The organism is Granulicella sp. WH15, assembly GCF_009914315.1.
Taxonomy (GTDB): domain Bacteria; phylum Acidobacteriota; class Terriglobia; order Terriglobales; family Acidobacteriaceae; genus Edaphobacter.
In genome coordinates this window covers 3,563,414-3,621,084 of record NZ_CP042596.1, presented here as the reverse complement: position 1 = coordinate 3,621,084, position 57,671 = coordinate 3,563,414, and the positions used below count along the sequence as shown (strand labels likewise).

The following is a 57,671-nucleotide window of genomic DNA, read 5'->3' as shown; positions in this document are numbered from 1 at the left end:
CTGCTCTTCCAGCACGCGCCGGAGTTCCGCGTGGTCGATCTGCTATGGCCCATCCACTCGCCGTTGCAGCCCAAGCTCAACCTGGCGGGAGCGGCGGCGCTCTATCTTCTGGTGGTTATCCTGGGGTCGTCGCTGCTGCGGCATCGTATCGGCCGTCCCCTCTGGCGGCGGCTGCACTATCTCGCTTTTCCCGCGGTTGCGCTGATCTTTCTGCACAGCATCCTCACGGACCCGCTTCTGAAGGATGGCAAGCCGGATCTGCTGGATGGGGGGAAGGTCTTCGTGGAGGCGGCGTTTCTACTGAGCCTGGCTGCGATGGGGTGGCGTCTGCGGCTGCGGGGAACAGGCTTCCGGGCAGTGCGAGTAACGGCTTAGCCGCGTCTTTTGGCGTTGCGGCAACGTCTTTGCAGGGACCACTACAAATCCGTAGAGCACGGGCGGGTTCTGTAATAGCCTTGGCCTGTCGGCCCGTAGCTGCCGCGATCCCCTTGTTTTAGGAGCCGATGTGACGATGCGTGTCCGTACTTTATCGTGTGCTGTATTGCTGGGGCTGAGTACAGCAGGCGCGTGTATGGCCCAAGCCGGAGGCGTTCCACCGCAACTCTTCTCCGACATGCGTTGGCGCGAGATCGGGCCGATGCGGGCCGGGCGTACGCGTGCGCTGGCGGGAGTGCCCAGCCAGCCTGCGACGTTCTACCTGGGCGCTGTGAACGGCGGTGTCTGGAAGACGACCGACGCCGGGGAGACCTGGCAGAGCCTTTGGGACGCGCAACCCAGCGGCTCCATCGGAACGATTGCGGTTTCTCTCTCCGATCCGAACGTGGTGTACGTCGGCAGCGGCGAGGGGCTTGAGCGACCGGATCTTTCGACCGGCGACGGCGTCTACAAGTCCACCGATGCGGGCAAGACGTGGCAGCACCTGGGCCTGCGCGACGGACAGCAGATCGGGCAGATCGCAATCGACCCGAAGGACCCGAACCGTGTCTTCGTCGCGGTGACGGGGCACCCCTACGGGCCTAACACGGAGCGCGGTTTGTACCGGACGCTCGACGGTGGCAAAACTTTCCAGCGAGTCCTTTATGTCGACGACAAGACCGGCGCGTCCGAGGTCCAGATCGACCCGCAGCACCCCAACATCGTCTTCGCGGCGACGTGGCAGCGGCAGCAGGGGCCGTGGGAGAACGGTGCGTTCTCCGGGCCGGGCGGCCTGTACCGCTCCACCGACGGCGGCGACACGTGGAAGAAGCTCTCGGGCAACGGCTTGCCGGACGACATCTTGCAGGTGCAGATGACGATCTCGCCCAGCGACTCGCGGCGGATGTACGCGGAAGTGGGTAACCTGCGCGGCGGAGTGCAGTTACTGCGCTCGGACGACGAGGGCGTCACCTGGGTGCATGCGCCGGACAACGACACGCGGCCCGAGGCCCGTATCGGCGGCGGCGACGTGCCGGTGCCCGTCGTGGACCCCAAGGACCCAAATACGGTCTACGTGGCCAGCGTGGTCACGTGGAAGTCGACCGACGCGGGTAAGAGCTGGTACGGGCTGCGCGGCGCGCCGGGCGGCGACGACTATCAGAATGTCTTCATCAACCCGAACAACACCGATATCATCGCGCTCGCCAGCGACCAGGGCGTCATCATCTCGCAGAACGCGGGCAAGACGTGGAGCCAGTGGTTCAACCAGGCCACCGCGCAGGTGTACCACGTCACCACGGACAACGCCTTCCCCTACCGTGTCTGCGGCGGCCAGCAAGATAGCGGCAGCGCCTGCGTGCCCAGCCGCAGCGACGACGGCCGCATCACCTTCCACGACTGGCACCCGGTGGGCATCGAGGAGTACGGCTACGCCGCGCCCGATCCGCTGGACCCGGACATCGTCTACGGTGGCAAGGTGACGCGCTACGACCGGCGCACTGGGCAGATTCAGGACGTGGAGCCGAAGCCTCTGCGCAGCTACCGCGTGCTCCGAACACAGCCCCTGCAGTTCTCGCCGGTTGACCCGCACAGCCTATACTTCGCCGCCAACACCCTCTGGCTGACGAAGAACGGCGGCCACGACTGGAAGGAGATCAGCCCCGACCTGAGCCGCGAGAGCTATGAGCTGCCTGCCACGCTGGACGCCTACAAGGACTCGCCCGCAGCCAAGCCGGTGCGACGCGGGGTCATCTACTCGCTGGGGCTCTCGCCGGTCGATATCAACCGCCTCTGGGCGGGCACCGACGACGGCCTCATCTGGACCACGGCCGACGGCGGCGGCCACTGGCAGAACGTGACTCCTCCGGCGCTGAAGCCCTTCTGGAAGGTCTTCAACATGGACGCCGGACACTTCGACGCCCTGACCGACTACGCGGCAGTCAACACCATGCGGCTGGACGATATGCGTCCGCACCTCTTCCGCACGCACGACGGCGGCAGGACGTGGAAGGAGATCGTCAACGGCATCCCCGACGGGGCCGCGACGAGCGCGATTCGAGAAGACCCCAAGCGCAAAGGGCTGCTCTACGCGGGCACGGAGACGCAGGTGTACGTCTCGTTCGACGACGGCGACCACTGGCAGTCGCTACGACTAAACATGCCAGCCAGCTCGGTACGCGACCTCAGCGTCAAGGGCGACGACCTGATCGCAGGGACGCACGGCCGGGGCTTCCTGATCCTCGACAACGTGACCCCGCTGCGGCAGATCGCGGAGAAGGTCGCGGCTGCGAACGCCTATCTGTACGCTCCGCAGACTGCCATCCGCATCCGCAACAACATGAACCCGCCGACGCCCTGGGTTCCGGAGATGGCGACGGGCGAGAATCCTCCCGCCGGAGCGATGATCGACTATGTGCTGGGGCCACAGTTCTCGGGCGAGGTGATGCTGGAGATCCTCGACGCATCCGGCAAGCCGATCACCCGTATCCGCAGCACCGACCCGGTGCCGCCGCTCGACCCGCGCTACCCGGACCCGGTGCTGTGGGCTCGTCCGCCGCGCGTGCTCTCGGCTGCTCCGGGGCATCACCGCTTCCTGTGGGATATGCGCTATCCCGAGGTGCCGGGCATGTCCACCGGCCCGGATGCCGACGAGGCGGTGCCGCACAACACGCCCTCGGTGGCCACCTCGCCGTGGGTGCTGCCGGGCAGCTACACGGTGCGCCTGACGGCTGGCGGCAAGGTGTTGACCGAGCCACTTCAGGTGGTGCTCGACCCGCGCGTGAAGACCTCCACGGCTGATCTCGAGGCGCAGTTCACGGCCTCCCGTGCGATCTACGACGACATGCTGCGGGCCACGGTGGCGATCCACGAGATCACTGTGCTGCGGGACCAGCTCCACTCCGGCGGCTCCCACGTTTCCGAGGCCAATGTGGCTTCTCTGGAAGCCAAGCTGAACCTGATCGCCGGAGCAGCGTCGGGCGGTGGCGGACGCCGCGGCGTGGCCGGCCCGCCCACCCTGGGCTCGGTGCGCACAACTCTGGCGCGGCTGGAGCACTCGATCCAGAACGCTGACGCCGCTCCCACTACGGCTCAGCTTGAGGCCTGCCAGATCGCGGCTCAACCCCTGGCCGGGCTGCTGGAGCAGTGGCAGACGCTGAAGCAGACGGACCTCAAGGTGTTGAACCAGACCCTGCTCAAGCGGCATCTTCCGCTGCTCTCGCTGAACACCGGCGTCATCGACCACGATGTCGAGGACCAGATCGAGCTGGGAGATGAGCCGTAAGGCGGTAGCGTTGGACTGCTATAACGGGCATTAACCAAGGTAGAAACGGCAGGGCCGACAAGGGCGTTTCCCGGTCGGCCCTGTTGCTTTGGGGCCGCGGACAACGGAGGCAGCCGCCTGGGGTGTTGCATATTTAGCCAATAGAGTCACCTCGTCAAGTACTACCCATTGAAGCCGATATGCATCTTATTCCAAGGAGTTCATCCCCTTTTGGTGGAGGCAGGTATCCCCTGAAATCAGGATTACTCCAGTAACCTGCTTCATGCCGATTGGATAAAAATACCATTCTTCGATCCGCAACAATTGGAAAGGAGATTGGTTAGAACAAGTGGAGTGTAAGGATAAACATGGTTGAACAAGATGGTATTTGGGTCACGCTACTCTGGGTTGCAATAGCATTTTCGGGGCTGTGTGTATTTCTGTTCTGGGCAAAGATCTCAGCCTTTCTCAGTGAGAGAAAAGAGATGAAGAAGGCACGACACTGGGCATCCCAGTCCAAGGCTTGAGCTGCTGCATACTCCTCCCCCTCGGTCCATACCCCACGGGTAACCGACCTTCCCTGACGAACACCTAAGATGGCTCCAGAAGCAACGGCAAAGATGCCGTTGCTTCTGAGACAGGTCCAGGCCTTCTTGGGCTAACGCCTCAAGCTCCCACAACTCGCAACACAAACCCCGCCATTCCGGCTCCGACAAAGGGGCCAACGATAGGCACCCATGCGTACGCCCAATCCGACCCGCCCTTGCCCGCGATCGGCAGTAGCGAATGTGCCAGGCGCGGGCCAAAGTCGCGTGCGGGGTTGATCGCGTAGCCGGTCGTCGCCCCCAGCGAAAGCCCGATCGACCAAACCAGGCAGCCCACCAGAAACGGCCCGAACCCCGCCGCCGACCCTGTCGAGAGCACCAGCTTTGAGCCCGTCGCCCCGACCACCAGCACCAGGACAAACGTAGCCACGATCTCGCTGAACAGGTTGGCCGCGTAGGAGCGGATGGCGGGGCCAGTGCAGAAGACGCCCAGTTTGAGCGCCGGGTCCTCGGTCACGCTCCAATGCGGCAGGTAGAAGAGCCAGGCCACGGTGGCCCCGAGGAACGCCCCACAGACCTGCGCGACGAGGAAGGGAAGCAGCCGCGAGAAGTCACCGCTTTTGACCGCCAACGCCAGCGTAATGGCGGGGTTCAGGTGAGCGTCCGCGCTGCCGAAGAGGTTGGCGGTGAAGATGCCGCAGAGCACGGCGAAGGCCCAGCCCGTAGTGATTGCGAGCCAGCCCGCTCCCTCGGCCTTGGTACGCTTCAGCAGGCATCCGGCGACGACCCCGGTGCCGAGCAGCATCATCACAAAGGTACCCACGAACTCTCCGAGAAAGGGGCTTCTCATGCTTCCCGCACCTTGGCCGGAGACGCGCCGGGGGAGAGGATGTACTGTTGTGCCAGCTCCGTAAAGCTCCGAACCTGCTCCTCGGCCCAGCCCGCATCGCGCCCCAGTTCTGCGGCCAGCAGCTCCGCGACCTTCGGGGCGGCCTCGACTGTAGCCCGTGCGTTCAGCAGCAGTGCGCGGGTGCGCCGCGCCAGCGCGTCATCGAGCGTGCGCGACATCTCGTGCTGCGCCGCCCAGACAATCTCCGCGCCGATATACGGCAGCTCGGGATGCAGCTTCTCGGCCAGCTCGGGCCGCTCGTTCGCCAGTGCCTGAACGGCTGCGGCGTCCGTTCCATAGACCGCGAGCGCGCCCAGCTCCTGTGCGTTCTGGAGGTACCCGTGGACGTGCAGGTCGGCGGTGACACAGGGCGTGTCCTTCAGGCTGCCGAGTGTAATCGCGTGGTCCACGCAGTCCTCGGCCATGTGCCGGTACGTGGTCCACTTGCCGCCCACGATGGTCAGCAGCCCCGCGCCGTCGATCTGAATGGTATGGTCCCGCGAGAGCGCTGACGTCTTGCTACCCTCGGCTCCGGCAGCTTTCACAAGCGGTCGAATCCCCACATAGATGCTGAGCACGTCCTTGCGTGCAGGCGGGCGGCTCAGGTATTGGCCCGCCGTCTCCAGGACAAACTCGATCTCCTCCTCGAGCGGCAGCGGCTCGTACGAAGGCTGCTCGATGGGCGTGTCGGTCGTGCCGACCAGCGTGCGGTCGTGCCAGGGGATCGCGAAGAGCACGCGGCCATCGCTGGTGTGCGGCACCATGATGGCGGTGTCGCCGCTCAGGAACGAGCGGTCGAAGACCAGGTGGATGCCCTGGCTCGGGCTGACCATCGCCGGAGCGCCGGGTTCGGAGAGCCGCCGCGTCTCATCGGTAAAGATGCCGGTCGCGTTCACGACGACTTTGGCCTGCGCGGTAAGCCGCTCGCCGGACTCGCGATCCTCCACCACGACTGCGTTGAGGAACCCATCTGCATCCTTCTGTAGCTCTACCGCCGCGACGTAGTTCACCACGGTGGCTCCGTGGTCCACCGCGGTGGCCAGCAGGTGGATCAGCAGGCGCGTGTCATCGAACTGGCCGTCGTGGTACAGCACGCCGCCGCGCAGTCCCTCATGCTGGATCGTCGGCAGCCGCTCCAGTGTCTCTTCAAAGGAGAGGATGCGCGAGCGGCCGAAGTTGTACTTGCCTGCCAGCAGGTCGTACACCTTCATGCCGATGCCGTAGAACGGCGCCTCCCACCACGAGTAGTTGGGCACCACGAAGGGCAGGTCATGAACAAGATGCGGTGCGTTGCGCAGCAGCAGACCGCGCTCTTTCAGAGCCTCCATCACCAGTGAGACGTTGCCCTGCTCGAGATAGCGGACGCCGCCGTGGACCAGCTTAGTGGCGCGGCTCGACGTACCCTTGCCGAAGTCTTCGCGCTCGACCAGCAGCACGTCCAGCCCGCGCGAGGCGGCGTCGACGGCCACGCCCGCGCCCACCGCTCCGCCGCCGATGACGACTATATCCCAGGGCTCGGTACGTTCTTTGATCCGAGCGATCATCTCACTGCGCTTCATGCGGTCTCCCTATTCCAGCCTTTAGCCCTGCCCACCGCGTCCTGCCATCGGGCGTACTTTTTCTTTGCTGTCTCCGGTTCCATCTGCGGAGTAAACACCTGCCCGGCGGGTCGAGTCTTTGCGATCTCGTCCACGCTGCTCCAGAAGCCGGTGGCAAGTCCGGCCAGATAGGCCGCTCCCTGCGCTGTGGTCTCGAGGATCGCAGGCCGCTCCACCGGGATGCCCAGCAGGTCGGCCTGAAACTGCATCAGGATATCGCTGGCCGCCGCGCCGCCATCGGCCCGCAGCATCTTCGAGACGGTGCCGGTATCGTGCTGCATCGCCAGCAGCACGTCGGTCACCTGGAAGGCGATGCTCTCGAGCGCCGCCCGCGCGATGTGCCCGATCTCCGTGCTGCGCTGCAGGCCGATCATCATGCCGCTGGCGTACGGGTCCCAGTGCGGCGCGCCCAGACCGGTGAACGCGGGCACGAGCATCACGTTGTTCGAGCTTTCCACGCTGGCTGCGATCGCCTCAATGTCGGGAGCCTTCTCGAAGAACTGCATCTTGTCGCGCAGCCACTGCACCACCGCGCCGCCGACGAAGATGCTGCCTTCGAGTGCGTACTGCAGCTTGTGCTCCGCGCTGCATGCGATGGTGGTAATCAGCCGCTCCTTCGAGAGTGTGAAGTTGTCGCCGATATTTTGTAGCAGAAAGCAGCCTGTGCCGTAGGTGTTCTTGGCGTCGCCCGGCCGCACGCAGAGCTGACCGAAGAGCGCCGCCTGCTGGTCTCCGGCGATGCCCGCGATCTCCACTTCGCCGAGGCCGAGCGAGGTCGTCACCCGGCCCACCGGCTCGCTCGACCAGACCACCTCCGGCATCATGCTGGCGGGGATGCGGAGCAACTCGAGCAGGTCGCTGTCCCAGCGGTCCTCGACGATGTTGTACAGCAGTGTGCGCGAGGCGTTGGTGCGGTCGGTGATGTGCCGCTTGCCGCTGGTCAGGTTCCAGATCAGCCAGCTATCGACGGTGCCGAAGGCGAGCTTACCCGCTTCGGCGCGAGCGCGGGCTCCGTCTACGTGGTCCAGAATCCACGTTACCTTGGTGCCGGAGAAGTACGGGTCGATCAGCAGGCCGGTCTTGCTGCGGATCGCGTCTTCGTGGCCATCGTGAAGGAGCTGCTCGCAGAATGCGGCGGTCCGGCGGTCCTGCCAGACGATGGCGTTGTAGACCGGCTTGCCCGTCTCGCGGTCCCAGACGATGGTGGTCTCGCGCTGGTTGGCGATGCCGAGCGCAACCACGTCGCGTGGGCGGACGTGCGCGTGCGCCAGCACCTCGACGGCGGCGTTGATCTGCGTGGTCAGGATGTCGATGGGGTCGTGCTCGACCTGGCCGGTAGCGGGGAAGTGCTGGGCGAACTCGTGCTGGGCCATGCCTGCGATGCGGCCGTCGTGGCTGAAGAGGACGGCGCGTGAGCTGGTGGTTCCTTGGTCGAGTGCGAGTACGTACTGTGCCATAGAAGCTCTTTCTGGAATTGAGATGCCCATTTCCGACCAGCGGGAGGACCCTAGCAGCCTATATTACCCAGACAAGGTATACATATCCCCAGACAAGGTATACACGTCACGAAGTGACTGCTCCGCGCGTAGTGGGTCCGTCCGGCAGGACAAGCCTCTGCTTGAAGCAAAAAAACCGACTCTCGCCGGGCTGTGATTTCAACCATAAGATGAAATTTCTTTCATCAACGCGCGATTCACACTTCAATGAGCGCGTTGGCTTGTCGGCAACAGTTGAGATTCTCTATATTCGCATCGACTGACATTCGTCCACCGTGTGTTAACGCCCGGTCAACTGCTGCTGTCAGGTGACCACGATAGATCTCTCTGCTTCCTCTGGCGCTGAGATGTATCGTCACGATATCTACAGTCAAGTTTTATTTTGAAGTATCGTGGACAAGAACTGCATTCCGTCCATTTTTTTTGACCTGATAAAGGGCATTGTCAGCCTGTGCAAGAAGATCAGCGGGTTTTCTTGCACTTTCGACGCTGGCGACGACGCCACCACAACTAACTGTCAGATGACCAACTTCCGACGCCTCGTGGACGATCCCCAGCAGAGCGACTTCGGCCCGTATCTTTTCCAGCATCCCGATGAAATTATCGCCGCTCGATAAGAGCAGGACGAATTCCTCTCCTCCGTAGCGTGCGACCAGGTCATAGGGTCTTCGAGCAGCAGCAGCAAGCACATGTGCCACTTTCCGGAGTGCCTCATCACCTGCGCCGTGGCCATATCGGTCGTTGTAGTACTTGAAATGATCGACGTCGATCATAGCCAGGCCGAAGGGGACTCCGCTTCGTTCGATATGGCGGCAAGCTTGCTCGAATGCGTGGTCAAAACTGCGACGGTTGGATATCCCGGTCAATGCATCCTGTAGTGAGAGACGCTCTAACTCCTCACGCTGATGCACCAACTTAAGATGATTACGCACTCGCGCCCGGACCAGTAAAGGACGAATGGGCTTAGTAATGTAATCCACCGCGCCCAGCAGAAGACCACGTTCTTCATCTTCGTCTTCGATCTGTCCCGTTACAAAAATTACCCCAATGTTTCTTGTGCGCTCATCCGCCGTCAGCCTGCGGAGCACCTCATACCCGTCCATTTCCGGCATCGACGCATCAAGCAGAATCAAGCTAATTTTTTCGTCAACAGCACGGCGTAGTGCTGTCGGTCCATCCTTGGCAAGCAGGACACGATATTCATTCTGAAAAAGGTCTGCCAAGACACATCGATTGATGCGTTCATCATCGACGACAAGAATTGTCGGACGGTCGGCAGCAGTCATAGCACTGTTTCTCCGTCGGAGAACAATCGGTTTCTTAGGAGCGAGATGAGCGTACTTGCCTGATCGAGTTCTAAATTTTCGAAATGGCTCCTAATATTTTCGAGGAGTGTGGACTCCTGGCCTCCCGTGATGAGACGGCCCAACTTATCCAGCATTGCCTCGGCTGCGTAGTCACCTTGCAGCAATAAGGGGTCAATCTCAGCCAGCAATGCCCTAATTATCTGCTTATCTCCTGCTTCAGATGGAAAAGAATGTTTAAGAAGTGGCATCGGTTGCGCCGCGAGTTCGACCTCGAGGAAGAGAAGAACTTCTTTCATTTGTTCGACCAACGATTGTGCATGTATTGCCATATCCGTGTAATCTTTTCGCCGGTCTGCGATTTCACAAGCCTCGGCACTTTTGATCAGCGATTGCGCTCCGAGGTAACCCGCCGTACCTTTCACAAGGTGGGCCAGTTCGTGAAGCGTCGTCCACTCGCCACGAGAAAGAGCCGCTTCTAGTCGATCAGGCATATTGGAAAAATCTCGCAGAAAACCCCGCAGCAAACGATGAAGCCGCTCCTGACTACCGCCAACGCGCTTAAGCGCTTCAGCAGAATCGAATGGCGCAACCGGCATCTCCTTTTCGGAGTTGGATTCTGTAGATCGTGTGTCAGTTGCACCTCCATTCAATAGTTCCATCAAAGTTGAGTAGAGCAATGTCTCGTCGATCGGCTTGGGGAGATAGGCGGTCATGCCCGCCTGCAGAATCGCTGCACGATCTTCAGAGAGCGTTTGGGCTGTTAGTGCGATCACCGGAAGCGAAGCCCATTCAGGATTGCGGCGGATTTCGCGCGTAGCCTGTAAGCCATCCATCTCCGGCATATGCACGTCCATCAGCACTGCATCATAATGCTGTTGCGTTAGTCGCTCCAGCGCCTTAATTCCGCTATTGGCGGTATCTACTTCCGCGCCAGCTAGCGTCAGAAAGTCAGTCGCCACCTCTTGGTTAAGCGCATTGTCATCGACGACCAATATGCGTTTGCCCATAAGTATTCGCGGAGTTGTTCCTCGATGTTTAACCTCCTGCATATCGGCCTTGTGGTCACTCCCGAAGATATGCTGAAGGGCGTTGAACATCATGGATTCGGTGATCGGCTTGATGAGGAGTCCCTGAAGTCCAAGCATCTCAACCTGACGCTCAACCTCTTCCCGCGCATAGGCGGTTACCATCAGTACTGCAGGCACATGGCTCAGTGTTTTATCTTCTCGAATCCGTCGCGCTGCCTCAATTCCATCCATCTCCGGCATCCGCCAGTCCATCAGGACAAGATCATAGGGGTGGTTTGAAGCCGAGGCTTCGTGTAAAGCCTCGAGCGCCTCTACACCGGAAGAGGCACTAACTGCCGTCATATCAAACATCTCCACCATTCTGGACAGGCTTTCGCGAGCGGTGGTATTGTCATCGACAACCAGAACCACACGGTTCCTTAGGGCAGGGGCAGCGACATCGCGGGATATTGCCTTACGTCCGTGGCGCAACTCAATGCTGAAATAGAAGGTGCTTCCTTTTCCAAGTTCGCTTTCTACACCGATCGTCCCCCCCATCTTTTCGACGAGTTGTTTGCAGATGGAAAGACCAAGGCCAGTCCCGCCATAGTGTCGGGAAGTTCCGGCATCAGCCTGCGTGAAGGGGTGGAAAAGAGGAGATATCTGATCGACCGACAGCCCAATGCCGGTATCACGAACGCGGAAGCGAAGCATCGGTTCGTTAGGCATCAGGTCCACAGAGATAACGACCTCGCCCTCCGATGTGAACTTCACAGCATTTCCAACAAGATTGATCAGAATCTGAGACAACCGCAAAGGATCACCGCGCAAGTTGCGTGGCACATCCGGGGCAATCAGATAAACCGTCTCCAGCCCCTTTTCATCTGCGCGAAAGGTGGTTGCCGTAGACACGGCTTCCAATACGGATTCGAGAGTGAAATCGGTGTCCTCCAATTGCAGACTACCCGCCTCGATCTTGGAGAAGTCCAGAATGTCATTGATGATGCCCAGCAAGCTCCTGGCGGAGGCATCTATCTTCTCGAGGTAATTTCGCTGCCTGCTGGAAAGGTCCGTCTGCAACGCCAAGCGCGTCATCCCGATGACGGTATTCATCGGGGTACGAATTTCATGACTCATCGCGGCAAGAAATTCGCTCTTCGCTCGTTCTGCTGCTTCGGCTTCGCTTTTCGCGCGTGAGAGCAATTCGGCTGCTTCGCGTTCATGCGTGATGTCCCGGATAATTCCATCCCACACTGTGCGACCATCGGATTGGACGCGGGGTGCGGAACGGCAATGGACCCAGAGGATATGTCCATCTTGTTTCCGGACACGGAAGGCATGGTCAAAGACCTCGGACCGCATAATCGCATGGTTCGCCTTGGCCCAATATTCGCATAGATCGTCTTCGTGGATCGCCTCCAAAAACTTATGCGGGTCCGCGACAATTTCCTCTGCGGGAATACCTATCAAAGATTCGATACCGGCACTCAAATAGCTAAAGATGATACTGTCCGTCGCCGCTGCCTCAAGACGATAAATAGCGCTTAGCGGTACATTATCTGCCAAAGCTGTAAGTTGCGCGCGGGCTTCCTCACGCTCGCTGATATCCAGCACGGTTCCCGATAGCTTGACGACCTTGCCATTCTCTTCCTGAATGACTTGTCCCTTGATATGCGCGGCGAAGGATGTACCGTCCGGTCGAAGATGCTCGACGTCAAGTGCGTAGGGCTGCCCCGTCTCGAGGCAGTTTTGTATCGCTTCGTTCAACTTGCCCAGGCTCTTGGGGGCCACAAGCCGCTGGAGATCCGCCACCGTCAGTGGAGGCCCATTTGGATCGGCCCCGTTTAGCTCATAAAGCATCTCCGACGTAGTAAACTGGCCGGTCCGCAAGTCCAGCTCCCATGAACCTACCCGAGCCAGCCTTTCAGCCTTGCGCAAGGCGTCATAACTTTGTTGTAGCCTCTCCTCGGCTAAATGACTTTCTGTAATGTCGGCAACTACGCCGATGGCGCGATTAGGCAGCCCGGTGTTTCCCTCAACCAGGCACGCGGCAGAGCGAAGCCAACGGATCTCCCCATTTGGTCGCACGATCCGAAAAATAATACTGTATTGCTCGTGATGTGCCAGGAGTTCAGCCAATGTTGTCAGATTGACCGCTGTCGCATAATCCGCATCATCGGGATGAATCCATTCCTTGAACTCCTCGATCGACTTAGCCGGCTGGGAGGGATCACGTCCCAGAATTTCGTACCAGCGTTCGTCGCAGTACAACGTATTCGCCTCGATATCGTAGTCCCAGACGCCTAACCCACTGACCTGGGTGGCTAATGCGAGGCGTTCCCGTTGCGTGCGTAATTCACGCTCAACCAGCTTGCGATCGGTAATATCCCGGGATATTCCGACAAGCCCGATGATTCTGCCGTCCGCATCCCGACGTGGGCTCCGGTTGGCAAGGAACACCTTGTCCGTTCCTCTCATGTTCAGCGTTTCTTCTACTGTCCTGGCTTCACCGCTTTCCATCACCGCGGCTTCTTGCTTCAAAATCTTACCGCCCGCCACCTCTCCAAACAGATCAACCGGGGTCTTGCCCAGCACATCGTCGGAACTCAATCCGGTAAAGCGCTGTGCGGCCAGGTTGAACAAGAGGAAACGTCCCTCTCGATCTTTCAGAAAAATAGCATCGGTCGCGCTGTCCATCACGGCCTGCAGCCTGTCGGTGATTTCGCGTAGCTGGGTTGTACGCTCGGCGATACGCCGTTCCAACTCGGCATGAAGCTGACGGACCTCCTCTTCGGCCTTGACCCGGGCGGAGATATCCCGTGCCAGTCCCATAAATATCTTGCGTCCGTCCAATGCAAGACAGGAGATACGCACTTCCACCGGGAAACTAGAGCCATCTTTCCGACGATGGTGGGTTGTGACCGTGATGGCTTCGCCCGGCTGTGTGCGTCGCCAGATATCTTCTTTTTCCTGGAGAGTCAGGTCCGTAGACACATCGATTGCCGACATGCCTAGTAATTCGTCACGGGAATATCCCAGGTTTCGGCAGGCTCGTTCGTTTACATCGAGAAAGTTCCCATGCTCATCGTGAAGGAAAAAATCGTCAACCGCATTCTCCACCAACAAGCGGAAACGCTCCTGACTTTCATGCAGGGCATAATCATCTCGGAGCTGCTTAGGTGTGTCATTGGGCACATCTCTGTTTTGTCCCATCCGCTGCCTCTCTCGGATTTATCTGAGGATGAAGATATTAGTTTCCTGTGACAGACCTGTGATTCCAGATGAAGGACGTCGACTCAAACCGACACGGTGTTCGCCGTCCAAATTGCTTCTGATTGTATCTGATAGGGTGTTTGCCTTCGTCATCCGGATAGCCTGCGTCGTAGATGGCCTGGGGTAAGGCGTACCGAAGCACCTTACATGACAAAAAGTACGCTTGCACTCTGGATAATCTGCCATCCGAAACTTGGTCTTTCTATTTAGCTTCCGCCGCCGGGTCTAAGCCCTCCGTCTTTCAGACGACAGCTAGTCGATTTACGTTAAGGCCTGTTATCGACAACTGGGGGGCCGACTCACGAGCTTGTCGTCAGAAAGGTCATTCTTCCGATCAATCAAGCTCTTCGTTGCAAACTTTTGGCCTGTGTCTGCGGTCGCTGGGACTCTTGGTTCCATCTCGAGCTCCAATTGGAGGTTGCCACATGGACACGGTGGTTCAGGTCGACGGCGATATCAGTTCTACTGATCGCGGCTCGGGCATCGCATGGCGGCTCTACTAACGATGAAGCCAGTACCTCGGGGGCTCTCGTCGAATCTGATCAAGTCTGCCCTGCTGAAGAGAAGCACAGGAGAGGGGACAATGGCGGCCGCCATCGTTTGTGTAACCTTACCTCTGTTGCTGTTCCGTCACCGAAAGCCGCGGGCACTCCTGTCATCGCCGGTCACAGATTCCGGTCATCTCTACTCGAAATCCTTAGCCGTTGGTGTCGTCTATCGGTTTTCTTTGATCGGAGAAGACGCTAGTCTGCCGCAATATCTCAGCCCAGGAAGAGACGAGCACTTACCCGATCAGCATCCAGGCCACGGCATTGGACACAGGCCTGGCCAGGTAAATCGCTTTGATCGTCAAAACAAGACAGCTAATCACATTCCGCCAGAGCGCGGGCGTCAGGCGGTCGACTAAAATGTCTATCAATGACGATTCGCAAACGTATAGAGAGTCTGGTCGCATGGATGCGCGGCGATTACTCCGGGGCGAACTTGCCGCGCCGAATGTTCTGGATCGCATTTGCTGTCCGCGTTCTGTTTATGACAGTTGCGCGGAAGTATCAGATGCGGGCGCATCTCGACCATTTCGAGTTTGGTTGGGAGATGGGCCGTGTTGCAAGGGCCCTGGCAACCGGGTATGGATACGCTGACCCCTTCAATGGCCACAGTGGGCCCACGGCGTGGGTTCCCCCTCTCTACCCACTCTTATTGGGAGGCGTATTTAAACTATTTGGAATCTATTCCTTGAAGTCCGGCTGGGTGATTCTGGCCATCAACAGCCTTCTATCGGCTGCTATTGCACCCGCTGTTTACGAAATTGGGTGGCGATGCTTCGGCCGCAACGAACGGGGAATGAAGATCGCTCTATGGTCGGGATGGCTTTGGGCGCTCTATCCTGCAGCAATCCAGTATGCGATCCATTGGGTGTGGGAGATGTCGCTCAGTACGGCTCTCTTCTCGTGGATTTTTGTCATCGCGCTACGAGTCCGTGGAATAGGCTCACCGAGTAACGACAACGCCAGCGGCCAGACGTCCAGAAACTGGGGCTTGTTTGGAGTGTTGTGGGGACTTCTTGCTCTCTCGAATAGTTCGTTGCTGACATTCCTGCCATTTTGCGGGCTATGGATGATCTGGCCGGAGATAAAACTTCATGCCGGCAGGTCCCTTAGAAATGCTGTTCTGGCGGGTGCGTGTTGCGGAATCATTGTGACTCCCTGGATCGTGCGGAACTGGTTTGCGTTCCACGCCTTTGTTCCGATGAGAGCTAACTTTGGCGCGGAGCTTTTTGAATCCGTACAGCTTTCCAATCGAGGTTTTCCATGGATGGCCACGCTTTCAATGGCTGAAAAAGATCCGGACTTTCAGCGTTATGAACGATTGGGCGAAGTCGCATACAGCAAGGAGCAGGGCGAGAGGGCGAACGTCATCATTCGCGAACATCCTGAAATATTTTGGGCTCATGCTCTCCAGCGGGTCTACTTCTTCTGGGCCAGCGTTCCACATCCCATTGAAAATAAGTTGCTTGTCGAAGTCATTCGAGAGGCCAATTTCAGTTTCATCAGCCTGGGAGGCCTGCTGGGACTGGCACTTGCATTGCGGCGACGCATCCCAGGGGCTTGGCTGTTTTTCTGGGCCTTTCTCACGGTGCCGTTCGTCTACTACTTCGTCACGGTGCAGGCGCGGTTTCGACATCCCCTTGAACCGATGATAACGGTTCTGACCGTATACCTTTTTCAATCCGCCGAGTTGCCCTGGGCACCGAAGCAGGGAGTAGTTCAGGTGCATTCATAAATGAATTTCCTTATAACCGGAGGTTCTGGTTTTTTCGGCGGGGTATTAAAACGAAGACTACTGGCGGAAGGCCATGCGGTCACGAATATCGATCTCGTACCGGATGCAGATACGCATGAAAATCTGACCAGTTTTGTGGCTGATATTCGTAATAGGCGCGATCTCGACAGGATATGCGAGAAGAAGGATTTTGCAGCCGTATTTCACTGTGCGGCTATGTTGGCGCACGACAAGATCTCGAAACAGGACCTCTGGAGCTCCAACGTGGATGGAACGCGAGAGGTCGCGGAAGCCTGCCAAAGATGGAACATTGAACGCCTGGTATTTATCTCCTCGAACTGTCTCTGGGCAAGCAATCTAGGACATGAGGTGGCAGAGGACGAGGAGCCGAATCCTGTTGAGTTATACGGACGCTCAAAGCTGGCGGCGGAACAGCTCCTCATAGGCTTCCCCAACCTGAAGATCGTGGTCATTCGATGCCCGACGATTATCGACAGCGGACGACTGGGTCTGCTGGCGATTTTGTTCGAATTTATCGACGACGGCAAGAAGGTGTGGGTGGTTGGAGATGGCTCGAATCGCTATCAGTTCATCTATGCGCAGGATTTGGCGACGGCCTGCATTCAGACGCTGGACTACCATGGGTCGGATCTGTTTCATATCGGCTCTGACGACGTAACTTCTTTACGCCAGGTGTATGAAGCGGTGATCGACGCTTCGGGAACAAAGTCCAGAGTGGCGGCCTTGCCCAGGAGCCCTGTCATCGCTGCGATGAAGCTGGCTCATAAGCTGAAGCTTTCCCCTCTGGGGCCGTATCACTATCGCATGATCGCCGAAGATTTCATCTTTGATACTCGACATATTAAGGAGCGCCTGAACTGGCGTCCGACCTTAACAAATGAGCAAATGATGATTGAAGCTTATCGATATTACTCGACAGGCAGACAAGAGATAAGCGCCAGAAAGAACGTCTCTGCGCATTCAAAGCCCGCAGATATGGGGATCATTCGTTTGCTGAAGTGGTTCTCGTGACCCAACATAGGCCATGTTGAACGGCCTTCAGACAACTGGCCTTATTCCAGTCCTTCTGTAAGAAGCTCAGGCTGTCTGCTTGTTATCTGTTGTCTCTATCGAGTGATTCTGCCTTTCGTTGACGCGCTGTCCTACTCGCTCTCCCTTGAGATATGGCAACATCATCGATAGAGCAAGCAACGGCCCGCTCGAATCTCGAGCGGGCCGTTGCTTATAACCTGATAGCCCTATCAGTCTAGTTTTGCCTCATATGGGTACAACTTTCGCCATATGTGTAACCTCACACATGTGCCGGGGGTTAGGAGCAGCCGCTGGTGCTGCCGCAGCTCATGCAGCGGTAGCAGGAACCGCTGCGGGTCATGATGGCTCCGCAGGTGGCGCAGCTCGGCGAGTCGCCCATGTCGTAGAGGTCCTTCATGGCGTCGGCGGCGTGGTAGATGCCGCGATCCTCGAAGGACATGCCCTGGGTGTTCTCATCCAGCCCGGCGTTGGCCGCGAGGTCCGGCGCGATGCCCTGCTGAGGAGCGGTGCGGTCGGAGTACTCCGGTTCGCCGTAGACAGGGGCGACCGGGCTGCGCAGGACGGTGTTAGCCGGGGCGTTGACGCTGCCTTCGACCGGCACGCTGATCTGCTGCGCGGTCAGGCCGGCGAAGAGGTCGAGCTGCTGCCCCGAGAGGAAGCGGAGCTGCATCCAGCGGAAGAGGTAGTCCATCACCGACTTGGCGTAGCCGATCTGCTCGTTGCCCGTCCAGCCCGAGGGCTCGAAGCGGGTGTGGGCGAACTTCTCGCAGAGCACCTTGAGCGGCACGCCGTGCTGGAGCGAGAGCGAGATGGCCGTCGCGAATGAGTCCATCAGGCCCGAGACCGTGGAGCCTTCCTTAGCCATGCGGATGAAGATCTCACCCGGCGAGCCGTTGGGGTAGAGGCCGACGGTGATGTAGCCCTCGTGCCCGGCGATGGAGAACTTGTGCGTCACTGAGGCCCGCTCGGCGGGCAGGCGGTGGCGTACGGCACGTGGCGGTTGCTTGGAGTCATGCGAGTCCGAGTTCTGAAGGCTCTCGGCGGTGAACGCCGCAAGCTGCGCCTCAAGCGCGGCCACGCGCTGTTGGGCGGAGGCTGCGGTCTGCTCCAGCGTCTCGAGAGCCGCACTGCTGATGGCAGCCTCGTTAGCCACGGCCGCATCCTTATCCTTCTTCTTGTCGGCGTCGGTGGAGACGTTGAGCGGCTGCGCGCCCTTGGACCCGTCGCGGTAGATGGCCACGGCCTTGATGCCCTGACGCCACGACTCCATGTAGGCCTCGGCGATGTCCTCGACCGTGCAGTCGTTGGGCAGGTTGACCGTCTTCGAGATCGCGCCCGAGAGGAACGGCTGCGCCGCCGCCATCATCTTGATGTGGCCCATGTAGTGGATGCTGCGGGTGCCCTTGGCGGGCTTGAAGGAGCAGTCGAAGACGGCCAGGTGCTCGGGCTTGATGGCGGGCGCGCCCTCGATGGTGCCGGTCGCGTCGATGTAGCTGACGATGGCGTTGACCTGGTCGTCCGTGTAGCCGAGCTTGATGAGCGCCGAGGGCACGGTGTTATTGACGATCTTAATCATGCCGCCGCCGACCAGCTTCTTGTACTTGACCAGGGCGAGGTCGGGTTCGACGCCGGTGGTATCGCAGTCCATCATGAAGCCGATGGTGCCGGTGGGCGCGAGCACGGTGACCTGCGAGTTGCGGAAGCCGTACTGCTCACCGGCGGCGAGCGCGCCGTCCCAGGCGTCGGTGCTGGCGGCGATGAGGCCGTCGAGGTTCGGCACCGAGAACGGCTCAGCCGAGGTGCGCGACTTGCCGATCTTGTTGACCTCGGCGCGGTGCATCCGGATGACGTCGAGGAAGGGCTCACGGTTGACGTAGAAGCCGGGGCAGGCGCCGCCGGTGGCCTCGGCCTGCTGGCACAGCGGAGTGGCCGCAGCGAGCGGCGGGCAGGTGGCCGCGATCTGCGCGGACTGGTGGTACGCGTCGCCGCAGAGGATGGCGGTGAGGGCACCGGCGAAGTCGCGTCCGGCGTCCGAGTCGTAGGGCAGGCCGAAGGCCATCAGCAGCGCGCCCAGGTTGGCGTAGCCCAGGCCCAGCGGACGGTAGTCATGCGAGTTCTTCGCGATCATCTCGGTCGGGTAGCCTGCCGAGTCCACGATGATCTCCATCGCGGTAGTCACGATGCCGATGGCGTGGCGGTACGAGGCGATATCGAACTGGCCGCCGGGCGTCACGAACTTGAGCAGGTTGAACGAGGCCAGGTTGCAGGCCGAATCGTCCAGGAACATATACTCCGAGCAGGGGTTCGAGGCGTTGATGCGGGCCGTGTTCTTGCTGGTGTGCCAGCGGTTGATGGTGGTGTCGTACTGCATTCCGGGGTCGCCGCAGGCCCAGGTGTTCTCGGCGATCTTGTACATCAGATCGCGGGCGGGCATGGTGGCCACGGGCTTCTTATCCTTCACGGTGCGGGTCGAGAACTCGGCGTCGCGCTCCACGGCCGACATGAACTCATCGGTCACGCGAACCGAGTTATTGGCGTTCTGGAAGAAGATGCTGGAGTAGGCTTCGCTGTCCGGGCCGCTGCCGTCATAACCGGCGGCGATGAGGGTGTAGGCCTTGGCCTCCTCCTTGCCCTTGCACTCGATGAAGTCGACGATATCCGGGTGGTCGATGTTGAGCACAACCATCTTGGCTGCGCGGCGGGTCTTGCCGCCGCTCTTGATGACGCCCGCGAAGGCGTCGAAGCCGCGCATGAAGCTGAGCGGGCCGGAGGCGGTGCCGCCGCCCGAGAGCGTCTCCATGGAGCCACGGATGGAGCTGAGGTTCGACCCGGCTCCCGAGCCCCACTTGAAGAGCATTCCCTCGGTCTTGGCCAGCGTCAGAATGCTGTCCAGCGAGTCCTGCACCGAGTTGATGAAGCAGGCCGAGCACTGCGGCTTGGAGTAGCCGGTGGTCGAGAAGATCACCTGGCGCTTTTCGGCGTCCCAGTGCCAGTTCTGCGCGTCGGAGTTCGGCTCCAGCCGGTCGCAGCCCACGTTGAACCACACCGGCGAGTTGAAGGCGACCTTCTGGTTCAGCAGCAGGTGGACCAGCTCGGCATAGAAGGTCTCGGCATCATCGGCGGAGGCGAAGTAGCCGCCCGCGATGCCCCAGTCACGAACGCTCTCGGCGACGCGGGTGATGAGGGCGCGCACGCCGGTCTCGCGCTCGGGCGTGCCGATCAGGCCGTGCAGGTACTTGGAGGCGACGATGTTGGTCGCGGTCATCGACCAGTCGGCGGGCGACTCGACGTTCTTCTGCTCGAAGATGAGCTTGCCCTTCCAGTCCTGGATGACGGCGTCGCGCAGCTCCCAGGTCACCTGGTCGTAGGGGCTGACGCCGGGCGTGGTGAAGTGGCGCTCGAAGCGCAGACCGGGCGTGGCGGCAGTGCTGGAAGAACCGGCTGGGGAGGTCGGTATGGTGGTGGTGCGGGTCGTAGCGGCTTTCATCGGGCGTGCTCCTTGATAGTGCTCAGTCGTTCGAGTGGTTCGTGTGCGTCGATAGTTTTTCGAAGGTCGAAAATGACGCATAAGTCGGTTGGCGGAGGCTGGATGGTGCTACAGCGGCCGCGAAAATATGGCTGCAAAGAGCGTTGGTCACAGCAAAGCAAAGACAGGGTCCGAAGGTCGTGGCAAAGAGCGAGCGGGCAGGCAAAGAGCGGTGCAATGGGGAGAATAGTGCAATGGCTCTTAGCTGCGGAGCCTGATTCGGAGTGTTGCTGCTGGATGAATTTTGAGCGCTGCGTTTTGATTACAAACGCAAAGTTAGTGCTCTCTGTGGGGTATGTCAAGAAGAAAACACCCACATATTGTGTTGTTCTAGTATATACCGTACCGGGGAGGAAGATGCGTTCCTGGACTGGCACTGCACCGGTTCTGGTGCAGGTCTACACGGGGCTTCCTTCGGCCTGCGCAGACCTGCATGTTGAAGGTTAGGCAGGATGCGACGGGACCGCAAGGGAGGAATTACCGTCCGGAAGTGGAAAAGGGGTGCAAGTGGGAGCAGGTGTCCGTTTACGGGAAACGCCCAACGCCCCAGGCAGTTCCTCGTGCTATCTGTCTGCCGGATTGGGACGATCTATGCGACGCTAAGAGAGGAGTAATTCATGGGATCGAAGTCCGGCTCGAAGCTGCAGGAAGAGATCAAGCAGAGTATTCCGTTCCAGTCGCCGAAGCATGAGCTGTGGCTCAACATGGCGCGGACGACCGCTGTGGTGCAGCACCGGCTGGAGCAGATGCTGCGTCCTTATGGACTTTCGACGACGCAGTACAACGTGCTGCGCATCCTGCGGGGGGCCGAGCGTGGACGACCGGGCGAAGGGCTGGGGCAGAGCGAGATCCGCGACCGGCTGGTGGCTCCGGTGCCGGACGTGCCTCGGATTCTGGAGCGGATGGAGCGCGCCGGATGGATCGCGCGATGTCGTGGCGAGGCGGATCGCAGGACGGCGATTGCGTGGATCTCAAAGTGCGGGCTGGAGCTGCTAGCGCGGATCGACTGCGAGATGGAAAAGCAGGTCGATGGCCTCTTCTGCCAGGTGCCGGAGGAAGAGATGGACCACTTCAACGAGCTGTTGATGCTGGCGAGACAGTAGTAAAGGAGCACGGTCCAGCGTGAGTCCGCTTTTGCCGTTGCTTGTTTCTTTGGTTGTCATTCAGGAGCGAAGCGGAGGAATCTGCTTCTGCCGTTGCTTCTGGGGTAGGTCCGGGCTTTAGCCCGGACATCAAAACTCGCCACCAATGCGGGCTTTAGCACCCGAGGGATGCTTTCTTTTCCTGGTCCAGATTGTATTGGGGTCGAGGGAGAGGGCCGAACCCTATGCCTCAGAATCGAGACATAGGGTACCCGGATTACTGCGGTTGCCGTGCGGGCGGATCGGCGGTGAGCGGCTCGGAGTCCATCCCCGTCTGAGGCTGCGTGTTCATCTTAGTGATGCGAGCGGCCAGTACGTCCAGCAAAGCCCCCTTCTGCTCCAACTGCACGCTTCCGTGTCCCTGCGACTTCGCCTGGAAGATGCTGAGCTGGGCGTCGGGGCAAAGCAGGTAATGGTGCTCGGGGTTGGAGTCGCCGGTCGTGAGCGTCAGAGGAATTGTCTGGACCGGGTCGAAGCTGAGCGAGGGGCTGGGAGAGCCGAAGTTGGCGTGGCCGACGGCGGCGGGCGGCGCGGAGCAGGAGCCGGGGGAGACCGCACCGGCGATGAAGGTCGTCTCGGGCGGCGCAAAGGGGAAGCGGCAGACCGGCGTGGCAGCGTCGGGGCTGGAGTCATCCGGCGGGTTGGTGAAGCTGCATGAGCCGTGGCCGGGGATGGGGAAGCTGGCCCGCGTCGCCTTGATGATGTAGGGGTTACCGACCTTCATGTGGTCGAGCGCGAGCGTCAGGCGCAGGTCGGCGGGGGTGTTGCGGACCTTTTCGAAGAGCGCGAACGGCATGGGCACCTGCACGTAGGTAGCCGGGGTTCCGGCGTTCATCTGCTCGCCCGAGAGCTGCCACGGCGAGGTCCAGTGCAGGCCGGGCGCATCGACGGTCAGGCTATAGCCGTTGATGCGGAAGAGCGTGTTCTCGTCGATCCCGGCGACCTGCATGGGCAGGACCAGCAGCACGTCGCCGCGGAACTGTTGCAGCGGGTCGGTGGGCGAGGGCTTGGGGCGCAGCTGGTCGGGTAGCGGCGAGAGCCGGGGTGCGACGCTGCCCGCGAGTGCCGGGTAGCTGCTGCGGATCAGCGCGCTGGCCGGGGTCAGGCAGAAGATAAGCCCCAGCAGCGCGGGTAGGGCGACGAGGGCCAGACGCGCGTGGGTGGTACGTCGAGTGGCGTACTGGAAGGTCAGGATCGCGGCCAGCAGCAGCGCGAAGAGGGCCGAGAAGACGGTGGTGACGTGCGGCGGAGCCATGTTGCCCCACGTCGTCCAGGCCACTAACCCGCCCATGATGACGAGGTAGACGATGGCGGCGATGACCGCGAGAGCCAGCCGGACGAAGCTGTCGGTGACGGCGGCCAGAGCCGCGATGGGCAGCACGAAGAACGCGGTGAGCAGCACCAGGTTATGGAGCAGCGCCGGAATCAGCAGCGTGGGGTACAGCCCGGCGTGGTGCAGCAGGTAGACCTGCACCAGCAGGAAGGGCAGGTAGATGAAGGCGGTGAGGAAGAGCGCCTTGGCCCCCAGCAGGCTGGCCCAGTGGTAGGGGCGCGAGGTCCAGAACTGGCGGTCGCCCACCAGCGGCTCGTCGTGGATGGAACGGGAGATCAACACCAGCCACGCGATGGGCAGCAGAACGTGCAGCAACGCGGCCAGCAGGGCCAGAGCACCGGCGTAGACGCTGCCGGTCCAGTGCGAGGGCGCGGCCCAGGCGAAGGCGACAAAGAGCAGGAGCGTGACGGCGATCTCGGGCAGCAGATGGCGGGCGTCTTTGCGGAAGATGTGGATGGACTGGAGCATGGATGCCTTTCGGGGGGACAGCGTGGCTTAGAGGGCGGCGGGAGCGCGTCCGCTCTTGGCCAGGGCAAGGAAGATGCCGCGCAGGCTCATCGGTTCGATCTGGAGGCTGGCCGAGCCGGGGAAGACCTCCTCGACCTGGGCCGCGACCGGTTCCGCATCGGCGTGGATATGGACGAAGCGCGCGGCGATGGAGGTCTGTTCGAGCAGCAGCCACGACTCTGGTATCCGGGATTCTGGCGGGGCGATGGACGTGGCGGCGGAGGCCGGGTTGAGGGCGACCGTCACTTCGCGGAAGCGGGCCATCAGCGAGGTCATCTCTTCGGCGAAGAGGAGCTGGCCCTGATGCAGGAAGCCGATGTGGGTCGCGAAGGACTCGACCTCAGCGAGGTCGTGCGAGGAGATGAGGATGGTCGGCTGGGCTGTGGTGGGCGCGGCTGCCAGCGAACGCGGTCGCAATGCTTCGATCAGCTCGTCACGCACCAGCGGATCGAGGCCGGAGAACGGCTCGTCGAGCAGGATGAGCGATGGGCTGAAGGCCAGGATGCTGGCCAGCGCGGCCTTCATCAACATGCCACGGGAGAGGTTCTTCAGCTTGCGGTCGAGCGGCAGGTCGAGCTGCCGGACCAGAGCCTCGTCGTCCCAGGTGGGATAGAAGGGGCGCAGGTAGCTGAGGAACTGGCCGACGGTCATCCAATCGGGCAGTTCTTGGTTCTCGCTGGCGTAGCCGATGCGCTGGAAGTCCGCGCCGGTGAGGGCGGCGGTTGGCTTGCCCAGGACGGTGGCTGAGCCGGAGGTAGGGTGCAGCATGTTCATCAGCAGCTTGATGAGCGTGGTTTTACCTGCTCCGTTGTGGCCCACCAGCGCGAAGACCGCGCCTTCGGGAACGGTAAGCGTGAGGGGGAGCAGGGCCTGCGTCTTGCCGTAGCCCTTGGCAATCTGGTTGGTCTGGATGGCGACAGTCATAGCTGTTTGGAGCCTAGCGCACTTCGTGGCGTCTTGGGGGCTGTATGGCGAAAGTAATCTTCTGAGGGAGGACCACGAGCAGCGTCGAGAACCGCACAAAGTGCCGCCCGCCCGGCGTGAGGGCGCTGTTGCCGTTGTTCCTGGGGGTAGGTCCGGGCTTTAGCCCAGCCATCAAAAACGGCCACAGGCGCGAGCTTTAGCCCCGAGGTATGCGTTCTTTTCTTGTCCTAGATCCTCAACAGCGCGGGCAATCCTGCTTATTCAGGCCACTAACGGACAGTTGTGTTTAAAGAGAACTCGCCGCAGCGATGCTGGGCCTGAGCCTGAGCCAGAGTGGGGCCAGCAGGCGTGGGACGAACTACCTGGCAACAGGTGGAGCAGATGGATTCGGGTTGCGGTCCCAACCTGGGAATGAACTCTTTAAGTGCGGGCATATTTTAAACCTCTCGTCGAACGGTATGGATCGGCCACCCAGCGACGCGTCTGTCACCTAGCAAGGCCTCATCGAACAGACGGGGGGAACAGATGGAGCAGGCCGTAGCCCACTCAACATCTCCAACCGACATCTGTGTAGTTGGATGCGCGTTTGGGGGTAGAGGGTGTTCAGGCCTGGCGGCGCAGGCGTAGGCGAAGCTGGGCGGTGGCTTCGCGATGGCAGGGAAGGCAGAGCGTGCGCAGGTTGTCGAGATCGCACTGGCCGCCGCCCTCGGCCACGGGCAGGATGTGGTCGGCGTCCCAGAGCGAGCGGCGCGAGGTGATGGACTTCATGCCGTAGAGTGAAAGGCCTGCGATGCGAGCGGCTCCTCGGGCACGCTTGAGCGCCGCGTAAATGGCGATGGTGTCGGCCTTGCAGATGGCACAGAGGCCGCGGTCGCGGGCGAAGACCTGATCGCGGAGATAGCCGGGGTCGGTGCGCAGACGCCACTGGTGGACGCAGTAGTCGGAGCAGAAGGTGCGGCGGCGCTTGGAGAGGATTTCGAGGTTGCACCAGCGGCAGAGAGGAAGGCCGTTGGGGCCGCGCTCCAGCAGGTGGGCGCGGGTGCGGCCGCCGGGGAGCGTGCGGGTGGGGTTCTGTGAGGTGAGGGCCATCGCGCTTTTCCTCTTTGAGGATAGGCTTGCGGGGCGCGATGGGGAAGTATGTGGTGGGGTTCCTCGTGAGTTGCTTGAGGCAATGAACACGCGCAGCGTCCAATACTGCACGAAGTGCCGCCCGCCCGGCGTGAGGGCGCTTTTGCTGTTAATCACCATGGGCCGCGCATTTAGCGCGGCCCATGGTGATTGTTGCCTTTACTTGCCCGATTCAGTGCTGCGCACGAAGCTGGCCACATCGTCGTGGAACTGCTTCAGCACATTCTCGTTCACGTAGACCATGTGCCCGGACTGGTAGTACTTGTAGCTGATGTTCGACTGTAGCTTCGCGGGGATCTGCAGATGGTGCATCTCGTAGATGCCCTCGAAGAACGGCGTGGCCAGGTCGAAGTAGCCGCCCGCCAGCATGACGTGCATGTTGGGATTGGTCTTCATGGTGTAGGCCAGGTCGGGCATGACGTTGGTGCCGCCCTCGCCCTGTCCGACCGGAGGACCGCCCGGAGCCTGATGGCGCAGATCCCACGAGAAGCCCGGTTCCGTATAAGCACCAGGTTTGTAGGTCATGTCGCGTCCGAACTTCAACTCCGTGCGCATGTACTGGTTGATGGCCGTGGTGTAGGCCGAGGAGATCGCGTTCGACTGCGGATCGTACTCAGCTTCCTCCGAGAGACGATCGAGGTCCGGCCCCTTGAAGCGGGTGTCAAGGCGGCCTGTCGTCATACCGTCGGAGTCCTGCAGGTTCTTGGTGAAAGCACCGCCGGTTACGCGGAGGTCGGATTTCAGCAGATAGTCCACCGGCAGGCCGGTGTAGTTGTGCAGCTTCTCCGCGACGGCCTGCTTCTGCGCGGGCGAGAGCTGCGAACCCTGCAACAGGGCTGCCTCATACTCGCCGAGCGCGAACGACTCGACCTCGCTCAGGAAGGGCTCCAGAGCCGCAGGCTGCGTGGGCAGCTTGTGGTGATAGAAGGCCGTCGCGGCGTAAGTCGGCAGAGCCAGCGCGTAGGCCTGATCGACGCCGGGGTTCCAGCGCGGCAGGTCGGGCGAGTTGTCGAAGCTGAGGATGGCCGAGAGCAGTACGATGCCGTTGAGATCGACGTTCTGCAACGCGGCGCTGAGTACAGCCGAGCGCGGCGTTCCATACGATTCGCCGAAGAGGTACTTGGGCGAGTTCCAGCGATCGTACTTGGTGAGGAAGCGGCGGATGAAGCGCTCGAAGGCGTGCGCATCCGGGTCTGTGCCCCAGAACGCCTTCTCCTTGTCCTTGCCCATGATGCGGCTGAAGCCCGTGCCCGGCGCGTCGATGAAGACGACGTCGGTTACGTCGAGCAGGCTGTACTGGTTATCGACCATGGTGTAGGGAGCGGCGGTCTTGTGCTCGGTGTCGGGTGTCACTACGCGGCGCGGGCCGAACGAGCCCATGTGCAGCCACATGGTCGCCGAGCCGGGGCCGCCGTTGTAGAAAAACATCACCGGCCGCGTGCCCGGAGCCGCATCTTTCTTGAAGTAAGCGGTATAGAAGATGCGCGCGGTGGCGGGTGCGTCCTCGGGCTTGGTGGCGTCGGGCGGGTTCGTGCCGTCGGGCAGCAGCTTGCCGTCCAGACCCAGTTGGGAGTCGTACGCGTCGGTGGACCCGACGGTGATGGTGCCCGCGATGGCCTTGTAGGCGATCTTCTCGCTGCCCACGGTGACAGTGTTCTCGGTGATGGAGTCCGCCGGTGTCGGCCCGGGGGTAGCGGCGTTGACCGGCTTGCCCTCGACCTCCACCTTCTCCGGCTTGGCATTCGGCTGCTGTGCTCCTGCTACCGGTATGCTCGCCGCCAGGACCGGCATCAGCGCCAGAGCGCCCATCATTTTAAAAGCCCGCATTCGTGAATCTCCTCTTATTCCAATCAAGTTGCAGTATAGTCGCGAATCCGTTCGCATCAACCTGTATGTTTCCCAGGAGGAAAAGCTTCTGTACGGAAGACGACATCCTTATGGGACTCCGCTGGGCACGGGAAAGATAGCAATGGGTTTTCCACGGTTGCGGGCGGAGATTTTCTGCGCAACTCTCACAAACCAACCCGTGTCTAAGCGAGGGAAGTGCTAAGGAGAACGATCTTATGAACAAACTGCTTCTCACTGCTGTCTGCGCAGCCTTTCTCACGGCCGGTTCCGTTGCGGCCGAAGCCCAGATAGCGGTCCGCATAGGGCCGCCCGCGCGTCCTGTCGAGCGGATTCCGCCGCCGCCGCGCGAGCATCGCGACTGGGCCTGGCGTGCCGGATATCACCGCTGGGATGGGCGTCGTTATGTCTGGGTGCCGGGTGCCTATCTTGCTCCGCCCCGCCCGTATGCTCACTGGATCGACGGTCACTGGGATCGTCGCGGCGGCGGCTACGTCTGGGTAGAAGGCTACTGGCGTTAGCACTTCGTGCCGTTCTCGGGGCGGTATGGGTGAGTCAGTACCTGAGGTCTGAGGTCCTCCCGTTGGTCGGAAGTAAGCATTTTTTCCGGCCAGCGGGAGGACCCTTGCCGTTGATTTGCCGGTCTCCAGCCCCGAGAACCGCACAAAGTACCCAATTGGGTGGGGACTGTGGCAGCGCCGCCACGGTATCATCTACCCATGACCCCTGAAGACCGCGCCCGCAGGATCAAAGTCCTCATCTTTGACGTAGACGGCGTCCTGACCAACGGAGACATTACCATCATTCCTCAGCCCGACGGCTCGGGCATTGAGGTGAAGAGCTTCTCTGCTCACGACGGCCTCGGCATGTCGTTCGCCCGCATCGGCGGGCTGCGCCTGGGCATCATCACCAAGCGCCAGTCGCAGGTGGTCGCCCTGCGCGCCCGCGACCTCAAGCTGGAGTTCGTCTACCAGGGCCAGGCGCATAAAGCACACGCGTTTCAAGAGATCGCGGCGAAGGCGGGCGTCACGCTCGACGAGATGGCTTACGTCGGCGACGATATCGTCGACCTGCCCTGTCTCCGCATCTGCGGACTGGCCATCGCCACGGCCAACGCGCGCTCGCAGGTCAAAGAGATTGCGCACTACGTGACGCCGCACGCCGGTGGTGCGGGCGCGGGCCGCGACGCCATCGAATTTGTTCTGGCCGCGCAGGGCTCGCTCGCACGCGTCATCGAGCAGTATCTGGACGAGTCCGACCCCACCGCGCGCGCTTCGGATATAGGCTCCGGCAATATGTAAGTACTGCATCTTTCTCTCGAGGCGGCACGGAAAAATCAACAACATGGGCCTCCCATTGGCCGGAAACAAACGATGTTCTCTGCCGACCAGCAGAAGGCCCCATGCCGGCAACTTGCCCATGCCGCCCCGAGAACGATACGAAGTACCTGTATGGTGGATGGCATAGCCGCCAACCCTTTGCTCTAAAGTAGAGGCGGCAGCCAGCACCTCGTGGAGTGGAATGGATACTCGCCTTGACCTGATGGCGGTGTTGTCGATTGTTGGGAGTGGGTGTCTCGGCCTGATTGTCGTGCGCCTCAGCAACCCCTTCCTCAAAGGACTGGGGTGGCTAGCCGCGTCTTTTGCCTGCGGCACGGTCAGCGCGGCTCTGCTGCTGTTTCATGAACGGGCCGGTCCGTTCTTCACCGTGATCGTGGCCAACGGCCTCATCCTGCTGGCCTTTGTCCTGGTTCACTCGGCCATACTGGAGCTGTACGAAAAGGGTATACGGATCTCGCGGTTCGGCCTGGTCCTGATGGGCCTCTACCTCGTCACCCACGTCTACTTTACCTATGTCCACGACAGTCACCAGATGCGGCTGGTCTTCGGCAGCATCCTGATCGCGGCTCAGGCCACCCAGAGCGGTCTATTGCTCCTGCGTCCGCAGCGCGGGATGCGTATGCCGTCGTGGTCGACGGCGTTCCTCTGCCTCAGTTTTGCCGCCTACAACCTGGTCCGATCGGTCATCGTCGCCATCCGCGGCGTGCCGCAGGATATCTTCGCGCCCAGCCTGCTGCAGTTCATCAGCATCATCGTAATGCTGGGCTCATCGCTAGGCATCGGCTTCGGTTTCTTCTGGATGACGACGGCCAAACTGCGCCACATGCTGGAGCGTCTGGCCGCGACCGACCCGCTGACGGGCGTCTTCAATCGCCGCATGTTCCGTGAGCTATGCGAGCGCGAGGTGGCGCGCAGCCTGCGCTCGGGCGAGCCGTTCTCGCTGCTGGTTGCGGACCTCGATCACTTCAAGCAGGTCAACGATCGTCACGGTCATCTGGCCGGCGACGAGGTGCTGCGCGCCATCGCCGAGTGCATCCAGTCCGAGCTGCGCTCCAGCGATATCCTCGGGCGTTGGGGGGGAGAAGAGTTTGTCGTTCTGCTCCCGACATGCACTTCGGAGACCGCCTTTGCCGTGGCCGAGCGCCTGCGCGTGCGGGTCGAGGCGCTCGATCTGCCCTCACGGGATGAGGAAGGGACGCCAATCCGGGTCACGATCCGGGTTACGATCAGCCTCGGCGTCGCCGTGTTTCGCGGCTCGGCCGACACGCTCGATGCTGTCTTTCGCCGCAGCGATATGGCGCTCTACCGCGCCAAGAGATCTGGACGAAACCGCGTCCTGATGCTGGAGTAAGTACTTTCTGCACAAGGCAAAAGGCGAACAAAGCACGAACGCGCTAGAATAGGCCATGCCTGCCGAAGCCTCTGTCGCCACGGCTGTTCCTGCCTCGCTCGCCTGGGCGCACCCGGTCGTGCAGGAGTGGTTCGTCGGCAGATTCGGCACGCCCACCGAGCCGCAGGAGGCTGGCTGGCCCGGCATCCTCGCAGGCGAATCCACGCTCATCTCCGCACCCACCGGCTCCGGTAAAACGCTCGCGGCATTTCTGGTCTGCATCGACCAACTCCTGCGCAAGGCCATCGCGGGCACGCTCGCGCCCTGCACCGAGGTGGTGTACGTCTCGCCCCTGAAGGCGCTTTCGAACGACGTGCAGAAGAACCTCGACGGTCCTCTGGCCGAGATACAGGCTCTGGCCTTCGCCCGCGGCTATCTCTCGACCGAGATTCGTACCGGCGTCCGCACCGGAGATACTCCAGCCAAGGAGCGGCTGTCGATGCTCAAGCATCCGCCGCACATCCTTGTCACTACGCCGGAATCGCTTTACATCCTGCTCACCTCGGGCAAGAGCCGTGAGCACCTTCGCCGCGTCCGTACCGTCATCGTCGACGAGATTCATGCCGTGGCCGATGACAAGCGCGGCGCGCACCTGAGCCTCTCGCTCGAACGCCTCGAAGCCCTTATCTGCGGCGAGAACCATCTCTGTCCCGGCGCGATGCTGACCGGATTCAGCACGCCGCCGCTACGCATCGGCCTCAGCGCCACGCAGAACCCCATCGAGCTGGTCGCTGCATTTCTAACCGGCAATCACGAGTCGCGCCAGCCCGCTCGCATCGTGCAGGTCGGCCAGCGACGCGTGCTCGATCTTGCCATCGAAGTCCCATCGGATGAGCTTAGCTCGGTCGCCAGCACGGCCATGTGGAACGAGGTCTGGGACAAGCTGGCGGCGCTTACCCGCGACCATCGCAGCACGCTCGTCTTCGTCAATACCCGCAAGCTCGTCGAGAAGATCTCCTTCGAACTGGCCGAGCGCATCGGCATCGAGAACGTCGGCGCGCACCACGGCTCGCTCTCGCGCATGTTGCGGCTCGACGCCGAGCAGCGCTTGAAGAGCGGCGAGATCAAGATTCTCGTTGCCACAGCGTCGCTCGAACTGGGCATCGACATCGGCTCGGTCGATCTGGTCTGCCAGATCAACACCACCCGCGCCGTGGCCGTGGCCATGCAGCGCGTAGGCCGCGCCGGGCACTGGCGCGGAGCCACGCCCAAGGGCCGCTTCTTCGCCACCACTCGGGATGACCTGATGGAGCAGGCTGCGCTCATCCGCAAGATGCGCGCGGGAGAACTGGATCTGTTACAAATTCCCGAAGCCCCCATCGACGTGCTCATGCAGCAGATCGTCGCGGCCTGCGGCGCGGAGCCGTGGCACGAGGACACGCTCTACAACGTCCTTCGCCGCGCCTACCCGTACCGCGACCTCACCCGCGAGCACTTCCACGAGCTGCTCGCCCTGCTGCACGAGGGCATCGAATCCGGCCGTGGCCGCTATGGAGCCTACCTGCTGCGCGACCAGGTCCACGGCCATCTGCACCCGCGCCGAGGAGCCCGCATGATCGCCATTGCGAACGGCGGCGCCATCCCCGACACCAATCTCTACTCCGTGATATTGCAACCGGAAGGGTTACAAATAGCCACGCTCGACGAGCACTTCGCCGTAGACTCCTCTCCCGGCGACGTTGTGCTCCTCGGCAACACCAGTTGGCGCATCCAGAAGATCGAGGCCATAGGCCGCGTGTTGGTCGAAGACGCACACGGAGCACCGCCGACCATTCCTTTCTGGGAGGGAGAGGCTCCGCAGCGCACCAGCGTTCTCTCCGACGGCGTCGGCGATCTTCGCCAGGAGATCAGCGCCCGCACCCCTAACGTCGCTCCGCAAATGATTGCCAGCCCCGAGCCTCACCCAGAGGTAGTCGAGACCATCGCGTGGCTCACCACGGAGACCGGCGTATGCCGCGCAGGTGCGTTGCAACTCATCACCTACGTGGTCAGTGGCCGCGCCGTTCTCGGCGCAGTGCCCACCAAGACGACCATCATTGCGGAGCGCTTCTTCGACGACGGCGGCGGGATGCAGCTCATCCTGCACACGCCCTTCGGCGGCCGCGTCAACAAGGCCTGGGGCCTCGCGCTGCGCAAGCGCTTCTGCCGCGGCTTCAACTTTGAGCTGCAAGCCGCCGCTACCGATAACGGCATCAACATCTCGCTCGCCGAGCAGCACTCCTTCCCGCTCTCCGATGTCTTTCGCTTCCTCACCGAACACACCGCGCAGGATCTACTCGAGCAGGCCGCCATCGCCAGCCCCATCTTCAAGAATCGCTGGCGCTGGGCCGCTGGCCGCTCCCTGCAACTGCTCCGCATGAGCAAGGGCAAGCGCATCGCGCCGCAGATCCAGCGCACCCGCTCCGACGACCTGATGGCGAATGTTTTTCCCCAGGCCGCCGCCTGCTTCGAGACCATCGTGGGCGACATCCAGATCCCGGATCACCCGCTGGTGCGCGAGGTGATGAAGGACGTTCTCTCGGAGGCGATGGACCTCGAGGGCCTCAAGGAGATTCTGCGCGGCATCGAGCAGGGAACGATCCGCTGTCTCGCGGTGGACACGCCCACGCCCAGCGTCTTCGCGCACGAGCTTATCAACGCCATGCCGTATGCCTATCTCGACGATGCTGGCCTCGAAGAGCGCCGCGCCCGCGCCACCACGCTGCGCCGTGGCCTTCCCGCATCAAGTGGCGAAGCAGAGAACCGTCTCGACCAGGCGGCCATCGACACCGTCCGTCGCCAGCTCTGGCCCGATATCCGCGACGAGCACGAACTGCACGATCTTCTGCTCACGCTCACAGCTTTTCCTCTGCACCTGCTCGACGGAGACACCAAGGAGACCCGCGACTGGCCCCAGCACTACGAGCGCCTCAGCCGCACAGGCCGCGTCCGCACGATCGGCTGCAACGGGAACCCCTGCTGGGTGGCCGCCGAGAGACTTACAAATGCCGCCGCCCTCTGGCCCGCATCATTCCCCGAAGCTCAAGATACAAATTCAGTTACAAGGGATCAGGCGGTCTTGCAATTAGTGCAAGGATGGTTACAAATATCCGGGCCAACCACGGCCAACGCACTTGCCCGCCAGGTCAACCTGCCTCCAGCGGCCATCCTCCAAGCCTTTCTCCACATGGAGATGCAGGGCCTGCTCCTGCGTGGAGTCTTCGAAAACCCGGCAACCGAAGATGCACACGAAGAAGAGTGGTGCGAGCGCCGTATCCTGCAACGCATCCACCGCCTTACCCTGGGCACACTGCGCAAACAGATCGAAGCCGTTCCTCCGGCTGTCTATATGCGCTGGCTGCTGGGCTGGCAGCATCTTGCGCCGCAGTCGCAGCTCTCCGGAGAAGAGGGCGTGCTCGCCGCAATCGAGCAGCTCGAAGGCTTCGAGGCTCCGGCGGTGGAGTGGGAGCGCACCCTGCTGCCCGCGCGTGTGGCCAACTACGATCCCCGCTGGCTGGATGCGCTCTGTCTCTCGGGAGCCATCGGCTGGGGCCGCGTCTCGCCGCATCCTGCGTGGGCCTCGGGCGATGGAGCCGCGCCGCGCCGCGTCATCCCCACCAACGCCGCGCCCATCACCTTCTACCTCCGCGAGTTCGCCGACTGGCTCCCTCACGCGCTGGCCGCACAGTCCATCGACGCGGACACGCTCACCGCCGCACTCTCGCCCGAAGCGGTCCATCTCCGCGCCCTGCTGGCCCAGCGCGGAGCCAGCTTCGCTAACGACCTGCAACGCGTCACGACGTACACGAAGCAGCAGGTCAACCACGCGCTCTGGGAGTTGGCAACCGCTGGACTCGCCTCTGCCGACGGCTTCGACCAGTTGCGCGCCATGATGGACCCGCGCCGCAAGGCCGCAGCGGCACAGGCTCCAACCTCGCTCTACAAGCGGGCCAGCGCACGCAGCACCGCAGGGCGTTGGTCGTTGCTCGTCGAAGCTCCGAACCCCGCGCCGCTCTCGAAGCCGACACCCGCAGAGCGCCAGCAGGCCGCCATAGCCGAAGCCCGGCAGACCGACCGGGCACTCGAGTCCGCGGCGCGTATGCTGCTCTGCCGCTACGGCGTTCTCTTCCGCGACCTGTTGCAACGCGAATCAAACGCCCCCAAGTGGCGCGATCTTCTGCCGTTGCTGCGTCGACTCGAAGCACGTGGCGAGATTCGTGGAGGCCGCTTTGTCACCGGCTTCTCGGGCGAGCAGTTCGCCCTGTCCGAGGCCGTGGACTCGCTTCGCGCCAGCCGCTCGCAGAGCTGCGAACACGAGGTCATCGTGGCGGGAGCCGATCCCATGAACCTAGCCGGAATCGTCATCCCCGGCGAGCGCGTGCCCTCCGTTCCGGGCCGTAGCCTGCGCTTCCGCAACGGCAGCCTCATACAGCCCGACGGCCAGCCAGCCGAACCCGTAGAAATCGGCGTAACGCCTCCGCCAACCGCCATACCAGCCCAGGCTCTAAACTTGTTCTAGCTATGCCCGAAGAGCCACAGCCCGAACCCGTCGAAGAGCTTGCGCCCGAAGACTTCTACTTCGATGGCCCGTACATGGTCTTTACTGCGGCGTACCACCTGAAGCGCGGCTTCTGCTGCAACAACGACTGCCGCCACTGTCCTTACAAGTAAGCTACTGCGCGGCTGGCTGCGCTATGGCTGTAGCTCCCGTCACCTTGAGCGCCATGCGCGGAAAGCTGAAACTGCCCCCGGCATCGTCGATCACATTCACCTGGCAGACGTAGGTTCCGGGCTTCAACTGTGTCAGCGGTACATCGAACTGGAAGGCTACCGCGCCACGGTCCGGCGTGTTGATCGCGGTCGCCGAGATTAGCGGCGTCTCATAGACCTTCACACCGCCGAGCAGGAACTCGATGCTGGTCAGCACGCGTATCCCGCCGATCTCCGGCCTGCGTCCGAGGCCTGGTGACGGTGCCTCCGGCCCAGATTTTTCATGCGCTGGATCATAGACCTCGTACAAAAAGTAGAGGTGCTGATCCTGCCGAAAAACATGGGCAATATTCGGCACAAATTCGACGCCATCGCGCACCAGCGGGTCCACGGCCTTCTTCGCGGCATTGGGCACGCGCTGGCTCGCCAGCACAATCGAGCTTAGTTTCAGCGGCGACTTGCGCAGATCGGGCACGTTCAGGTCGGTCTCGAAGCTGCCCATGTTGCCGGTCTGGTTCTCTCGCACCACGAACTTCAGGTGGTACCGCCCCGGCGCAAGCGTAAAGCCGGTCGAGTACTGGATATTCCTGCGCTGCACCTGCTGCGACGCGTCGAGCGCCAGCTTCACGGTGTCGCGGATGTTGCCCACCGCGATGCCCTGCGCGTTCTTCACCTGGCCGATCACGTCGAGCGTCGCCTTGTCCTTGTCGCCGTTCTTCAGGAACGGTATCTGCGAGCCCGGCACGATCAGGCTCACCGGCACGAAGAAGCGGTTGTCCTCCATGCGGAAGTAGAGCGCCTGCAGGTACACGGCGACGTCGGTCGCGGGTAGATCGCTGCGTAGCTGCTCGTTCAATTGCAGTTCGCGGTCCTCGGTCTTCGCGTGCTGAAAGTCCACCGGGGCGTAGTATCCGGGGCGATACTCCAACCGCGCATCGTTGCGGTTGAGCTTGATGGTGAGATGGCGAAAGCGCCCGTCGCGCGCGGGGTTCGTCGAGCGGAAGCCGAGGATGTAGTACGCCTCGGTATCGTGCTGCACCTGCTGGAACGCGGCTCCGAAGTCGTTCGAATCGAAGAATGCCTTGCCGCCCGTATCCGCGCTCAGCGTGGCCAGCGTCTCCTGCGAGTTAAAGTTGGAGTTCAACTGGTTCTGCATCGCCGCACCGCTGTAAGCCGAGGTTCCGCGCAGGCTGCCGGTGGAGGCGTTGCCCACCGGCGGCAGCGCCTCGAGACCGCGCGAGTCGACGCTGTAGATGGCAAGATTGGCCTTGGCGGCGGCGTTCGTCGCGGCACGCAGGCTGGCCTGGTTCTCGATGCCGTTGCGCGTCAGGCCGCCTGAAAAATACAACATGCTCTTGCGCTGGTCCACGCGCTCCAGCGACTTCGAGATCGTCTGGATCGCATACAACTCGCGGTCGGTGTTTAGGCTCGCGTACTCGCTGTCGTCGGCGGTGAAGGTGGAGGTGTCATCAGCCGTGCCGTCAGTGGTGCCGCTGGTATTGCCCGCTGTGAAACCCGTGCCTTCGCTGCCATCGTACTTGCCCAGTCCATGCAGCAGCAGCGACTTATCCGAGGTGAAGTCCTGATCCATCGTGAGTCCGGTCGAGAGGCTTACCAGCGCGACAAGGTCTGCCGGCTGCATCTTTTTGTTCACGTAATCCTGCGCGCTCTCGACGGCGCGGTCGATGTCCTCCGGCTGCATACTGCTCAGGTCGAAGAACATCACGATCAGCCGATGGTCGCGCAGTTGATCGGGGCTGGCCGCGAGGTTGCGGTTCAGCAGGTCGGCGATGGTGGCCTTTCCGGTGACGGTGTTCTTCTCCGCCAGCACCGCGGCCTCGTCCACATTTTGATAGTCGAAGCTGGCGATCCTCTGCGGCTTGTTGTCCTCGAAGATGGAGAAGTCGGAGGCCTTCAGATCCTTCACCACCGCGCCCGTCTTCTTATCGCGCACCACCACGTTCGTCAGCACGATATTCGAGTTCACCTTAAGCGTGAAGGTCGGAGCTGACGAGGCATCCTGTGCGGCTAATAGCGAGGGCGCGGCCAGCAGCGCGGGCGTGGCCGTCAACGCAGCCGCCAGCGCGCTGGCGATCAAGCTCCGAGTTAGACGAACCAGACGATCCTGCATCGCACTCCCATCCCTAAAAACGATACCGCCCTGTGAAGCTCAGCGAGCGCCGCGCCGCAGCCCCGGTTACCTCGCCGAAGGTCGGAGAGTTCAGCGTCGTGTTGATGCCCGTGTACTGCACGGTGTTGAAGACATTGGCCGCGGTCATGCGCATCTCGAAGCTCCGCGTACCGCCAAACGTGAGCGTCCGCGAGAGCGCCGACGAGACTGTCACCGTGCCCGGCCCTTCGATATCGCCACGCGACGCATTGCCGTAGACTCCCGCGGCGGGCGCGCTGAACGCAGCCGGATTGAACCAGCAGGAGTCGATCGACTCGAGGCACGACGGCCCCTTACGCACCAGATGTCCCGGCCCCTTCACCGGCACGTTGAAGTTCCTGTCAGGTCGTGACGAAGAGACGACACCCGAGGCCACCTCGCTCACCGTGCCCGTGTAGTTCGGCGTAAAGTAGGTGCCGCTCGCGAAGGTGTAGGTGCCACTCAGGTTGAAGCCATCGAGCGCCCTCGACCAGAAGCCGCCCTTGTTCAGCAGCGCGCGGTTTGGCCCGACGGGCAGCTCGAGCACCCAGTTGCCCGTTAGCTGGTGACGCACGACAAAGCTGCTGTTGCCCTCCTCCGCGTTCAGGTCCAGGTCGTTCTGCGCGGGCACGGCCTTGGTGCCGCCAATCGACGAGGCGTTGTCGAGCGAGTGCCGATACCAGTACGTTGCCTGAACACTGACGCCCTTCTGCTGCCGCTTGCGCAGGTTGATGAGCAGCGCGTTCATTCGAGAGAAGCCCAGCGAATCCTCATACTGGTAGGCCTGCGCATCGGGGTTATTGAGCCCCGTCGCGCTGCGGTTCGGAGCCCGCACGATATCGAGCGCTCCGCCCACCGTGCCGTTGTAGTCGATGTTCAATACAGTCTGTAGCGGCAGTGTCTTCTGCACGCCCAGGCTCCACGTCTGCAGATGCCCCAGGCGATAGTTCTTGTTCACGCTGTAGTTGTTCGTCACGGCCACGGTCGAGCAGCCGTACGGATTCGTCAGGGTCAGGTTCGCCGCCGTCGTCGGCGTCGCGCCCATGCACCCGGCTGTGCCCGAGATCGAGGGCGTCGTCACCGAGTTGGTCTGGGTCAGCGCGAAGGGCGGCTGGAACGCCAGTTGCTTGGCGAAGCTGGCGTACTGGCCCGTGTTGTAGTTCACGCCATAGCCGCCGCGCACGATGACATCCTTGGTCAGCGTTGGCAGGTACTTGCTCGGCATACGATACGCAAAGCCGAAGCGCGGCGCGTACATCGTATGGTCGGGGTTCACCAGCGAGCGGTTGAACCGGCCCTGATAGGGACCGACTTCACCCGGAGTCACCGGGGCCACCGCGCTGAAGTCCGGCGTGTGATCCAGGTTCACCAGACGGTTGTTCTTCTCGGTATAGGGTCCGAAGTACTCGTAACGCAGCCCGAAGTTCAGCGTCAGCCCGCCGCGCATGCGCCAGTCATCCTGCGCGTACCAGTCGTAGACGTTCTCGCGCAGATACGTCTTCTGCAAGCTGGCCTGGATGGCGCTCTGCTGCGGCAGTCCGATCAGAAAGTCCGCGAAGCCGGAGCCGGAGGAGGCCGTCTGCGACGTGCCCGGAGCCCCGGTCGCATAACCGGTAAAGGTCAGCGTCCCCAGCGGATTCGCGCCGCCCAGCGAGTCCGCATGCACGCGCCGTATGTCGAGGCCGAAGCGCATATTGTGTCGCTTATGGCTGTAGCTCACAAAGTCCGAGAAGCTGATCGTCTGCCCGATGGCCTCGCTGGGAGCGGCCTGGCTCAACCCGGTAAAGCCGGTAAACGAGAGGTTCGGCAGGCCGAAGAAGAACGGGTTCTGGGTGTTCTGCGTCGCCTCCAGCCCCGCGTCCAGATAGGGATTGGAGCTGCCATTGGTAAAGTAGTTGCGCCCCGAAGTGTTCGAGCGGTTCCACGTCAGCGTGGCATTGTTGGTCAGTCGCCCGTAGCCGATGGTGTAGCCCGCGGTGGTCGCGTAGCCGGTCGTCGCGGTGGTCCCGCCCAGCGGCAGAAAGATATTCCTCTGGTCGCTGGCCGAGTGCGAGTAGCTGCCGTTGAAGTTGATGTTCTGCCGCAGCGTTGCCGGTCCGCCCTGCTGCCGTCTGCCGCCGCCACGCGCGCCGAAGGCCGGGGCATTGCCCAGGTTGCGCACGAAGCGCAGCGAGGCCGCCGTGCTGTTCGAGCCCGCCGTCGTCAGCGTCTGGTAGTTGTACCCTTGCGAGCCTACGTCGGACACATTCGGGGCCGGGTAATACTTTAGCAGCGCCAGCGCGGCGGGCGAGAGGGTCGAGCAGGTCAGGTGCCCCGCCGGGCAGCCCGTCGGGCTCGTCGGAATCACGTTGCCCGCGAAGGGCAGCCCGGTCGCCGGGTCGTAGAGCGTCGAGCCCAGCGCGCTAAAGTCGCCCGAGCGCTCGGCCACGGTGGGCACCGTGCCGTTGAAGATCTGCGCGTTGATGTTCCTCGTGCCGGTTACGTTGAAGAAGATGAACTGCTTCGAGCTGGCCTTCACCAGTCCTGGAATGAACGGCGACCCCACAAAGCTCAGCCCGAACGAGTTCTGGTAGCCTGCCGGATTGGCCACCGGATCGCCCGAGATGGAGAAGGGAGCCGCGTTCAGCAGGTTGTTGCTGCCCACCCAGAAGATCGCGCCGTGCGGCTGGGATGGATTGAAGCCGCGAAACCCTCCACCGCCGCCTCCACGCCCCCCGCCGCCGCGTCCGCCACCACCGCCGCGCGAGCCGCCGCCCGATCCACCGAAACCGCCTCCGTTCATCAGAGGAGCCAGCATCCCGGCCACGGCGCTCAACTGGTCGGCGGTCTCCCCGCCCTGCTGCCGAGCCCGCTCCATCGCGTCCTGGATGCGCTGTCGCATCTCGTCCTCGTTCATGTTGGCGAGCCCGTTGGTCTGGCCCATCTGCCCGCTCACGGTCACCGAGTCGCTGCCGTCACCCGTACCCAGTCCGGCCAGCGAGGGCAGCGCCGCACCAGCCTGCCCGCCGCCCGCCGCGCTGGCATCCGCCGTGGCCGCCTCCCCCTCTGCTCCGATTCCCGTCACGTTCAGCGACTGCAATCCCCGCTCCAGCGCCGCCTGCCGATTGGCCCTGCTGGCGCTGCCGGTGAGCGCGCCGGTGGACGTGGCATCAGCCGCCTGCTCCTGCTGGGCCACGCGCGAGGCCAGTTGCATGGCAAACTCGGCGGTCTGGTCGGTCGCCTCAGCCGTCAGCCGAACCTCCTTGGTCTCCGCCGCGAAGGCCGCCAACTCCGCCCGCACGACGTACCGGCCGGTCTTTGGAATCGTCATCGCATAGCTGCCGTTTATGTCGGTCGAAGTCGTGTACTTCTTGCCGGTCAGCGTGTTGGTGGCCGTCACGGCGACGCCCGGCAGAGGCACTGTCCCGGCCCTTACCACTCCATGAATCGTGCCGCCGCCCACCGCCGGAGCGGTCGCAGCCTGAGCCACAGGAGCCGGGGCAGGGGACTGGCCCCAAGCCATACCGCCCGACAACATTATCGCGATCATCCACACCGGAGGCATCCGCACTATTTCGGCTCCCCGGGTGTCGCCGCTGGAGCATCGCCCCGTCGCCTTCGCCCAGCGCCTGGCGCCATCACCGCAAGCTGCGTCGGCACAAACACCCCGCCTTTGATCGCTCCCTGCCCCGCAACCGAATCCCCCACCTTGATGTCGGCCAGCGTGATGCTCTCGCCGCCCTGTCCACCCGCCGCCGGAGCAGAAGGAGCAGCAGGCACTGCCTCCGGCCCGCCTCCGTTCATCACCCCACGCATCCCGCGTCCTCCGCGCCGAAACGACGTATCCTCATCCACCGCGATCACCTGCGTCACGTTGTCCTGCCGCAGGATCGTTAGCTTCAGCTCGTCGATCGCCGTCACCTTGCCCGCGATGTACGTCTTGCCCATCGCCTCGCGCATCTTGCGGATCTGCTCGGCGTCCACCACCCCCACGAACAGCGCATGGACGGTCTTGTTCGGAGCGTCCAGCACCCCCATCGCCCCCGCGCCGTCGCCCACGTGCACGTCGGCGGCCTTTATCGGATCGCGCCCCTTGCGCAGCTGCGTATTCGGCGTCAACGCCACCTGGTAGGTCTCACCGGCTTCGGTCTTCAGCGTCAGGTGGTCGGGAGCCACCGCCGTCACCGTCCCGCGAACCATGCGGCCGCCACCCATAGCCGCCGCGCCGCCTCCGTCTTCTTCCTGAGCATGTCCGGGTTGCAAGGCAAGTACCAAAGACAACAGGGCAACCAAGCCCGAGCGCACGTTCATCGCAAACACCATCCAGAGCCAGCTCAAGTTACCGCAGGTCCAATTACCCAGAGAGACGTCTTCTGCGAAACGAAAGACGCACCCCCATAACTTTCACAACTCTAACTCGCCCCATGCTGCATTGCGATAAACTCCGGCCATGCATGATGTTACCCGCGCCCCGCACTCTGAAGCCCACTTTCAATCCACCGAGGCTGTGCGCGATATCGTCATCGGCCTCTCCGATGGCCTCACCGTCCCCTTTGCGCTGGCCGCCGGACTCTCCGGTGCGGTCTCGAACGCCCACCTCGTCGTCCTCGCCGGACTGGCTGAGATCGCCGCCGGTTCCATCGCGATGGGCCTCGGCGGCTACCTGGCCGCGCGCGGCGACGCCGAACACTACGCCGCCGAGCTGGTCCGCGAGCAGACCGAGGTCGTTACCCGCCCCGATGACGAGGCCGAGGAGATCTACGAGATCTTCGAGCAGTACGCGGTGTCCCGCGCCGCCGCCACGCCCGTGCTCGAGGCCCTCCAGGCCAACCCCGCCGCCTACGTCGACTTCATGATGCGCTTCGAGCTGGGCCTCGAGCGTCCTGCCGCCAACCGTGCCCACCGCTCCGCCCTCACCATCGCCATCAGCTATATCGCCGGAGGCATGGTCCCCCTGCTGCCCTACATGCTGCTCGCCGACAACGCCTCGGCCCTGCGTCTCTCGGTGGCCATCACGCTGGTCGCGCTGGCTACCTTCGGTGGCATCAAGGGCCGCCTCGTCGGCACCGGAGCCCTGCGCAGCGCAGTCCAGACTACACTCATCGGGGGAGCCGCCGCAGCCGCTGCGTACGGCCTCGCCCGCCTTCTCAACCACGCCTAAGGAGCCACACGCATGTTCATCCACATCTTCACCTTCCGCTGGAAGCCCGAGGCCACCGAAGCCCTGAAGCAGCGCGCCGCCACCGATATTCTGGCCTTCCAGGGCGTCATCCCCGGCCTGCTCGAGACCAACATCGGCAACAATATCTCCCCGCGCGGCGGCGGCTACACCTTCACCGGACTGATGAAGTTCACCGACCAGGCGGCCTACGAGGCTTACGCGATCCACCCCATCCACATGGCCCTTCTCGAGTGGCTCATCCCGCTCGTCGAGCCGCTCGAGATCGACTTCGAGATCTGAGCCCAACCGTAAAGCCAAAGGTTCGGCGGCTGTTTTTGCCGTTGCCTGTTTTCTTGGTTGTCATTCAGGAGCGAAGCGGAGGAATCTGCTTCTGTTTTTGTCGTTGTCTCTGGGGTAGGTTCGGGCTTTAGCCCCAGGGGCTGCTTTCCTTGCCGGGCCCCGATCCTTCCGGACAAAAAGCGCTGAAGGCCCGATTTATCCTTGCCACAACCTTGTCCTGCCGGACGGGCCTCCTGCGCGGAGGGCGGGCGTTCACACGCCTTTTTACTGCTTCGCGTGGCTCTCCCGCTGGTCGAAGACAGCAATATGTCAGTACACTTCTGCAACCAGCAATCGACTCCGCCGCGAGCTGCATCCAATCGAGGAACATTAGAACGAGGACGAAGCATCATGCCAACCCAGGTTCAGAACCCAGCCGTCGCCACGGCCCTCCTCGAGCGCTTCCGCACCGTCCGCGCCGCCACCCTGGCTTTCGCCTCTCCGCTCTCGCCTGAAGACCTAATGGTCCAGTCCCTGCCCGAGGCATCTCCGGTTAAGTGGCACCTGGCCCACACCAGTTGGTTCTTCGAGACCTTCGTCCTCACCGACCCCGCGATCGGCCTGCCCGGCTACCAACCCTTCCACCCCGACTTCCGCTGGCTCTTCAACTCCTACTACAACGCCCTCGGCGAGATGCCCGAGAAGAAGCTGCGCTCCTCCTTCTCGCGCCCGCCGCTGACGGATATTCTGGCCTTCCGCGCCCACATCGACAGCGCTATCGAGCGGCTTCTCGAAGGCAACGCCGAGGCCGAAGCCCTGCGCCGCATCACCCTCGGCCTTGAACACGAGCAACAGCATCTGGAGCTGATCGCCACCGACATCAAGCACGCCCTCTTCACCAACCCCCTGCACCCGGCTTATCTCGAAGCTCCGGCAACCCCCGGCAACATCGCCCCGCCCGTCGAGTTCATCCCCTTCGCCGGGGGCCTCACCCGCATCGGTACTATCCCCGACGCCACCGACCCACTCTCCTTCGCCTTCGACAACGAGACCCCCGAGCACACGGTCTTCCTCCAGCCTTACCGGCTCGCCAGCCGCCTGGTCACGGTCGCCGAGTACCTCGCCTTCATGGACGACAACGCCTACTCCCGCCCGGAGCTATGGCTCTCCGAGGGTTGGGCGACCATGCGCGCCGCAGGCTGGCAGGCTCCTCTCTACTGGCAGCGCGACCCCGCCACAAGCACCGGCTGGAGCATCTACACTCTCGGCGGCCTGCACCCGCTCGAGACCCTCGCCGCCACCCCTGTCTGTCACCTTAGCTTCTTCGAGGCCGACGCCTTCGCCCGCTGGTCTGGTTGTCGACTCCCCACCGAGTTCGAATGGGAACACGCAGCCGCCACACTCTCCACTACACAAGGCAACTTCCTGGAATCCAACGCCCTCCACCCTCTTCCCGCACCCACAACCAACGGCCTGCACCAGCTCTTCGGCGACACCTGGGAGTGGACCGCCTCGCCCTACACCGGCTACCCCGGCTACAAGCCGCTCCCCGGCGCGCTCGGCGAGTACAACGGCAAGTTCATGTCTTCGCAGATCATCCTGCGCGGAGGCTCCTCGGTCACCCCCACCACCCACATCCGCGCCACCTATCGCAACTTCTTCCCGCCCTCCACGCGCTGGCAGTTCTCCGGCCTTCGTCTCGCCCAGGACGCATAACCGCCCACCCCAACGACCCCGGAGAACCACAGCCCCGTGCCGCCAACCGTTACCGAAGCCCAGCCCCGCATCGCCGCCGCCACCGCCGTCTCCCGCGAAGCCCGCCGCGGCCTCACCGCCGCCCGCAAGAGCCTGTCTCCCTGGCTCTTCTACGACGCCGTCGGCTCCGACCTCTTCGAGCAGATCACCCGGCTTCCCGAGTACTACCTCACCCGCACCGAGCGCGCCCTCTTCGCCGCCCACGCCGACAGGATCGTTGCCTCCGCCGCCGGTTCCGCGCCACTCACCATCGTCGAACTGGGCGCAGGCACCGCCACCAAGACCGGCATCCTGCTCGAAGCCGCGCTACGCCGCCAGCCCGAGCTGCTCTACCAGCCCGTAGACGTCTCGCGGTCCAGCCTGGACGAGGCCCGCACCAATCTGGAAGCCACTCTGCCCGGCCTCACGGTTGCGCCCCAGCTCGCCAACTACACCATCGAGCTGCTCCACTTCGAACGCCCGCCCGCAGCGCACATTCTGGCCCTCTATATCGGCTCCAGCATCGGCAACTTCACACCCTCCGAGGCTGTCGACGTCCTCGCCATCCTGCGTGCTCAGCTTGAGCCCGGCGACAGGCTCCTGCTGGGCACCGACCTGGCTCCCGGCCCGCATAAGCCCGTTGCCTCACTCCTGGCCGCCTACAACGATGCTGCGGGCGTTACCTCCGCCTTCAACCGCAACATGCTGATCCGCCTCAACCGCGAGCTGGGGACGGACTTCAGTCCCACCTGCTTCACTCACCGCGCCATCTGGAACCCCACCGAATCCCGCATCGAGATGCACCTCGAATCCCGCATCGCCCAGACGGTTCACCTGCCCGCCGACGCCGAATCTCCAGCCCTCACGATTGACTTCGCCGCTGGAGAAACAATTCACACCGAAAACAGTTACAAATTCACAAAACCCGCAATTGAAGCCCTTCTGAGCCCGGCGGGCTTTCGCCTGACTGACGCGCTGGAAGACCCCAACCACCTCTTCGCCGTAACCGTGGCCACTGCCATCTAAAGCACATTAGCCGTTGCCTGTTTTCTTGGTTGTCATTCAGGAGCGAAGCGGAGGAATCTGCTTCTGCTTTTGTTCTTGCCGTTGTTTCTTGGGTAGGTCCGGGCTTTAGCCTGGACATCTAAGACCTACACAAAAGCGGGCTTTAGCCCCATCTGCAAAGACAGTCTTTCCAGACGGGCCTGCTACGCGCGGTGCGGGTGTTCACACGCCTTTTTACTGCTTCGCGTGTTCGTCTTGTCGGTAGGAATCTAAGACTCCTGCCGATACTCCCCGCTCTTCCCACCACTCTTCCGTAACAGAGCCACTTCGCGTATCCGAATCCCCTTGTCCAAGGCCTTGGTCATGTCATACACGGTCAACGCCGCCACCGAAGCCGCCACCATCGCCTCCATCTCTACCCCCGTTCCAGCCACGGTCGCCGCCGTCGCCTCAATCGAGACCCCACCGGCCACCACCGTCGCCTGCACATCCACGAAGCTCAACGCCAGCGGATGACACATCGGAATCAGCGTCGAGGTCTGCTTCGCGGCCTGAATCCCGGCGAACCGCGCCACCTCCAGCGGGTTCCCCTTCGGGTTCTGCGGCAGCGCAGCCAGCACTGCGTCGGAGAGTTCCACAAACGCCCCCGCCACGGCCTCCCGCCGCGTCTCACTCTTGCCGCTCACGTCCACCATGTGAGCCTGCCCGGCCTCATCGAAGTGCGAAAGCTTGTCTGCCAATTTTTCTCCTCAGTACCGCTTCACCACGAACCCGCGCTTTTGTTGTTGCTTCTGGGTAGGTCCGGGCTTTAGCCCGGACATTAAAACCCGCCATAGATGTGGGCTTTAGCCCCCGAGGTATGCTTTCTTTGCTGCCTGCACTATTTCAAAGGGCATCCGCTACACAAGCCTACCGCAGCAACACTCGTACATACTCACCAGCCGCCAATGTTGCCCGGCCCTCCGGCAGCTCCACATAGCAGTTCGCCCTCGCGTTGGCCGCCAGATCGCCGGACCCCTGCCACCCGACTACCCAAGCCTCCACGCCATCCAGCCGTCCGGGCAGCAGCCGCGTCAGCCCCGGCTTGCCCTCGGCCTCCTTGGCCAGCCGAGCCAGTCCCCATCGCGGAGCCGCTCCAGCCTCGCCGCACATACGCCGCAGCAACGGCTCCACAAAGCAGTGAAAGGTCACCTGCGTCGAGATCGGATTCCCCGGCAGTCCAAAGAACAGCTTCTCGCCCAACCGCCCACAGACCATCGGCTTTCCCGGCTGCATCCTCACCCCGGTAAAGAAGAACTCTGCCCCGGCGGCCAGCAGCATCTCTTCCACCAGGTCATACTCTCCCATCGAGACGCCCCCCGAGAGCACCACCAGATCGCACTCCCGCGCCCGCTCGAGGCTCGCCGCCACCGCTTCGCGCACGTCCGGCGTGATCGGCAGCCGCACCGCCTCGCCGCCCGCCGCCTCCACCATCGCGGCGATGGCGTAGCTGTTCGAGTTCCATATCTGCTGCGGCTCCAGCGCCGAAGCCGTGCCCAGCTCCACCAGCTCATCCCCCGTGGCTACAATCGCCACCGTCGGCCGCCGCCACACCTTCACCCGCGCCCGCCCGCAGGCCGCTGCCAAGGCGATCTCCGCCGCGCCCATCACGTTCCCGACCGGTAGCAGCACCTGCCCGGCCCGAGCCTCGGCTCCCTGCTCGACCACATTCTCGCCCGCGACGAGACTCCTCCCCACAGCCGCTCGCACCTGTTCCCCTTTGCGGACGACATGCTCCACCATCGCCACAGCGTCCGCGCCCTCGGGCAGGGGAGCGCCGGTCATAATCTCAATCGCCTCACCCATCCCCAGCGCCGCGCCTGTCCATCGCTGCCCGGCCCGCACCGACCCCACCACCGCCAGCTCACCTACATTGAAATCCTCCGCCCGCACCGCAAACCCATCCCGCGTGGCCCGGTCGAAGGGCGGCTGGTCCCGATCCGCCGCGACGGATGCGGCCAGCACCCTCCCGCGAGACGCCCCCAGAGCGACCTCTTCCATCTCGTCCACGGCCACCACCCGCAGCTCGCGCAGCAGCTCCAGTGCCGCTTCGAATCCCAACGTCGTCATCCCGTTCTCCTCCGCAAACATAAGAAAAGCCCCGAGGCATCACGCCCCGGGGCTCTCTTCTCAACCACGGACTACTTCTTCTTGGTGTTCGCCTTGTAGCTCGACTCGATCTTCGCGCCGAAGCCGTCCAGCACCTGCTTCACATCCGCCGCGTGCGGGCCGTCGGGAGCAAGCTGCAGGTAGGTCTGGTAGGCCTCGATGCAGCCCGGAGGAGCCACGATCTTCTGCGTCTTCGGGTCAACCGTCGCCTTCGAAACCAGCGACTGGCCCTTGATGTAGTAGATGTCCGGGCGCTTCGGGTCGGCCGCAATGGCCTTGTCCGCCGCTGCTGCCGCGCCATCCATATCGCCCGCGTTGAAGAGGGTTGCTGCCTCGTTGTAGAGATACTTGCCCGCGCCTGCCGGATCAGCCTTGGCCGCGTTGTCGTATGCCTCGCCCGATTCCTTCGTCTTGCCCGAGCGGCCCAGCGCTTGACCTAGCTGGTTGTAGGCCGTCGCGCCCGTCTCCGCGTTCGGCTTCTTCGAGGCCGTGTTGGCGTCGATAGCCTTCTGGTAAGAGGCCGCCGCCGCCGTGAACTTCTCGACGATCGCCGCGTCCATGGGGCTGGTGTGCGCCGTGCGCGCCGCCGCCTGGGCCGCGGAGCCCGAACCCAACTGCGCATCGCCCAGCGTCAGCCACAGGATCGCCTCATCGGGCTTGGCCGTCGTCGCGTCCGTCATAGCCTTGATCGCGCCATCGAAGTCGCCCGACTTGATATCGCCGCGTGCTGTCGCCAGCAGTCCATTCAGGTTGGCGATTTTGGAGTTTGCCGCCATCGTCTCGGCGTTCTTCTTCTTGAACTCTTCGAGCTGCTTCTTCTCTTCCGGAGTCATCTTGTCGATGTACTCCTTGCGGGTCATGTCGAAGTTGCCCTCGAAGTCCGCACCCGACTTCAGCTGCGCACTCTCGATGAAGTCGATGGTCTTATCATCGACCATCACCACCGCCAGGTAGTCGCCCGGGACGATGCCGTCGCCCTTGTAGTTGCCCTGCGCGTCGATGGGGAAGCTGTACTTGTACTTCCGGTCCTTGGCCTCGCCGGTCTTGTCGGTCGTCAGCTTCACATCGCCCTTGACGATGGGGAACCCGGCGGGGTTGGTCACCTTACCGTGGATCGAGGCCGGAGCCGGTGTCTGCGCCATGCCGGTCGCGGTCAAGGCGAAGATCGCCAGCGCAACGAAAGCCCCAACCACAGCCAGAACGTTTCCGGCCCTATTTCTAAATAGCTTCTTCACGTTTCATCTCTCCCGCGCTGCCCAGGCGGCGCCAAAAATCTTTGTCTTGCCGACTTCTTCTTAAGAATCCATTTGCTAATTTCTTTTATCTTACTGCCAACCTACGATGCCGACTCCTGCCGCTGCGGCTAAGAGACAGAAGCTCGATAGGGAATCGGATCGTCCACGCCAACCTCACGAAACGCCCGCAGACGCAACGCGCAGCTTTCACAGACGCCGCACGCCTCCGCCTCACCCGAATAGCATGACCAACTTACATGGAAGGGCGCGCCCAATTCAACTCCCAACCGGATGATCTCGCTCTTTCTCAGCCGAATCAGCGGCGTTTCGACCCGAATATCGCCCTCTTTCGTGCCCGCCTCGATCAGCTTGTTGAACGCCTCGTAGTACGCCGGGCGGCAGTCGGGATAGCCCGAGCTGTCCTGCTCGACCGCGCCGATCATCACCGTTCGCGCCCCCAGCACCTCGGCCCAGCTTACCGCCGCCGAGAGAAAGTGTGCGTTGCGAAAGGGCACGTACGTCACCGGAACCTCGGCCCCGATCTCCGCGCCCGCCTCGGGCACCGCGATGGTCGCGTCCGTCAGCGCCGAGCCGCCGATCCTGCGGAAGAGGTCGATCTTCAGGTGCAGCAGCTCCTTGGCCCCCACCAGCCGCGCGATCTCCTGCGCCGCCTTCAGCTCGCGAGCCTCGGTCCGCTGCCCGTAGCTGAAGTGCAGGGCGTAGACCTCGTGCTGCTTCGCCGCCAGAGCCGCGCAGACGCACGAGTCCATCCCGCCCGAAAGACAAAGTACCGCTTTACTCACCCGGCTGGTTCCCTTCGGCCTGCTCTTCTTCAGGCAGGTTGGGACCGGCCAGCAGCGCCTTCGCCGCCTCCTCATCTTCCTGCCGCACCGTCAACCGCGTGCGGAACGCCATCGGCACGATTGCGTTGGCGTTCTCGCCCTGCAAAAACGACTCCAGCCCTGCCGACTCCAACAGACCCTGCGCCATGTGCGCCTCGGCCGGGTCCAGGTACCGTCCCACAATCACTTGGTTCTCATCCAACTCGTTCTGGTCGATCTCGTGTGTGCTCATTGCTTTACCTCGCCTGTCTCGATTATCGAATCTCGTAGCTTTGTAGATGAAACGTGATCGTACCCCAGAACAAGCGGGCGCGTATCTGCACCGGCATGTGCCGCGCATCGTCCGTATACCAGATGTAAATCGTTCCCCGGTTCTTCACCACGCCCTCATCGGCGGTCGGCTGCACCCGGATCGTCTGGAACGTCCCCGCCGGGGTCTTGATCTCTTCCTTGCCCTCGACCTTCATGGCCACGGTCACGGTCCGCATCGAGTCGGCCAGGGGGAAGTTCACCTTCTGCCCCACCACCAGCGGCCGCGAGGCCACGTAGAAGATCGCCGAGAGCGAGTCCGCCACGCAGGCCGGAATCGACGCCGTCTTCTGGGTCGAGGTGACCTTCACCATGTTCCGGACGACCTCGGTCTGCTTGCCCGTCGCGTAGTTGAAGGCAAGGTCGCTGTTGATCTTCCGCCGCCCCTCCTGCAACTGCTTGCTGAAGCCGGTCGAGCAGCCGGTCTTGGTATCGAACCCGGCCTGGAACTTGTCGGCCACCGGGAAGATCATGTTCACGTTGCCGACGCTGTCGGCGGTTGCGGTCACTTTTTCCTCAGTCCCCACCCGATCCATGTGGAAAACTGCCGTCCCCGCCGTAAAAACCCGCCAATCCACTGAAAAAGTCAGCGTCGCGTGCTGTGGAAAAGCATACACGGGGTCCGGCGGCTGAAGCGTCGGGATCACGACCGGCACGGACGGCCGCATCCCCGGAAACTGGGCTGGTGCGGAGGTCGTGCCTGCTAGAGAAAGCACTAGAAGAAGGGAAGAGATACAGAGTTTACAGATCGTCAAAGGCACGCTCGCGAACGGAAAGAATGTATGGTTCCGGTAGTGTTCCGGGTAATATCCGGTGGTCCCCCCAAAAAGAGCCCCACTGCTACCGGCTTCGAGTGAGCACCGGCAGAAGTAGCTATCGCTCGAGCACAAGACGAATCAGAAGCGCGGCGTACAGTGCGCCGACACCCATAGCAGCATTGTACTCGCGATGATGCCGGTAGAGCTTCGCGGAAAAACTTCCCCGTTCGCCCGTGGAGGGAGCCGCCGTCAGTCGTGGGAGCAGCCGCGGCACCGCCGCCGCATAGGCATCGAAGCCCGCAAAGTGTTCACGCAGATAGCTTTCCTCGCCCTGGATGGTCGGGATATAGATCGCCGCGAAGAGCGCCGCCAGAGCAATAAAGATCACCCAGCTTGCCGAAGCCGCCGCAAATCCGAAGGCGATCAGCATCGACCCCAGGTAGAGCGGGTTGCGCGTGTGGGCGTAGGGGCCGGTGGTCGTCAGCTCGGAGTTTTTACGGACATATCCGGCAGCATAGCCGCGCAGCCAGAGACCCGGCAGCACCAGCACCAGGCTCACCGCCAGCGTCTTCCAGCTAGGCCGGGCCAGGGTCAGGAACACCACCGCAAAGACGAATCCCATGGGAACCCGAATCCGTTTTGCCACCCGCTGCCAGCCCGTACGTTCTGCCATTCGTTACTAACCTTCCCAAACTGGAACTACTCATAAAATTGGGGATAACCCCAGTCTCCCAGCATACCTTTCCGGGCCGCACAGAGTAAGACGAGAACTGGACGATCGAGTCTCACCGACCTGCAAAAGCTAAAAGAGCCCGTTCGGCGTGAAGACGCTTTTGCCGTTGCCTGTTTTCTCGGTTGCCATTCAGGAGCGGAGCGAAGGAATCTGCTTCTGTTTTGTCTTTGCTGTTGCTTTTGTTTCTGGGGTAGGTCCAGGCTTTAAAACTCATCACAGATGCAGGTGCCTCCCTGTCTTGTCTCTGAGACATGGGTTTCAAAGCAGGACAGACTTACTTGTAGATCATCTCCATCGCCGCCTCAAAGACCTCATCCACCCCGATCCGAGCCAACCCAGCCTCGGTCGCCGTGTGCCGCCGATGGTCCACCACACTTGCCGGATCGCGCAACACCCGGACCCGGCTGCCCGGAAACCTCTGCGGCCCGGTCCGCGCCGGATCGGTGGGTCCGAAGAGAGCCACGGCGGGCGTTCCCAGCGCCCCGGCCATCTGTACCGGCCCGGTATCGCCGCCGACGACCAGAGTCGCCGCCCGCACCACGCTCGCCAGCTCGCCAACCCCGCAGGCGAAGATCTCGGCCACGCCGCCCGCCGCCACCTGCCTCGCCACGATGTCCTTCTCCGAGGCCGCGTTGACCACCACCCGGAAGCCCGCCGTCCGCAGCCGCACGGCCAGCTCCCGAAACCGCCCCGTGGGCCACATCTTCGCGCCCCAGCCCGCCGTGGGAGCCAGCAGCACGAACCGCTCCCCGTTCACGACGCCGAACTTTATCAACGCCTCGGCGCAGTGGGCGCGGGCATCTTCGTCGGTGGGAAGAGCGGCCACCCCGGGCGTCAACTCCATCTTCACAGCCCCGCCCAGCAGCTCGCACGCCTGCTCGATCACATGGACGGACTCGGTCCGCACCCGCTCCGTGTACAGCATCCGGGCCTGACGCTCTCGTGGTTCTTCCGGCCCCACCAGCCGTTTGGCTCCCGAGAGCCGCCCGATCATCGCCGACCGGATCGACCCCTGAAGATCGACGCAGATGTCGTAGCGACCGGCGCGCAGCTCCCGCCGCAGCCCGGCGATCTCACGCGCCGTCTGCAGGGAGAACGGCCGCCGTTTCCAGGCGCGGGTAGGAACCTCGTGGACCCGGTCGACCAGCGGCCTTGAGCCGTCGCTGGCCTCGAGCAGCGGCCACCAGGCTGGCTCGATCGCCCAGCCGATGTGGCACCAGGGGTTTTTTTGCCGCAGCGCAGCCACGGCGGGCAGGGCGTGCAGCACGTCTCCCATAGCGCCCACGCGCACGATCAGCACTCTCAGCCGATTTGGAGTTGAGACTCGCAAGCACCCATCTTCTCACGCAGAGCTGGCTCGCCGGTGTGAAGGCTCCTAAAGGATTACCACGGACAAAAGAGCTTTACGCGAAGCGTCGAGAACCGCACGAAGTGCCGCCCGCCCGGCGTTAGGGCGCTGTTGCCTGTTTTCTTGGTTGTCATTCAGGAGCGAAGCGGAGGGAATCTGCTTTTGCTGTTGTCGTTGCTTCTGGGGTAGGTCGGGGCTTTAGCCCCCGAGATATGCTTTCTTTTCTCAGGCACAAAGACAGGGGCAACAGAGCCCTAACGCCGGGCGGGCGGCACTTCGTGCGATTCTCGATGCTGTGCGTGGCAAGGATTTAAAATCTCAGCCGCCGCCGCACCGCCTCCTCATCCACCATCTCCACCCGCAGCTCTGCCGCCCGGATCGGCCCCGCCGTCTCGAGCAGCGTCCGCAGCGGCCCGGTGAGCTTCACCTCATCCTTGGCGGTCGTCACAAACCCATCGGCCCGCAACAGCTTCGCTGCCTCGGCCAGCCGCTCGATCTCCGCGATCCCGTACTTCTGGTGATCGGCAAAAGCAATCCTGACCCGGGGCGTGAACCCAGCCTCCACCAGTCCGGCAAAGAACCCCTCCGGCCGCGCAATCCCGCAGAACGCCACCGGCCGCGAGGGCATATCCGCAGGCAGCGACAGCCGCCGCCGTACCACCCAGACCTCAGCCCGTAGCCCCCGCGCCGACAGCCAGGCTTGAAGTTCGGCGGCCTCATCCTCCCGCAGTACGATCACATCCGCCCTGGCCAGCGCCCGCAGGGGCTCGCGCAGATCGCCCGCCGGAAGCAGGGAATCGCCCACGTCCTGAGCGGTCAGCAGCACCACATCCAGGTCCCGCGCCAGCCGCCGATGCTGAAATCCATCATCGAGCAGATGAACCCCCTGCCCACCTTGGGCTTCGGCCATCAGCCCCGCCGCATAGCGGTCGGCCCCGACGAAGACCTCCACGCCAGCCCGTGCCAGCTCCATCGGCTCATCGCCGAACCGCTGCGCATCTCCGTCCGCGTCGACACGCTCGATTGCCTTCGAAGACCGCCCGTACCCACGCGAGAGCACATCCACCTGCACGCCCATGCGGCCCAGTACCCCGGCCAGCGCCTTGACCACGGGAGTCTTCCCGGCACCACCGGCGGAGAGGCTGCCCACGCTCACCACCGGCCATGCCAGCCGCTTCGGTTCACCCGCAAACAGACCCTTCAGCCCCAGCCCCGCCCGATACAGCGGCACCAGAGGCAATCCCCACGCCCGCTTCAATCCATCACCTCCAGCAAGTCCAGCAGCACGGTCACCGTCCGCCCCACGGCACCGGATTGCTTCCGGTACTCGGTCCTACCCCTGGCACCCATCTCCTGCCCATCCCGCAGCAGCTCCACCAAAGCGTCTCCCAACTGCTCGCGAGTCACAATCCGAATCGCCTCCGCTGCCCTCATCCCGTCCACCACCGCGCGGAAGTTTTCGTACGAGCCGCCCATCACCACGGGCACGCCGAAGAGCGCCGCCTCCAGAGGATTATGCCCGCCCTTGGCCACCAGGCTGCCCCCCAGAAACGCTACACAGGCCAGCCCGTAGACCGTCGCCAGGTCGCCCACCGTATCGAGCAGCACCACGCTCCCGGCCGTAATCTCCTCCGGCTTTTCCTGCTGCATCTCGGTAGCGCGGTAGCTCCGCAGGCCCGAGCCATCCACCATCCGCATCACCTCGGCGAACCGCTCCGGATGCCGTGGAGCGATCAGCAGCACCGCCTCCGGCACCTGCGCCACTACCCCCGGCCACGCCTCGAGCAGCATCTCTTCCTCGCCCGGCAGGGTACTGCCTGCGACCACGAGCTTCCTATCGCTCACCAGACCTTGCAGCATCGTCGTGATCGACGAAGCCCCCATATCAGGAGTGCCGTTGTGGTACTTCAGGTTGCCCGCCACGCGCACTCGCTCCGTCGGAGCCCCAATCGCTACCAGCCGCGAGGCCGTCTCCTGCCCCTGAGCCAGAAAGATCGTCACCTTCCGCAGCAGCGGCCTCCACAGCCGGCGCAGCCGCATATACCGCGGGAACGAGCGGTCCGAGATTCGTGCATTGACGACCGCCACCGGCACCGCTGCCCGCTCGCACTCCACCAGAAGGCGTGGCCACAGCTCGCTCTCCATCAGCACCATCAGCCGGGGTTGAAGCACCCGCAGATACGCCCGAACAGCCCACGCGAAGTCCAGCGGAAGATAGAACACCGGAGCCTTACCCAGCCGCTCGCGCGCGATCTTCTGCCCGGTCATCGTCGTCGTCGAGACCACCATGACCCACCTCGGAAACGCCTCCTGCAACTGCGCGATCAGCCGCGATGCCGCGACGACCTCGCCCACCGACACCGCATGAAACCAGATGACCTGCTTGCCTTTGACAGCCTGCCTGAGTGAAGGCGGCACTATCCCCAGCCGCCCCGCCAGCCCCGCGCGATACCGCCCGCTGGTCGCCATTCTCCACAGCCACCACGGCGCACTCAGCACCAAGCCCAGCGCCAGCAGCAAGCTATAAACGACCATTCCCATCCAGCGTTCCCTATCCCTTCAAAACCCTCAGCCTTTACCGACGCACCAGCGAAGATGATAATCAAGCCAGGATGTTCCCGCATCGCAAACTCACATTCTCGGTATTGCTTCTATGCTCCTCGGCCCTTGCCGCCGACAAGCCTCGGCCCGCGCCGGCGGTCAAGCCTGCCGCACAGTACGCCGTGCACGAGGCCCATCCCGACGAGCATGTCACCATCGCGGCCGAGCCCTGCGAAGACCCCGACAACTGCAAGTTCTTCCGCCTTCCCTATATCCAGCACGGCTTCCTGCCCGTCCGGGTCATCATTACGAATGATCGTGACCAGCCTTTGAAGCTCGACGACGTGCGCATCCAGTTCTTCCCGGCTGAGGGTGACAAGATGCCTGCCGCTACCGACGAGGACATCAACCGCCGCCTCTTCTCGCGCAAGAGCGCCGCCGGAACCAAGATCCCGCTCGTCCCCATCACCATCCACCACGAGCCCGTGGACAAAAAGATCACCAACGACGGCGACGACTTCGGCTTCAAATCCCTGACCGTTGCGCCCCACACCACCGCCGCCGGATATGTCTTCTACGACGTCCGCGCGCTCGACGAGCCGGTACTGAAGGGTGCGGAACTATATGTAAAGATGATTCGTACTACCAGCAACAAAGGAGAGCAAGTGGAGCTGTTCGGCTTTTCTATTCCATTTACCAGGCGGCTTGACCCTAAACCAGAGGTAAAGCCGTCCTCTCAATCACCCTCCCCCAAGTGAAGAGGCCAATGCACGTGATCCGCCCCGCCACCTCCGAAGACGCGCCCGAGATTCTAGCCTTCATCCGTGAGCTTGCCCTGTACGAGCGCGAACCCGATGCGGTTCGCGCCTCCCTGTCCGATATCCTTCGCGATGGCTGGGGCCCGCAGAAGAGATTCCATTGCCTCCTCGCCGAGTCCGACGGTGCTCCTGCCGGATTCGCCCTCTACTTCCACAACTACTCCACCTGGCGCGGCCACGCGGGCATCCATGTGGAGGACCTCTACGTTCGTCCCGCCTACCGCCGCCGCGGCATCGGCAAGGCGTTGCTCGCCGCCGTCGCAGCCATCGCCATCGACGAGGGCTGCCCGCGCCTGCAGTGGGACGTGCTCGAGTGGAACACCCCGGCCATCACCTTCTACGAGGCCATCGGGGCCAAACGCCTGATGGAGTGGCGCACCATGCGCATCTCCGACAGCGCCCTCTCGCTGCTGGCCTCTGCCTCGTCTTCCGGTTCTTCCGTTGATTCCCCTGGAGCACTATGAGTAGTCGTATCCGTGTCATCGGCGGCGGCCTTGCCGGTCCCGAAGCCGCTCTTCAGGCCGCCGCCGCAGGTTGTCAGGTAGACCTCTACGAGATGCGCCCCACGCGTTCCACCGAGGCCCACCAGACCGCCGACTTCGCCGAACTGGTCTGCTCGAACTCGCTCAAATCCGAGAGCGAGAACACTGCCCCCTGGCTGCTGAAGCAGGAGATGCGCCGGGCCGGATGCTTCCTGCTCGAAGACGCCGACGCCACCGCTGTTCCTGCGGGACATGCCCTTGCTGTGGATCGCGTGGCCTTTTCGGCTCGCGTAGCCGCCCGGCTGGAGGCTTCGCCCAACATCACCATCCATCGCGAGGAGGTACTGAGTCTCGACGAGAGTGACGCCGGTGGCGATGCGGCCCTGACCATCATCGCCAGCGGCCCGCTGAGCAGCCCCTCCCTCACCGCCGACCTCCAGCGCCTCACCGGCTCCGAGCACCTGGCCTTCTACGACTCCATCTCGCCCATCGTCGACGCCAGCAGCATCGACATGGACAAGGTCTACTTTGCCGCGCGCTGGGACAAGGGCACCGCCGACTACATCAACTGCCCCTTCACCAAGGATGAGTACAACGCCTTCATCGACGCCCTTACCGCCGCCGAGAAGATCGAGCAGAAGTCCTGGGAGCAGCTCCCCGACGAGGAGGCCGCTGCCGCAGCCGTGCCGCTACAGTACTTCGAAGGCTGCCTGCCCATTGAAGAGACCGCTCGCCGTGGCCGCGATACGCTCCGCTTCGGCCCTATGAAGCCTGCCGGGCTTACCAACCCAAAGACCGGCCGCTGGCCCTACGCCTGCGTGCAGTTGCGCCAGGAGAACCTCCGCGCCGACAGCTACAACCTTGTTGGCTTCCAGAACCACCTGAAGTTCGGCGAGCAGGCCCGTGTGCTGCGGATGATCCCCGGCCTCGAGCATGCGACCTTCCTGCGCTACGGCCAGATTCACCGCAACACCTACATCCACGCGCCCTCGCTGCTCAACGAGACGCTGCAACTGAAGGCCCATCCGCGCTTTATGATCGCGGGCCAGCTCTCCGGGGTCGAGGGCTACACGGAGTCCATCGCCAGCGGGATGCTGGCCGGGATCTTCGCCGCCGCCATCGTGAATGGCCGCACGCCCGTACCGGCTCCGCGCCTGACGGCTCACGGATCGCTGATGCACTACATCACCCACGCGGAG

At 62.7% G+C, this 57,671-nt stretch carries 41 protein-coding genes (2 of these 41 running past the window's edge); 18 read left to right on the top strand and 23 right to left on the bottom strand.

The genetic code is table 11. The features are described 5' to 3' along the window. Both FTO74_RS15015 and FTO74_RS15010 read left to right on the top strand, forming a co-directional pair. Window positions 1-375 carry the 3' portion of a ferric reductase-like transmembrane domain-containing protein gene (locus FTO74_RS15015; RefSeq protein ID WP_162538874.1) on the top strand. 198 nt of this gene lie to the left of the window's left edge, so 375 of the gene's 573 nt are visible here — the last part of the coding sequence; its start codon lies beyond the left edge, outside the window; its stop codon occupies window positions 373-375. A gap of 196 nt (window positions 376-571) precedes the next feature. Next, entirely contained in the window at window positions 572-3,697 is a 3,126-nt protein-coding gene (locus FTO74_RS15010; RefSeq protein ID WP_162538873.1) for a glycoside hydrolase, read from the top strand. 645 nt (window positions 3,698-4,342) lie between these two features. Here FTO74_RS15010 and FTO74_RS15005 read toward each other — a convergent pair. From FTO74_RS15005 to FTO74_RS14985, 5 genes are all read right to left on the bottom strand, one after another. Continuing rightward, a complete protein-coding gene (locus tag FTO74_RS15005) occupies window positions 4,343-5,071 on the bottom strand; it encodes an MIP/aquaporin family protein (RefSeq protein WP_162538872.1) in 729 nt (242 codons plus the stop codon). Continuing rightward, complete coding sequence (locus FTO74_RS15000) at window positions 5,068-6,669, bottom strand: glycerol-3-phosphate dehydrogenase/oxidase (RefSeq protein WP_162538871.1); 1,602 nt, start codon at window positions 6,667-6,669, stop codon at window positions 5,068-5,070. The genes FTO74_RS15005 and FTO74_RS15000 overlap by 4 nt, the downstream gene beginning before the upstream one ends. Continuing rightward, window positions 6,666-8,165 carry a glycerol kinase GlpK gene (gene glpK / locus FTO74_RS14995; protein WP_162538870.1) on the bottom strand — a complete coding sequence of 500 codons (1,500 nt, stop codon included), beginning with the start codon at window positions 8,163-8,165 and terminating at the stop codon, window positions 6,666-6,668. The genes FTO74_RS15000 and glpK overlap by 4 nt, the downstream gene beginning before the upstream one ends. Window positions 8,166-8,581: 416 nt before the next feature. Then, window positions 8,582-9,490 carry a diguanylate cyclase gene (locus tag FTO74_RS14990; RefSeq protein ID WP_162538869.1) on the bottom strand — a complete coding sequence of 303 codons (909 nt, stop codon included), beginning with the start codon at window positions 9,488-9,490 and terminating at the stop codon, window positions 8,582-8,584. After that, complete coding sequence (locus FTO74_RS14985; protein ID WP_162538868.1) at window positions 9,487-13,731, bottom strand: PAS domain S-box protein; 4,245 nt, start codon at window positions 13,729-13,731, stop codon at window positions 9,487-9,489. The genes FTO74_RS14990 and FTO74_RS14985 overlap by 4 nt, the downstream gene beginning before the upstream one ends. Window positions 13,732-14,374: 643 nt before the next feature. On the opposite strand from FTO74_RS14985, the gene FTO74_RS14980 reads away from it, so the two are divergent. Genes FTO74_RS14980 through FTO74_RS14970 form a run of 3 tightly spaced genes read left to right on the top strand, consistent with a single transcriptional unit; the run spans window position 14,375 to window position 17,106 of the window. Next, the gene (locus FTO74_RS14980) at window positions 14,375-14,698 is read left to right on the top strand and encodes a hypothetical protein (RefSeq protein WP_162538867.1); all 324 of its coding nucleotides are present in this window, start codon (window positions 14,375-14,377) and stop codon (window positions 14,696-14,698) included. Between the two features lie 11 nt (window positions 14,699-14,709). After that, window positions 14,710-16,074, top strand: coding sequence for a hypothetical protein (locus tag FTO74_RS14975; RefSeq protein ID WP_255462302.1), 1,365 nt, complete (start codon window positions 14,710-14,712; stop codon window positions 16,072-16,074). Further along, the gene (locus FTO74_RS14970) at window positions 16,075-17,106 is read left to right on the top strand and encodes an NAD(P)-dependent oxidoreductase (RefSeq protein ID WP_162538866.1); all 1,032 of its coding nucleotides are present in this window, start codon (window positions 16,075-16,077) and stop codon (window positions 17,104-17,106) included. Window positions 17,107-17,404: 298 nt separating this feature from the next. Here the strand turns inward: FTO74_RS14970 and FTO74_RS14965 are convergent, their stop codons facing one another. Beyond that, complete coding sequence (locus FTO74_RS14965) at window positions 17,405-20,614, bottom strand: vitamin B12-dependent ribonucleotide reductase (protein WP_162538865.1); 3,210 nt, start codon at window positions 20,612-20,614, stop codon at window positions 17,405-17,407. A gap of 656 nt (window positions 20,615-21,270) precedes the next feature. Between FTO74_RS14965 and FTO74_RS14960 the strand changes: the two genes are divergently transcribed. Then, window positions 21,271-21,756, top strand: coding sequence for a MarR family transcriptional regulator (locus FTO74_RS14960; RefSeq protein WP_162538864.1), 486 nt, complete (start codon window positions 21,271-21,273; stop codon window positions 21,754-21,756). A gap of 256 nt (window positions 21,757-22,012) precedes the next feature. Here the strand turns inward: FTO74_RS14960 and FTO74_RS14955 are convergent, their stop codons facing one another. The 4 genes from FTO74_RS14955 to FTO74_RS14940 form a co-directional block, all read right to left on the bottom strand. Then, on the bottom strand, window positions 22,013-23,596 hold the full coding sequence (locus FTO74_RS14955; protein ID WP_162538863.1) for a hypothetical protein: 1,584 nt from the start codon (window positions 23,594-23,596) through the stop codon (window positions 22,013-22,015). Between the two features lie 27 nt (window positions 23,597-23,623). Continuing rightward, on the bottom strand, window positions 23,624-24,559 hold the full coding sequence (locus FTO74_RS14950; RefSeq protein WP_162538862.1) for an ABC transporter ATP-binding protein: 936 nt from the start codon (window positions 24,557-24,559) through the stop codon (window positions 23,624-23,626). A 603-nt stretch (window positions 24,560-25,162) separates the two neighbouring features. Continuing rightward, complete coding sequence (locus FTO74_RS14945; RefSeq protein ID WP_162538861.1) at window positions 25,163-25,648, bottom strand: HNH endonuclease signature motif containing protein; 486 nt, start codon at window positions 25,646-25,648, stop codon at window positions 25,163-25,165. A gap of 198 nt (window positions 25,649-25,846) precedes the next feature. Next, window positions 25,847-27,514 (bottom strand): peptidase S10, encoded by a 1,668-nt coding sequence (locus FTO74_RS14940; protein ID WP_162538860.1) that lies wholly within the window; start codon window positions 27,512-27,514, stop codon window positions 25,847-25,849. A 236-nt stretch (window positions 27,515-27,750) separates the two neighbouring features. Between FTO74_RS14940 and FTO74_RS14935 the strand changes: the two genes are divergently transcribed. From FTO74_RS14935 to FTO74_RS14915, 5 genes are all read left to right on the top strand, one after another. After that, window positions 27,751-28,053, top strand: coding sequence for a YXWGXW repeat-containing protein (locus tag FTO74_RS14935; protein ID WP_162538859.1), 303 nt, complete (start codon window positions 27,751-27,753; stop codon window positions 28,051-28,053). A gap of 198 nt (window positions 28,054-28,251) precedes the next feature. Beyond that, the gene (locus FTO74_RS14930; RefSeq protein ID WP_162538858.1) at window positions 28,252-28,833 is read left to right on the top strand and encodes an HAD hydrolase family protein; all 582 of its coding nucleotides are present in this window, start codon (window positions 28,252-28,254) and stop codon (window positions 28,831-28,833) included. Between the two features lie 220 nt (window positions 28,834-29,053). Next, window positions 29,054-30,223, top strand: coding sequence for a GGDEF domain-containing protein (locus FTO74_RS14925; protein ID WP_162538857.1), 1,170 nt, complete (start codon window positions 29,054-29,056; stop codon window positions 30,221-30,223). Window positions 30,224-30,278: 55 nt separating this feature from the next. Next, window positions 30,279-34,760 carry a DEAD/DEAH box helicase gene (locus FTO74_RS14920; RefSeq protein WP_162538856.1) on the top strand — a complete coding sequence of 1,494 codons (4,482 nt, stop codon included), beginning with the start codon at window positions 30,279-30,281 and terminating at the stop codon, window positions 34,758-34,760. 2 nt (window positions 34,761-34,762) lie between these two features. Beyond that, entirely contained in the window at window positions 34,763-34,912 is a 150-nt protein-coding gene (locus tag FTO74_RS14915; RefSeq protein ID WP_162538855.1) for a DUF5522 domain-containing protein, read from the top strand. A gap of 1 nt (window position 34,913) precedes the next feature. On the opposite strand, the gene FTO74_RS14910 is transcribed toward FTO74_RS14915, so the two are convergent. From FTO74_RS14910 to FTO74_RS14900, 3 genes are read right to left on the bottom strand one after another with little or no spacing between them, the layout of a single operon-like run. Then, window positions 34,914-37,082 (bottom strand): VWA domain-containing protein, encoded by a 2,169-nt coding sequence (locus FTO74_RS14910; protein ID WP_162538854.1) that lies wholly within the window; start codon window positions 37,080-37,082, stop codon window positions 34,914-34,916. A 13-nt stretch (window positions 37,083-37,095) separates the two neighbouring features. After that, window positions 37,096-40,629, bottom strand: coding sequence for a TonB-dependent receptor (locus tag FTO74_RS14905; protein WP_255462301.1), 3,534 nt, complete (start codon window positions 40,627-40,629; stop codon window positions 37,096-37,098). A 20-nt stretch (window positions 40,630-40,649) separates the two neighbouring features. Continuing rightward, entirely contained in the window at window positions 40,650-41,390 is a 741-nt protein-coding gene (locus FTO74_RS14900; protein ID WP_162538853.1) for a DUF5666 domain-containing protein, read from the bottom strand. Window positions 41,391-41,529: 139 nt separating this feature from the next. Here FTO74_RS14900 and FTO74_RS14895 point away from each other — a divergent pair, with 139 nt between their 5' ends. The 4 genes from FTO74_RS14895 to egtD all read left to right on the top strand — a co-directional run bounded on the left by FTO74_RS14895 (window position 41,530) and on the right by egtD (window position 45,279). Further along, complete coding sequence (locus FTO74_RS14895; protein WP_162538852.1) at window positions 41,530-42,240, top strand: VIT1/CCC1 transporter family protein; 711 nt, start codon at window positions 41,530-41,532, stop codon at window positions 42,238-42,240. Window positions 42,241-42,252: 12 nt separating this feature from the next. Then, a complete protein-coding gene (locus FTO74_RS14890; RefSeq protein ID WP_162538851.1) occupies window positions 42,253-42,540 on the top strand; it encodes a Dabb family protein in 288 nt (95 codons plus the stop codon). Window positions 42,541-42,930: 390 nt separating this feature from the next. After that, window positions 42,931-44,235 (top strand): ergothioneine biosynthesis protein EgtB, encoded by a 1,305-nt coding sequence (gene egtB, locus FTO74_RS14885; RefSeq protein WP_162538850.1) that lies wholly within the window; start codon window positions 42,931-42,933, stop codon window positions 44,233-44,235. Between the two features lie 36 nt (window positions 44,236-44,271). After that, the gene (gene egtD, locus FTO74_RS14880; protein ID WP_174242233.1) at window positions 44,272-45,279 is read left to right on the top strand and encodes an L-histidine N(alpha)-methyltransferase; all 1,008 of its coding nucleotides are present in this window, start codon (window positions 44,272-44,274) and stop codon (window positions 45,277-45,279) included. Between the two features lie 248 nt (window positions 45,280-45,527). Here egtD and moaC read toward each other — a convergent pair whose 3' ends face one another. From moaC to FTO74_RS14830, 10 genes are all read right to left on the bottom strand, one after another. After that, a complete protein-coding gene (moaC, locus tag FTO74_RS14875) occupies window positions 45,528-45,998 on the bottom strand; it encodes a cyclic pyranopterin monophosphate synthase MoaC (protein ID WP_162538849.1) in 471 nt (156 codons plus the stop codon). A gap of 169 nt (window positions 45,999-46,167) precedes the next feature. Next, the gene (gene glp, locus FTO74_RS14870) at window positions 46,168-47,367 is read right to left on the bottom strand and encodes a gephyrin-like molybdotransferase Glp (RefSeq protein WP_162538848.1); all 1,200 of its coding nucleotides are present in this window, start codon (window positions 47,365-47,367) and stop codon (window positions 46,168-46,170) included. A 71-nt stretch (window positions 47,368-47,438) separates the two neighbouring features. Next, a complete protein-coding gene (locus FTO74_RS14865; protein WP_255462300.1) occupies window positions 47,439-48,641 on the bottom strand; it encodes a carboxypeptidase-like regulatory domain-containing protein in 1,203 nt (400 codons plus the stop codon). Between the two features lie 128 nt (window positions 48,642-48,769). Continuing rightward, complete coding sequence (gene queC / locus FTO74_RS14860; RefSeq protein ID WP_255462299.1) at window positions 48,770-49,444, bottom strand: 7-cyano-7-deazaguanine synthase QueC; 675 nt, start codon at window positions 49,442-49,444, stop codon at window positions 48,770-48,772. Beyond that, window positions 49,437-49,715, bottom strand: coding sequence for a DUF2007 domain-containing protein (locus tag FTO74_RS14855; protein WP_162538846.1), 279 nt, complete (start codon window positions 49,713-49,715; stop codon window positions 49,437-49,439). The genes queC and FTO74_RS14855 overlap by 8 nt, the downstream gene beginning before the upstream one ends. 22 nt (window positions 49,716-49,737) lie before the next feature. Beyond that, window positions 49,738-50,508, bottom strand: coding sequence for a DUF3108 domain-containing protein (locus tag FTO74_RS14850; protein WP_345933331.1), 771 nt, complete (start codon window positions 50,506-50,508; stop codon window positions 49,738-49,740). A gap of 157 nt (window positions 50,509-50,665) precedes the next feature. Beyond that, window positions 50,666-51,223 carry a methyltransferase gene (locus FTO74_RS14845; RefSeq protein WP_162538845.1) on the bottom strand — a complete coding sequence of 186 codons (558 nt, stop codon included), beginning with the start codon at window positions 51,221-51,223 and terminating at the stop codon, window positions 50,666-50,668. Between the two features lie 334 nt (window positions 51,224-51,557). Then, complete coding sequence (locus tag FTO74_RS14840) at window positions 51,558-52,613, bottom strand: glycosyltransferase family 9 protein (RefSeq protein ID WP_255462298.1); 1,056 nt, start codon at window positions 52,611-52,613, stop codon at window positions 51,558-51,560. Window positions 52,614-52,941: 328 nt separating this feature from the next. Continuing rightward, window positions 52,942-53,889, bottom strand: coding sequence for a tetraacyldisaccharide 4'-kinase (lpxK, locus tag FTO74_RS14835; protein WP_162538844.1), 948 nt, complete (start codon window positions 53,887-53,889; stop codon window positions 52,942-52,944). Beyond that, window positions 53,886-55,172, bottom strand: coding sequence for a 3-deoxy-D-manno-octulosonic acid transferase (locus tag FTO74_RS14830; RefSeq protein WP_255462297.1), 1,287 nt, complete (start codon window positions 55,170-55,172; stop codon window positions 53,886-53,888). The genes lpxK and FTO74_RS14830 overlap by 4 nt, the downstream gene beginning before the upstream one ends. A 104-nt stretch (window positions 55,173-55,276) precedes the next feature. Between FTO74_RS14830 and FTO74_RS14825 the strand changes: the two genes are divergently transcribed. The 3 genes in view from FTO74_RS14825 to trmFO are tightly spaced (each overlapping or abutting the next) and all read left to right on the top strand, a layout consistent with a single transcriptional unit that may run on beyond the window. Further along, entirely contained in the window at window positions 55,277-55,930 is a 654-nt protein-coding gene (locus FTO74_RS14825) for a hypothetical protein (protein WP_255462296.1), read from the top strand. Continuing rightward, the gene (locus FTO74_RS14820) at window positions 55,927-56,454 is read left to right on the top strand and encodes a GNAT family N-acetyltransferase (protein WP_345933327.1); all 528 of its coding nucleotides are present in this window, start codon (window positions 55,927-55,929) and stop codon (window positions 56,452-56,454) included. The genes FTO74_RS14825 and FTO74_RS14820 overlap by 4 nt, the downstream gene beginning before the upstream one ends. Then, window positions 56,451-57,671: the 5' portion of a methylenetetrahydrofolate--tRNA-(uracil(54)-C(5))-methyltransferase (FADH(2)-oxidizing) TrmFO gene (gene trmFO, locus FTO74_RS14815; RefSeq protein ID WP_162538841.1), read on the top strand. 153 nt of this gene lie beyond the right edge of the window; 1,221 of the gene's 1,374 nt are visible here — the first part of the coding sequence; its start codon is at window positions 56,451-56,453; its stop codon lies off the right edge, out of view. Before FTO74_RS14820 ends, trmFO begins: the two co-directional genes overlap by 4 nt.

Bases quoted from the DNA above. Each gene is read 5' to 3' on its own strand.
- FTO74_RS15010 (WP_162538873.1), top strand. From the start codon at position 572: ATGGCCCAAGCCGGAGGCGTTCCACCGCAACTCTTCTCCGACATGCGT.
- FTO74_RS15005 (WP_162538872.1), bottom strand. From the start codon at position 5,071: ATGAGAAGCCCCTTTCTCGGAGAGTTCGTGGGTACCTTTGTGATGATG.
- FTO74_RS15000 (WP_162538871.1), bottom strand. From the start codon at position 6,669: ATGAAGCGCAGTGAGATGATCGCTCGGATCAAAGAACGTACCGAGCCC.
- glpK (WP_162538870.1), bottom strand. From the start codon at position 8,165: ATGGCACAGTACGTACTCGCACTCGACCAAGGAACCACCAGCTCACGC.
- FTO74_RS14990 (WP_162538869.1), bottom strand. From the start codon at position 9,490: ATGACTGCTGCCGACCGTCCGACAATTCTTGTCGTCGATGATGAACGC.
- FTO74_RS14985 (WP_162538868.1), bottom strand. From the start codon at position 13,731: ATGGGACAAAACAGAGATGTGCCCAATGACACACCTAAGCAGCTCCGA.
- FTO74_RS14980 (WP_162538867.1), top strand. From the start codon at position 14,375: ATGGCGGCCGCCATCGTTTGTGTAACCTTACCTCTGTTGCTGTTCCGT.
- FTO74_RS14975 (WP_255462302.1), top strand. From the start codon at position 14,710: ATGACGATTCGCAAACGTATAGAGAGTCTGGTCGCATGGATGCGCGGC.
- FTO74_RS14970 (WP_162538866.1), top strand. From the start codon at position 16,075: ATGAATTTCCTTATAACCGGAGGTTCTGGTTTTTTCGGCGGGGTATTA.
- FTO74_RS14965 (WP_162538865.1), bottom strand. From the start codon at position 20,614: ATGAAAGCCGCTACGACCCGCACCACCACCATACCGACCTCCCCAGCC.
- FTO74_RS14960 (WP_162538864.1), top strand. From the start codon at position 21,271: ATGGGATCGAAGTCCGGCTCGAAGCTGCAGGAAGAGATCAAGCAGAGT.
- FTO74_RS14955 (WP_162538863.1), bottom strand. From the start codon at position 23,596: ATGCTCCAGTCCATCCACATCTTCCGCAAAGACGCCCGCCATCTGCTG.
- FTO74_RS14950 (WP_162538862.1), bottom strand. From the start codon at position 24,559: ATGACTGTCGCCATCCAGACCAACCAGATTGCCAAGGGCTACGGCAAG.
- FTO74_RS14945 (WP_162538861.1), bottom strand. From the start codon at position 25,648: ATGGCCCTCACCTCACAGAACCCCACCCGCACGCTCCCCGGCGGCCGC.
- FTO74_RS14940 (WP_162538860.1), bottom strand. From the start codon at position 27,514: ATGCGGGCTTTTAAAATGATGGGCGCTCTGGCGCTGATGCCGGTCCTG.
- FTO74_RS14935 (WP_162538859.1), top strand. From the start codon at position 27,751: ATGAACAAACTGCTTCTCACTGCTGTCTGCGCAGCCTTTCTCACGGCC.
- FTO74_RS14930 (WP_162538858.1), top strand. From the start codon at position 28,252: ATGACCCCTGAAGACCGCGCCCGCAGGATCAAAGTCCTCATCTTTGAC.
- FTO74_RS14925 (WP_162538857.1), top strand. From the start codon at position 29,054: ATGGATACTCGCCTTGACCTGATGGCGGTGTTGTCGATTGTTGGGAGT.
- FTO74_RS14920 (WP_162538856.1), top strand. From the start codon at position 30,279: ATGCCTGCCGAAGCCTCTGTCGCCACGGCTGTTCCTGCCTCGCTCGCC.
- FTO74_RS14915 (WP_162538855.1), top strand. From the start codon at position 34,763: ATGCCCGAAGAGCCACAGCCCGAACCCGTCGAAGAGCTTGCGCCCGAA.
- FTO74_RS14910 (WP_162538854.1), bottom strand. From the start codon at position 37,082: ATGCAGGATCGTCTGGTTCGTCTAACTCGGAGCTTGATCGCCAGCGCG.
- FTO74_RS14905 (WP_255462301.1), bottom strand. From the start codon at position 40,629: ATGATCGCGATAATGTTGTCGGGCGGTATGGCTTGGGGCCAGTCCCCT.
- FTO74_RS14900 (WP_162538853.1), bottom strand. From the start codon at position 41,390: ATGAACGTGCGCTCGGGCTTGGTTGCCCTGTTGTCTTTGGTACTTGCC.
- FTO74_RS14895 (WP_162538852.1), top strand. From the start codon at position 41,530: ATGCATGATGTTACCCGCGCCCCGCACTCTGAAGCCCACTTTCAATCC.
- FTO74_RS14890 (WP_162538851.1), top strand. From the start codon at position 42,253: ATGTTCATCCACATCTTCACCTTCCGCTGGAAGCCCGAGGCCACCGAA.
- egtB (WP_162538850.1), top strand. From the start codon at position 42,931: ATGCCAACCCAGGTTCAGAACCCAGCCGTCGCCACGGCCCTCCTCGAG.
- glp (WP_162538848.1), bottom strand. From the start codon at position 47,367: ATGACGACGTTGGGATTCGAAGCGGCACTGGAGCTGCTGCGCGAGCTG.
- FTO74_RS14855 (WP_162538846.1), bottom strand. From the start codon at position 49,715: ATGAGCACACACGAGATCGACCAGAACGAGTTGGATGAGAACCAAGTG.
- FTO74_RS14845 (WP_162538845.1), bottom strand. From the start codon at position 51,223: ATGGCAGAACGTACGGGCTGGCAGCGGGTGGCAAAACGGATTCGGGTT.
- FTO74_RS14830 (WP_255462297.1), bottom strand. From the start codon at position 55,172: ATGGGAATGGTCGTTTATAGCTTGCTGCTGGCGCTGGGCTTGGTGCTG.